We start from the raw sequence: 57,671 nt of genomic DNA, 5'->3' as shown, positions 1-57,671 counted from the left end.
GGCCGAGCGGATGATGACGCCGCTGCGGATGGAGGGCGGCAACGTGCTGCTCTACCTGGAGGCCTCGTACAACAAGGGTGGCGGAATCGCCACCCTGGCGCCGACCGGTGGTACCCCACAGGTGTTGCTGCAGCACCCGGCGTCGACGTCCCAGATCGAGAGCTCGTTCTACGACCCGAAGATTGTGTACGCGGACGGCCGTTCCTTCATCGCGAGCGGGCGGGTCAGCGCGGCCAACGACAAGGAAGAGCTGGAGACGAAGACCATGATGGCCTTCGGCAAGTGACGGCTCACGCAGGCACCCGACGGACCATGACCGACCACGCCAGGTCCCGACCGACCGGCTCCCTTTCCCCCGAGGTACGTACGCCATGACACAGCCGCCCCAGCCGCCCAACGAGCCGCACCAGGGCGGGTTCGGCGCCCCGCAGGACCCCCCGCCCGGAGGGTTCGGGGCACCGACCCCGCCGCCTGCCGACGCGTTCGGCAAGCAGCCGGCCCCGCAGCCCGCGTCGCCCCAGACGCCGCCCGCCGGTGGGTTCGGCGCTCCGCAGGCACCGCCCGCCGGTGGGTTCGGCGCTCCGCAGACGCCGCCCGCCGGTGGGTTCGGCGCTCCGCAGACGCCGCCCGCGGGTCCGCCGCAGCAGCAGCCCGGCTACGGCTACCCGCAGACCCCGCCGCAGCAGCCTGGCTACGGCTACCCGCAGACACCTCCGGGCGGCGGGTACGGCATGCCGCCCGGTCAGCCGCCGCAGCAGGGGTACGGCTACCCGACCGCTCCGATGCAGCCGCAGTATGTGCCCCCGCAGCAGGGCGGGAATGGCGGCAAGAAGTTCGGCACCCAGACGCAGATCATCGTCGCCGCGGTCGCCGCTGTGGCGCTGATCGTCGGCGGTGGCGTCTGGTTCTCCTCCAGCGGGGGCGACGGCGGCAAGAAGAAGGAGGCGTCCAACTCCACCGGCACCACCGGTGAGGACAAGGGCGGCTCCGGCGGTCTCGGCGGTGGCACGGAGAAGGCTCCGGCGAACACCAAGGCCACGGCCGCCTTCCAGCTCCCGGAACCGAAGGTCACCGACGTCACGTCGGTCAACGGCTCCTGGCTGACCGACAAGGCGTTCGTGAAGACCGGCGTGAACGAGATCGTCGCCTACGACAAGGTCAAGGGCACCAAGCTTTGGTCCATTCCGCTGGACGGCCAGCTCTGCGCCGCCTCCCGGCACATGTCCAAGGACTTCAAGACCGCCATCGCCTTCGAGGCGGGCAAGGCGACGAAGGCGAACAAGTACCCGCGGTGCAGTCAGGTCGGTGCGCTCGACCTGACCACCGGCAAGCTGATGTGGAGCAAGTCGGTGACCGCCGCCAGCGGCGGTGACGCGCCGATCCGGTTCGACGAGATCACGCTCAGCGGCACCACGGTCGCCGCAGGCGGCACCGAGGGCGGCGCCGCATTCGATCTGGCGACCGGCGCCGAGCGCTGGAAGCCGAAGGTCAGCGCCGACGGGTGCTACGACAAGGGGTACGGCGGCGGCGACGCGCTTGCCGTGGTCCGCAAGTGCGGTACGTACGACGACCCGCAGCTCGTCATCCAGGCGCTGAACCCGACCACTGGAGCCCCGCTCTCCTCGTACAAGATGCCGCCCGGCGTCGAGTACGCGAGCATCGTCTCCACCAAGCCGCTGGTCGTCGCCGCCGACGTCGGCGACACCGCTGGTGACGGCAGCGGGATCTCGGACTTCTTCTCGATCGACGCGTCGACCGGCAAGCTGCTCACCAAGATCGCCGCGGACGGCGCGAAGTACGCCGCCCGCTGCGGCTCCACCGAGGTCGAGACCTGCCAGCACCTCGCGGTCGGCAACAACCGCATCTACCTGCCGACCGAGCAGCACGAGGGGAGCACGGGCGAATACGGCGACACCAACGAGATCGTCTCGTTCGACCTCACCACCGGCAAGCCGACCAGCGACAAGGCCGATGCGGGTGACCGGTACACGATGTTCCCGCTCCGTATGGACGGGTCCAACATCATCGCGTACAAGGAGCCCCCGTACGACAAGGGCGGCCAGATCGTCTCCATCGACGGCTCCACCTTCAAGCAGACCGTGCTGCTGGAGAACCCGGCCGACGAGGCCAACCGGAACGCGGAGACCAGCTTCTCCGCGGACTACGCCGAGTTCCTCTACTCGGGCGGCCGGCTGTTCATCTCCGAGACGATGGTGAGCAAGCGGGGCAACAGCTCGCTCGACGCCGATCGGCACCTCGCGATCTCGTTCGGCGCCGGCTGACGCCGTCACGGGAACCACCACGCACCACAGCCCTGCCGGTCGATCGCCCGACCGGCAGGGCTGTTCGTTTGCCGCCCGGTTCCTGCTTCCTTCTGTCCGCTTGGCATCGGCCAAGTGCCCCTGAATGGCGCATGATTGGGCATTCCGGGGGGCTTCTGTCTGGTAAGCGGCACACAGGGTCGAACAAGCGTGTAGCTTGCCGGGTCAAGAGGGCCGGGGGGCCTGGGTCCTGATAGGGGGTTCTCGATGGGCGTGCGGCTCATGGTGGTCGATGACCACCGACTGCTCGCCGAGGCGCTCGCCTCGGCGCTGAAATTGCGGGGGCACCGGGTGCTGGCGGCGGCCGCACCGACCGTCGGCGCGGCGGACATCGTGGTGAGCCGCGCCCCGGAGGTCTGCTTGTTCGGTACCGCGACGCCCGCCGATCCGGGCGCCTTCGACCCGATCGCCCGGATCAAACGGGAGCGCCCGCAAGTGGCGGTCGTGGTGCTCGGACCGGTGCCCAGCCCGCGCGGGATCGCCGCCGCTTTCGCCGCCGGTGCCGCCGGATACGTCAGGCACGACGAGCGGATAGAGGGCGTCGAGCGGGCGATGGTCAAGGCGCGCGCCGGGGAGACGGCGGTCGCGCCGCAACTGCTCCAGGGTGCCTTCGCCGAGCTGCTCAACCCGGCCGCCCAGCCGGACGACGAAGGACAGCGGCTCCTGCAGATGCTCACCCCCCGCGAGATCGAGGTCCTGGTGCGGGTCGCGGAGGGCGAGGACACCCGGCTGATCGCGGTCGGGATGCGGATCGCGCCGAGCACCGCCCGTACACACGTGCAGCGGGTGCTGATGAAGCTGGGCGTCGGCTCCCGGCTGGAGGCCGCGGCGCTGGCGGCTCGCACCGGGCTGCTGGAACGGGCGGCGGTGGACACCGGGCAGAAGGGGCCGGACCCTGTGTGACATCCGGTCCCCGTGGGCGGTGTGCCGATCGGTGCCGGTGCCGGTGCCGGTGTCGGAGTCGCCCGGAGCCTCGGCCGGGCGCAGTTTCAGCCACACCGGGAAGAACAGTCCGGGGACCAGGGACAGCCCTGTCCAGAGGTTGATGTGGACGCCCTCGGCCTTCTTCGGGTCGGCGTCGGACGGGTTGACCCCGGCGATCGTGACGATCACCCCGTAGACCGCGAAGAGGCCGCCGACGATCCGCCGGATGTCGAAGAGGCGGGCTGCGGCCGCGGATGTGCGCTCCAGTTCGGAGACTTCCCTGTGCCGGTCGGAGAGGGTGATGCCTCCGATCGGACCGAGTGGGGCAGTCAGCAGAGAGCGGCGAGGTGTCCTCGTCCCCGTTCGTGGGGATCCGGAGCCCTTCGGCCAGGTATCGCATGTGGGGGTACTCGCTTCGTTGCGCGAACTGAACCCGAAACAACCGCGTTCCTGCGCAAATAAAGATTCTTCCTGGGGTTCCTTGTTTGATGGTGATCGAACGAGGCAGGAGATCCAGATTTAACCGCACGAGACCTCGCAAGAAGTGCAGGAATGGTGCCGCCGCATCATTGACGCATGTGTTGGCTTGTGGTTTGTTGTGGTTGATTATGTTTGGAGGAATCTGGTGAAGAAGACGGTTACCACGCTCGCCGACGGCCGGGAGCTGCTCTACTACGACAGTCGCGACGACGTGGTCCGGGGCGCTGTCGACCGGCGACCGCTCGACGCCGTCTCGACCTCATCGGAAGTCCGCCGAGACGTCCTTCTCGGGGACAGCGTTGCCATCGCCTCGCACCGCCAGGGGCGCACGTACCACCCGCCCGCCGACGAGTGCCCGCTCTGCCCGTCCCGGGACGGCCGGCTCAGCGAGATCCCCGACGACAGTTACGACGTGGCCGTCTTCGAGAACCGCTTCCCCTCGCTCGCCGGGGACTCCGGTCGCTGCGAGGTCGTCTGCTTCACCTCCGACCACGAGGCGTCCTTCGCCGACCTCACCGAGGAGCAGGCCGGCCTGGTCCTGGAGGCATGGACCGACCGCACGGCCGAACTCGCCGAGCTTCCCCAGGTCAAGCAGGTGTTCTGCTTCGAGAACCGGGGCGCCGAGATCGGTGTGACGCTCGGCCATCCGCACGGGCAGATCTACGCGTACCCGTTCGTCACCCCGCGCACCGAGCTGATGCTCCGCTCCATGGAGGCGCACCGCGAGCGGACCGGCCGCAACCTCTTCGACGACGTCGTGGCCCGCGAGCTGGCCGACGGCGAGCGGATCGTGCTGACCGGTGAGCACTGGGTGGCGTTCGTGCCCTACGCGGCGCACTGGCCGTACGAGATCCACCTCCACCCGCGCCGGCGCGTCCCCGACCTGCGCGAACTCGACGATGCCGCGCGCACGGAGTTCGCACAGATCTATCTGGAACTCTTGAGGCGATTCGACCGGATCTTCGGCCCCGGTGAGCCGCCGACGCCGTACATCTCGGCCTGGCACCAAGCGCCGTTCGGGGTGTCCGGGCGGGAGGAGTTCGGGCTCCACCTCGAGCTTTTCACCATCCGACGCACCTCCGGCAAGCTGAAGTTTCTCGCGGGTTCCGAGTCCGGCATGAATGTGTTCATCAACGATGTGCCGCCGGAGGCCGCGGCACAGCGACTGCGAGAGGTAGCGAGCGAGTGAGCAAGCTCCAGAAGAAGTACCTGGTCACGGGTGGCGCGGGATACGTCGGCAGCGTGGTTGCCGCGCATCTTCTGGAGGCCGGTCACGCGGTGACCGTCCTCGACGACCTGTCGACCGGGTTCCGGGAGGGTGTCCCGGCCGGGGCCGAGTTCATCGAGGGCCGCATCCAGGACGCCGCCCGCTGGCTGGACTCCTCCTACGACGGGGTGCTGCACTTCGCCGCGTACTCCCAGGTCGGCGAATCCGTCACCGACCCGGAGAAGTACTGGGTGAACAACGTCGGCGGATCCATCGCGCTGCTCGCCGCGATGCGCGACGCGGGGGTCCGCACCCTGGTCTTCTCCTCCACCGCCGCGACCTACGGCGAACCGGTCTCCAGCCTCATCACGGAGTCCGACCCGACCGCGCCCACCAGCCCGTACGGCGCCACGAAGCTGGCCGTCGACCACATGATCACCGGCGAGGCGGCCGCGCACGGACTGGCCGCGGTCTCGCTGCGGTACTTCAACGTGGCGGGTGCGTACGGCAGGTGCGGCGAACGCCACAGCCCGGAGTCGCACCTCATCCCGCTCGTGCTTCAGGTCGCGCTCGGGCAGCGCGAGTCGATCTCCGTGTACGGCGACGACTACCCGACCCCCGACGGGTCCTGCGTACGCGACTACATCCACGTCGCCGATCTTGCCGAGGCCCACCTCCTCGCCCTGGACGCGGCCACCGCGGGCGAGCACCTGATCTGCAATCTCGGCAACGGAAACGGTTTCTCGGTGCGCGAGGTCATCGAGACCGTCCGCAAGGTCACCGGCCACCCGGTCCCCGAGACCGTGGCCCCGCGCCGCGCCGGCGACCCCGCGGTGCTGGTGGCCTCCGCCACCACCGCCAGGGAGCGGCTCGGCTGGCAGCCGTCCCGCGCCGACCTGGCCGGAATCGTCTCCGACGCCTGGACGTTCGCCCGCCGAGAGGAGCCCACCGCCCCATGACCGACAACGCTGAGCTGGTCACCGCTTTCACCGAGCTGTACGGCATCGCCCCCGAAGGAGTCTGGGCGGCCCCCGGCCGGGTCAACCTGATCGGCGAGTACACCGACTTCAACGACGGCTTCGTGATGCCGCTCGCGCTGCCGCACACCGCGCGCGCGGCCGTCGCCCGCCGCACCGACGGCGAGCTGCGGCTGCACTCCACCGACGTGCCGGGCGGTGTCGTCCAGCTGCGGGTCGACGAGCTGGTACCGCACGAGGGCCACGGCTGGGCGGCGTACCCGGCCGGTGTCGTCTGGGCCCTGCGCGAGGCGGGCCACCAGGTCACCGGCGCGGACATCCAGCTGACCTCGACCGTCCCGACCGGCGCCGGGCTCTCCTCGTCGGCCGCCCTCGAAGTGGTTACCGCGCTCGCGCTGAACGACCTCTTCGGACTCGGCCTGGCCGCTGCCGAGCTGGCGGTGCTGGCGCAGCGTGCCGAGAACGCGTTCGTCGGCGTGCCGTGCGGGGTCATGGACCAGATGGCGTCGGCGTGCTGCGTCGAGGGCCACGCCCTGCACCTCGACACCCGCGACCTCACTCAGCGCCAGGTCCCGTTCGACCTGGCCGCGCACGGTCTGCAATTGCTGGTGGTCGACACCCGGGTCAAGCACGCGCTGGGCGACGGCGCGTACGCGGAGCGGCGGGCAGGCTGCGAGGCGGGCGCCCGGGCGCTGGGCATAGGGACGCTGCGCGAACTTCCGTACGAGGGTCTGGATGCCGCGCTCGAGACGCTCGCCGAGTCCGGCGCGGACGAGTCGGTCGTGCGGTACGTACGCCATGTGGTCAGCGACAACGCGCGGGTGGAGCGGGTCATCGCACTGCTCGACGCGGGCGAGGTGCGGGCCGCGGGACCGGTGCTCACCGCGGGCCATGTCTCGCTCCGCGACGATCTGCGGGTCTCCTGCCCGGAACTGGACCTGGTGGTCTCGACGGCGAACGCGTCCGGGGCGCTCGGTGCGCGGATGACCGGCGGCGGCTTCGGTGGTTCGGCGATCGTGCTGGTGGACGAGGCGGACGCGGACGCGGTCACCAAGTCGGTGCTGGAGGCGTTCACCTCGGCCGGGTACGCGACGCCCGGCGTCTTCCCGGCGGTCCCGTCGGCAGGCGCCCGTCGCACTGGGTGAAGGTCTTCGTCAGGATGAACTCGGTGACTCCGGGCGGGTAGTTGTCGACCTGCCCGATCACCTCGTAGCCCCGTTTCCGGTAGAAGTTCGGAGCCTGGAAATCCCAGGTCTCCAGCCGGGAGCGGGTGCAGCCGCGGTCGGTCACGGCCACCCGTTCCGCCTCGGCGAGCAGGTGCGAGCCGAGGCCGGAACCGCGGTGGAGCGGGTCGACCCAGAGCAGATCCACATGGAGCCAGTAGGCCCAGGTGCGCCCGGCCAGTCCACCCGCCAGCGCACCTTCGCCGTCCATCGCCCAGACCTCCAGCGGGAGTTCGCGCTGGGCGGGCGTGGCGAGGAGTGCGCGGAGCTCCGGGGAACATTCCGTATTGCTGTGGTGCAGCCGCTCACCCAGCAGAAGGCGACGATCTTTGTCTACTTCTGTCTCAAGATGAAACATGAACCACACCCTAAACACCGAGGTCCATCAGTTCTGTGATTTGCCTTCCGCTGCGGGCCCCCGGCCGTACGCTGATGCTCAGCACCGGTGGGGGCCGGTGCTGATTCAGGGGTACGAGACAGTCGGGCACGACGCCCGGGGCGGGGTGGCAGTCGGCACACGGCGGCGGCCGTGGAACTGCGGTTCATCCTTATCGCTCCGGGCGTCGTGCCCGCACTGGCCCGTCCCGTTCGGGGGGTCCTGGGGTGGCCCCGGAACTGATGCAGTGTGGGGGTCCCTGTGGTTCGTATCCGGGTTCTCGTGGTGGACGACCACCGCATTTTCGCCGAGTCGCTTGCGGCGGCACTCGCGGCGGAACCGGACGTCGAGGTGGCGGCGGCGGGCAGCGGCCCGGCCGCGCTTCGATGCCTGGAGCGGGCGGCCGCCGAAGGCCGTAGGTACGACGTGATACTGGTCGATGCCGAACTGGGCATCCTGGCGACGGCCACGGGACGCACCGTCCCCGGCCCGGTCCCGGTGCCCGCCCCGAGAAGTGGGGAACACGCCCCGGTCGACGGGATCTCGCTGGTCGCCGGGGTCCGCTCGGGCCAGCCGTCCGTGCGTACGGTGGTGCTCGCCGAGAAGGACGACCCGCGCCGGGCCGCGCTGGCGCTGCAGGCCGGGGCCTCCGGCTGGGTCGCCAAGGACTGCTCGCTGCAACGGCTGCTCACGGTCATCCGGGGGGTGCTCCGCGACGAAACGCATCTGCCTCCGGCGCTGCTCACCGGTGTCCTGCGCGAGCTGACGGCAGCCCGCAAGCACCGCACCGAGAGCGAGCAGCTGGTCGAGTCGCTGACCCCGCGCGAGCGCGAGGTGCTGCGCTGCATGGTGGCGGGGCTGGGCCGCAAGGCGGTGGCGGAGCGGTTGTACCTTTCCCCGCACACGGTGCGTACGCATATGCAGAACGTGCTGGGGAAGCTGGGCGTGCACTCGACGCTGGCCGCGGTGGCGCTGGCCCGACGCGCCGGTGTCGGACCGGCCGAGCTATCCGGGGATGTTGTCGAACGGGGCGGTCAACTGGCGTAGCAGCCCGGCCAGTTCGCCGCGTTGGTGGCGGGAGAGCTCGCCGAGGATGGCACGCTCCTGGGCGAGCAGTCCGGCCAGCGACTGGTCGGCCTTGTCGCGCCCCTCCGCGGTGAGCCGGACCAGCACGCCGCGCCGGTCGCTGGGGTCGGGGAGCCGTTCGACGAGGTTCTTCTTGGTCAGCCGGTCGATGCGGTTGGTCATCGTGCCCGAGGTGACCAGCGTCTGGGTGAGCAGCTGACCGGGGGAGAGCTGGTACGGGGCCCCGGCGCGGCGCAGCGACGTCAGTACGTCGAACTCCCACGGCTCGAGATTGTGCTCGGAGAAGGCGATCCGGCGGGCCCGGTCGAGGTGGCGGGCCAGGCGTGAGACGCGGCTGAGCACCTCAAGCGGTTCCACGTCGAGGTCGGGGCGCTCGCGACGCCATGCAGCGACCAGCCGGTCAACCTCGTCCTCCATGTGGATCAGTGTAAAGGGTCTGTCGACATGAAGTCTCTTGAATCCGAGTGTCTTGACATCAAGATAACTTCCCCCTGATCCTGGCGCCATGACGACACCGACCTGGGATCCGCAGCAGTACCTGCGCCACGCGGACCACCGCACCCGCCCGTTCCAGGATCTCCTGTCCCGCATCCCGGAGCCCCCGGCCGCCCCTGCGCCCCGCATCGCGGACCTGGGCTGCGGCGCGGGCAACGTCACGGCACTTCTCGCGGCCCGCTGGCCGGCGGCCCGGATCACCGGGTACGACAATTCCCCCCGGATGCTGGAACAGGCCCGTGCCCACGCCACACCCCTCCTGGACTTCGCCGAGGCCGACGCGACGACCTGGACGCCGACGCAGCCGTACGATCTGATCGTCTCCAATGCCCTGCTCCAGTGGGTCCCCGGCCACGCCGGCCGCTTCCCCGACTGGCTGGACGGCATCACCCCGGGCGGCACCTTCGCCTTCCAGGTCCCCGGCAACTTCGACCAGCCCACCCACACCCTGATGCGCGAACTGGCGGAGTCCCCGCGCTGGCGCTCCCGCCTGACCGGCGTCCTGCGCCATGCTGACGCGGTCCTCAGCCCCACCGCCTATCTGGACGCCCTGACGGCCCCCGGCATCACGGCGGACGTCTGGGAGACCACGTACCTCCACCTCCTCCAGGGCGAGGACGCCGCCCTCGACTGGGTGAAGGGCACGGGCCTGCGCCCCGTCCTGACGGCGCTCGCGGACGACCCGGAGGCGCACGACGCGTTCCTCACCGCATACCGGGATCTGCTGCGCACCGCGTACCCGAAGGGTCCGCACGGCACCGTCTTCCCGTTCCGCCGCATTTTCGCCGTCGCCCACAAGGGGAAGTGATGATCGTCGCCGTGGACCACGTCCAACTGGCCGCCCCGGCAGGCTCGGAGCCCGCCCTGCGCACGTACTACGTGGACGTCCTGGGCATGGCCGAACTTCCCAAGCCGCCGGTCCTCGCGGCCCGCGGCGGCTGCTGGTTCCAGGCGGGACCGGTCCAGCTGCACCTGGGCATCGAGGCCGACTTCCGCCCGGCGAGGAAGGCCCACCCGGGGCTGCGCGTCACGGACATCGAGGCCTTCGCGGAACGTTTGGAGGCACACGGCGCGCAGGTGCGCTGGGACGCCGGCCTGCCGGGGCATCGGCGCTTCTACTCCTGCGACCCGGTGGGAAACCGGCTGGAATTCCTGGAGCCGGTGGACGGATGAGCCGCGGAGCCGGTCGAGCGTGCGCGGGGCGATGCCGATCCCGATCGGTGCGACGTCACGGTTGGCCTATGCGCCGCTCAGGGCCCCGGTCACCAGCTCCAGATCCAGCGGCATGACCGCGATCAGGACAGTCCCGTCCGACGACGCGCACTCCACGATCCGGGAACCCGGATTGATGACCAGACCCTCACGTGTCGATGCCGCGCGCACCGCGGTCCGGTGCAGATCCTCGGGGAGGACGACCGCCGACCTGCCGTAGGCCGGGCGCCAGGTCAGGGGCTTCGCGTTGATCAGCAGCTGCCCGGGGCGCCAGCGGTTGCCGTGGGACGCCCGCTTGATCATGCACGGGATCCCGGTCGGCGCTCCGTCGGCCGCCCGGGCCGGCCTCCGCCGGTGTCTGCGGCGGATCAGCATGCCGACGAGAGAACCGACGACGCCGAGCACCACACAATCGATCACAAATTCGATCACACTTGTATTGAAACAGGTGGGGGACGCCGAGGGGATGAGCTCGGGCCGGCCCGCCGCCCGCCCGTCCGGCACCGCCGTGCCGAGTGCGGCCGGCCCCAGCCGGGTCAGCTCTTCCGGTGACCCATCAGGCGCGGCTTCGACTCCAGGTTCTCCAGGCCGTGCCAGGCCAGGTTCACCAGATGCGCCGCCACCTCCGCCTTCTTCGGCTTGCGGACGTTCAGCCACCACTGGCCCGTCAGCGCCACCATGCCGACCAGCGCCTGCGCGTACAGCGGGGCGAGCTTCGGGTCGAAGCCGCGGGCCTTGAACTCCAGCCCCAGGATGTCCTCGACCTGCGTGGCGATGTCGCTGATCAGGGAGGCGAACGTGCCGGTCGACTGGGCGACCGGGGAGTCGCGGACCAGGATGCGGAAGCCGTCCGTGTACGTCTCGATGTAGTCGAGCAGCGCGAACGCCGCCTGTTCCAGGAGTTCGCGCGGGTGGCCGGCGGTCAGGGCGCTGGTGACCATGTCGAGGAGCTGGCGCATCTCGCGGTCGACCACGACGGCGTACAGGCCCTCCTTGCCGCCGAAGTGTTCGTAGACGACCGGCTTGGAGACGCCGGCGCGGGCCGCGATCTCCTCCACCGAGGTGCCTTCGAAGCCCTTGTCGGCGAAGAGGGTGCGGCCGATGTCCAGCAACTGTTCGCGGCGTTCCTTGCCGGTCATCCTCACGCGGCGGGTACGCCGGGTGGAGGAGGGACGGTTCTTCTCGTTGTTCGTGCTGCCGTCGGTCGCCACGTCGTCAATCATGCCGCCTCGGCGTGCGCGGACTCGCGCCGGGAGTCGATCCGGCGGGACTCGATACGGGCGGAGTCCGGCCAGCGCACGTCATAGGCCCAGCCGAGCTTCTCGAACCAGCGGATCAGCCGGGCACTGGAATCGACCTGGCCCCTCATCACCCCGTGCCGGGCGCTCGTCGGATCCGCGTGGTGCAGGTTGTGCCACGACTCGCCGCAGGAGAGCACCGCCAGCCACCACACATTCCCGGACCGGTCACGGGACTTGAACGGGCGTTTGCCGACCGCGTGGCAGATGGAGTTGATCGACCAGGTGACGTGGTGCAGCAGCGCCACCCGTACGAGAGAGCCCCAGAAGAACGCCGTCGCCGCTCCCCACCACGACATCGTCACCAGACCGCCGACCAGCGGCGGGATCGCCAGCGACACGATCGTGAGGGTGGGGAAGTGGCGGGAGATCCCGCGGATCGCCGGATCCTTGATCAGGTCCGGGGCGTATTTCTGCTGCGGGGTCTGCTCCTCGTCGAACATCCAGCCGATGTGCGCCCACCACAGCCCCTTCATCAGGGCGGGGAGCGTCTCGCCGAACCGCCACGGCGAGTGCGGGTCGCCCTCGGCGTCGGAGAAGCGGTGGTGCTTGCGGTGGTCGGCCACCCAGCGCACCAGCGGGCCTTCCACGGCCAGCGATCCGGCAATGGCCAGGGCGATGCGGAGCGGGCGCTTCGCCTTGAAGGAGCCATGGGTGAAGTAGCGGTGGAAGCCGATCGTGATGCCGTGGCAGCCGATGAAGTACATCGCGACCAGCAGACCGAGATCGAGCCAGCTCACACCGCGGCCCCAGGCCAGCGGCACCGCCGCGACCAGGGCCATGAACGGCACCACGATGAACAGCAGCAGGGCGATCTGTTCGATCGACCGCTTGTTGTCGCCGCCGAGCGTGGCGGAAGGGAGGACCGGACCGTCGGCCGCCGCCGGGGCGTCGTCGATCACATCGGGGCTGGTGTTCATGGGGAGTCCCCTGGAGGGTGAGGAGTACGAGGACAACTCTGGCTACGCATCCGTAACCTACGGTTTCGTAAGTATGGCAGCGCGGAGGCCCGCAGCACGAGAGCTGAGCCGACGGAGCTACCGCCCCACCGGGCCGACGAGGGCTGTGGGCAACGCCGACGGCATGGACACCTATCCTGGAAGCGTCGGACAGCGCGGTCCGCACTCTGCTTTCCCGGGGCGGCGACAGCACCGCTGTGCCCGCGGTCCCGGACCCCCCTTGTGGGGAGACGCTTCGCGACGCACCTCCTCAATCGCTGCAAGGAGCCGCACACAGTGAGCAGTGCCGACCAGACCCCCGCCGCCAGCCCCGAGCTGCGCGCCGACATCCGACGCCTCGGCGATCTGCTGGGCGAGACCCTCGTACGTCAGGAGAGCCAGGAACTCCTCGACCTCGTCGAGCGCGTCCGCGCCCTGACCCGTACCGACGGCGAGGCAGCCGCCGAACTCCTCGGCGACACGGACCTGGAGACCGCCGCGCAGCTGGTGCGCGCCTTCTCCACCTACTTCCACCTCGCCAACGTCACCGAGCAGGTCCACCGCGCCCACGAGATGCGCGACCGGCGCGCCGCCGAGGGCGGTCTGCTGGCCCGTACCGCCGACCGGCTGAAGGACGCGGACCCCGAGCACCTGCGCGCGACCGTCAAGAACCTCAACGTACGGCCCGTCTTCACCGCGCACCCGACCGAGGCCGCGCGGCGTTCCGTGCTGAACAAGCTCCGCCGCATCGCCGAGCTGCTGGAGACCCCCGTCATCGAGGCCGACCGGCGCCGCCACGACCTGCGGCTCGCCGAGAACATCGACCTCATCTGGCAGACCGACGAGCTCCGCGTCGTCCGCCCGGAACCGGCCGACGAGGCCCGTAACGCCATCTACTACCTCGACGAGCTGCACGCCAACGCCGTCGGGGACGTACTCGAGGACCTCGCCGCCGAGCTGGAGCGGGTCGGCGTCGAACTGCCAGCGGGCACCCGCCCGCTGACCTTCGGCACCTGGATCGGCGGCGACCGCGACGGCAACCCCAACGTGACGCCCGCCGTCACCTGGGAGGTGCTGATCCTGCAGCACGAGCACGGCATCACCGACGCGCTGGAGCTCATCGACAATCTGCGCGGACTGCTCTCCAACTCCATCCGCTACACGGGTGCCACCGACGAGCTGCTCACCTCCCTCCAGGCCGACCTGGAGCGGCTCCCCGAGATCAGCCCGCGCTACAAGCGACTGAACTCCGAGGAGCCGTACCGCCTCAAGGCCACCTGCATCCGGCAGAAGCTCCTCAACACCCGCGAGCGGCTGGCCAGCGGCACCCCGCACCGCCCCGGCTGCGACTACCTCGGCACGGCCGAACTCATCGAGGACCTGGTGCTCATCCAGACCTCGCTGCGCGAGCACCGCGGCGGTCTCTTCGCCGACGGCCGGATGAACCGCACGATCCGCACGCTCTCCGCGTTCGGTCTGCAGCTCGCCACCATGGACGTACGTGAGCACGCGGACGCCCACCACCACGCCCTCGGCCAGCTCTTCGACCGGCTCGGCGAGGAGTCCTGGCGGTACGCCGACATGCCGCGCGACTACCGGCAGAAGCTGCTCGCCAAGGAGCTCCGCTCGCGCCGCCCGCTCGCCCCGACCCCGGCCCCGCTGGACGCTGCGGGCGCGAAGACCCTCGGTGTCTTCCTCACCGTCAAGGAGGCGTTCGAGCGGTTCGGCCCCGAGGTCATCGAGTCGTACATCATCTCGATGTGCCAGGGCGCCGACGACGTCTTCGCCGCCGCCGTCCTCGCCCGCGAGGCCGGTCTGATCGATCTGCACAGCGGCTGGGCCAAGATCGGCATCGTTCCGCTCCTGGAGACCACCGACGAGCTGCGCGCCGCCGATGTGATTCTCGACGAGATGCTCGCCGACCCCTCGTACCGGCGGCTCGTCTCGCTCCGTGGCGACGTCCAGGAGGTCATGCTCGGGTACTCCGACTCCTCCAAGTTCGGCGGCATCACCACCTCGCAGTGGGAGATCCACCGGGCGCAGCGCCGACTGCGTGACGTCGCGCACCGCTATGGCGTTCGGCTGCGGCTCTTCCACGGCCGCGGCGGCACCGTCGGCCGTGGTGGCGGCCCCTCGCACGACGCGATCCTCGCGCAGCCGTGGGGCACGCTGGAGGGCGAGATCAAGGTGACCGAGCAGGGCGAGGTCATCTCCGACAAGTACCTCATCCCGGCGCTCGCCCGGGAGAACCTGGAGCTGACCGTCGCGGCCACCCTCCAGGCCTCCGCGCTGCACACCGCGCCCCGCCAGTCCGACGAGGCCCTGGCCCGCTGGGACGCGGCGATGGACACCGTCTCCGACGCCGCGCACGACGCCTACCGCAAGCTGGTCGAGGACCCGGACCTGCCCGCGTACTTCTTCGCGTCCACCCCGGTCGACCAGCTTGCCGAGCTGCACCTGGGCTCCCGCCCGTCGCGGCGCCCGGACTCCGGCGCCGGTCTCGACGGCCTGCGGGCCATCCCGTGGGTCTTCGGCTGGACCCAGTCGCGGCAGATCGTGCCGGGCTGGTACGGCGTCGGCTCGGGGCTCAAGGCGCTGCGCGAGGCCGGTCTGGACAGCGTTCTGGACGAGATGCACGAGCACTGGCACTTCTTCCGGAACTTCATCTCGAACGTGGAGATGACGCTCGCCAAGACCGACCTGCGGATCGCCCGCCACTATGTCGACACGCTCGTCCCCGACGAGCTGAAGCACGTCTTCGCCGACATCGAGGCCGAGCATGCGCTCACGGTGAAGGAAGTCCTGAAGGTCACCGGCGGGACCGAGCTGCTCGGCACCAGCCCCGTGCTCCAGCAGACGTTCGCCATCCGGGACGCCTACCTGGACCCGATCTCGTACCTCCAGGTCTCGCTGCTGGCCCGCCAGCGCCGTGCCGCCGAGCGTGGCGAGGAAGCCGACCCGCTGCTCGCCCGGGCCCTGCTGCTCACGGTGAACGGCGTCGCCGCGGGTCTGCGCAACACCGGCTGACACTCTCACCGAGTACGACAGTGCCCCCACCGGACGCATCCGGTGGGGGCACTGTGCTGCGCGGACGTCAGTGCTGCTGGGCCTTGCGGCGGCGCATCACCAGGAAGCCGCCGGCCGCGGCGAGCGCCGCGGCGACCGCCGCCATCGTGCCGACCGGGGCATTGCTTCCGGTCTCGGCGAGGTTGCCGGAGTCGCCACCCTGGGTGGCCGCGGCGCCGGCCGGGGTGCTCTCCGAGGGGGACGGGGTGCCGGACGGCTGCTCGCCGCCGGGAGCGGACGGGCTGCTGGACGGCGTGGCCGTGGGCTGCTTGCCGGGCTTGGTGGGCTCTTCGCCGGGCTTGGTGGGTTCCTCACCGGGCTTGGTGGGCTCTTCGCCGGGCTTGCCCGGCTCGCAGTCGGTCTTGAAGACCTTGTGCTTGGCCTTGCCGTTCTCGCCCTCGAAGTTCCAGAACAGCTTGTACTGGCCGTCGGGCAGGGTCATGTCGGAGGTACGGCCGTGGCCGGAACCATCGAGCGCGAAGGCGCCCGTCTTGACCGTTTCGCCCTTGTCCAGGTCATTGTTGGCCCAGGCCTCGATGTGCCACTGGACCTTCTGGGTGGCGTCGAAGCCGAAGGCGTCGAGGTAGAAGGAGCAGACCTTCGGCTCGTTCCTGCGAAGCTCCTCACCGGTCTTGGCGTCGTGGATCTTCACCGTGCCGTTGTCGCCCTTGGGCGTCGCGGAGGCGGAAGGTGCCAGCAGCAGCGAGGCGGTCACCGCGGTGACCAGAGCGCCGGCGGGAATGAGTATGCGCATATGGGCAGTCCAACGTAGGAGATGAGGGATGCCGTGGGGGGGCGGCTCAGCTTCTCGTGGGGGGATTGGCTCAGCTTCTTGTGGTTGCTTCCGACCGTCAAATTTGATGTGTGCGCATCCGCCCCTGTGCAGGGTTCTGCCCCAATAGTTCCGGATAACGATCAGGCGAACGCGCGGCTCCGGTACGGGAGTCCGCGCCTCGGGGCGTCCTGGGGAAGGGCTCGGAGCGCGGCTCAGAGGGCGATGAACGTCGCCACCAGCAGGGCCGCGCCCACGATCCCGGTTGCCCATGCGGTCCGGGTGAGCCGCAGGCCGCCGCCGATGATCAGGGCGGCGAGCAGCAGTGCGCCGCCGAGCGGTACCCAGGAGTGCAGGAAGCCCGGCACCCCGGTGCGTACGACCTCGTCGGTGCCGGGCTTCACGACGACCGGGAACCTGCCGCCCTTCTTCACCGCGACGGACCGCTCGATCGTCACACGCGAGCGCGCGGTGGCGTGCTCGGCGGGGGCGAACGGTCCCGTGCAGACGTCGGCGCCGCAGCCGGTGACGTTCATCGTGCCGTGCTCACGACCCTTGGCGAGGACGATGTGCTGCGCCGAGGACCAGGACGACAGGACGCCCGCGACGAGCAACAGCAGGACGACGCAGCCCAGGGCGGCGCTGCGGCCGTAGAACAGTGCGCGGTGGGAGGTGCTCCGCTTCATGGGGAGCGATCCTTGGGCAGACGAACGCTTTCGGTCAACTTCACGTCCGACCCTGGTCGGAAATGGTCCAGGATCGCCCTGCTATCTCATGAGTTGTACGCGCTCTGTGCGCGCTCAAGGCCCTCCGCGAGCAGGCATTCCACCGAGTCCGCCGCCCGGTCCACGAAATAGCCGAGCTCCTTGCGCTCGGTGGACGAGAAGTCCTTCAGGACGAAGTCGGCGACCTGCATCCGGCCCGGCGGGCGGCCGATCCCGAACCGGATCCGGTGGTAGTCGGACCCCATCGACTTGGTCATCGACTTGAGCCCGTTGTGCCCGTTGTCGCCGCCGCCCAGCTTCAGCCGGAGCGTCCCGTAGTCGATGTCCAGCTCGTCGTGGATCGCCACGATGTGATCGGTCGGCACCTTGTAGAAGTCGCGCAGCGCGGTGACGGGGCCGCCGGAGAGGTTCATGTACGACATCGGCTTGGCCAGGATCACGCGGCGGTTGGCCGGTCCGGGCGGGCCCATGCGGCCTTCGACGACCTGCGCCTGCGCCTTCTGGGCACGCTTGAACTTCCCGCCGATCCGCTCGGCCAGGAGGTCGGCGACCATGAAGCCGACGTTGTGTCGCTGCGCCGCGTGCTCGGGGCCGGGGTTGCCGAGGCCCACGATGAGCCAGGGTTCGGTGGCGTCGGACATCTGCGCTCGGTCTCCTTCGCGTACGGATGGTTCCGGATGGCCCGGATGCAGGCGGACGGGGCGGCGGTCCCCGGGGAAGGAACCGCCGCCCCGTCAGTGAAGCAGGTGAAGCGGGGTGAACGAGGCTCAGGCCTCGGCGCCCTCGGCCTCGGCGCCCTCGGCGGTCGGCTCCTCGGCCTGCGCGGTGACGACCTGCAGCACGACGGCGTCCTCGTCGCCGGCCAGCACGGAGCCGGCGGGCAGCGGGATGTCCTTGGCGACGATGGAGTCACCGGCGTCGAGGCCCGCGATGGAGACCGTGACGGACTCGGGGATGTGGGTGGCCTCGGCCTCGACGAGCAGGGTGCTCTGCACGTACTCGAGGAGGTTGCCGCCCGGGGCCAGCTCGCCCTCGACGTGCACGGCGATCTCGACGTTGACCTTCTCGCCGCGCTTGACGGTCAGCAGGTCGACGTGCTCGATGTCGCCCTTGAGCGGGTTGCGCTGCACGGCCTTCGGGATGACCAGCGTGTCCTTGCCGTCGAGCTCGAGGCCGATCAGGACGTTGGCGGTGCGGAGCGCAAGGAGCAGCTCGTGGGCCGGCAGGGTGACGTGGACCGGCTCGGCACCGTGGCCGTAGACGACTGCGGGGACCTGGTTGTCACGACGGGCGCGGCGGGCGGCGCCCTTGCCGAACTCGGTACGGGGCTGGGCGGCGAGCTTGATCTCGGCCATGACTGCACTCCTCGTGGGGTGACGAAAACTGGATGGTCACCCGGCCCACGACAGGCCTGCTACGAAGAGCGCGTCGATAACGGACCGCCGTACCCATGAGTACGGCCTCCCTCGCCGAGCAACTCGCTGAGTCTACCCGGCGGGGAGGCCGCACCCAAAGTGGATCTTCTGGGTCAGGTGTTTCTACTGCTCCTCGAAGAGGCTCGTGACCGAGCCGTCCTCGAAGACCTCGCGCACCGCGCGCGCGATCGTCGGCGCGATCGAGAGCACCGTGATCTTGTCGAGCTCCAGCTCACCCGGGGTCGGCAGGGTGTCCGTGAAGACGAACTCGCTGACCTTGGAGTTCTTCAGCCGGTCCGCGGCCGGGCCGGAGAGCACACCGTGCGTCGCCGTCACTATGACGTCCTCGGCGCCGTGCGCGAACAGGGCGTCGGCGGCGGCGCAGATGGTGCCACCGGTGTCGATCATGTCGTCGACCAGGACGCAGACCCGGCCCTTGACGTTGCCGACGACCTCGTGGACGGTCACCTGGTTGGCGACGTCCTTGTCGCGGCGCTTGTGGACGATCGCCAGCGGGGCGTCCAGGCGGTCGCACCAGCGGTCGGCGACGCGCACGCGGCCGGCGTCCGGGGAGACGATCGTCAGCTTCGAGCGGTCGACCTTGGCACCGACGTAGTCGGCGAGGATCGGCAGCGCGAAGAGGTGGTCGACCGGGCCGTCGAAGAAGCCCTGGATCTGGTCGGTGTGCAGGTCGATCGTGAGGATGCGGTCGGCACCCGCGGTCTTCATCAGGTCGGCGACCAGGCGGGCCGAGATCGGCTCGCGGCCACGGTGCTTCTTGTCCTGGCGGGCGTAGCCGTAGAACGGCACGATCACCGTGATGGAGCGGGCCGACGCGCGCTTCAGCGCGTCCAGCATGATCAGCTGCTCCATGATCCACTTGTTGATCGGAGCCGTGTGGCTCTGGATCAGGAAGCAGTCGGCGCCGCGTGCGGACTCCTGGAAGCGGACGTAGATCTCACCGTTGGCGAAATCGAAGGCCTTCGTCGGCACGAGGCCGACACCCAGTTGGTGCGCGACCTCCTCGGCCAGCTCGGGGTGGGCGCGGCCGGAGAAGAGCATCAGTTTCTTCTCGCCGGTCGTCTTGATCCCGGTCACAGCACAGTCTCCTCAGACGTGTTCCTGGCGCTGCACGCATGCGTCCCGATGTGCAACGAGCCAGCCGAAATGGGGTGAGCATCTATCACGGTACGCCGTGCGCGGCGTACCCGTTTCCGGTCAGCTTTCGCTGTCGGTCTCCTCCGCGGCGGCCTGTGCCGCCTGCGCGGCGGCGCTGCCCGGACGCTTGCGGGCCACCCAACCCGCGATATTCCTTTGCTGGCCACGGGCGACGGCCAGTGAACCGGGCGGTACGTCCTTGGTGATGACCGAGCCGGCGGCGGTGTACACGCCGTCCCCGACCGTGACAGGAGCCACAAACATATTGTCCGACCCGGTGCGGCAGTGTGACCCGATCGTCGTGTGGTGCTTCGACACCCCGTCGTAGTTCACGAAGACGCTCGCGGCGCCGATGTTGGTGTGGTCGCCGATGGTCGCGTCGCCGACATAGCTCAGGTGCGGCACCTTCGTGCCCTCGCCGATCGTGGCGTTCTTCATCTCCACGTACGTACCGGCCTTGGCCTTCGGGCCGAGCGTGGTGCCGCGGCGCAGGTACGCGTACGGGCCGACCGTCGCGCCCGGGCCGATCTCCGCCCCGACCGCGACCGTGTTGTCCACGCGGGCGCCCGCGTGGACGGTGGTGTCCGTCAGCCGGCTGTTCGGGCCGACCTCGGCGTCCTCGGCGAGGTGTGTGGTGCCGAGCAACTGGGTGCCGGGGTGCACGATCGCGTCCTGCTCGTACGTCACCGTGGCGTCGATCAGCGTCGTCGCCGGGTCCACGACGGTCACGCCGGCGAGCATCGCCCGCTCCAGCAGCCGCTCGTTCAGCAGGGTGCGGGCCTGGGCGAGCTGGACGCGGTTGTTGATCCCGAGGATCTCGCGGTGGTCGGCAGCGACGGAGGCACCGACGCGGTGCCCGGCCTCACGCAGGATGGACAGCACGTCGGTGAGGTACTCCTCGCCCTGGCTGTTGTCGGCGCGGACCTTGCCGAGGGCGTCCGTGAGCAGCCGTCCGTCGAACGCGAAGACCCCGGAATTGATCTCGCGGATGGCGCGCTGAGCGTCGGTGGCGTCCTTGTGCTCGACGATCTCGGTGACCGCGCCGCTCGCGGCGTCGCGGACGATCCTGCCGTAGCCGGTGGCGTCCGGGACCTCGGCGGTCAGCACGGTGACGGCGTTCGCGTCGGCGGTGTGGACGGCGGCGAGCGCGGTGAGCGTCGCACCGGAGAGCAGCGGGGTGTCGCCGCAGACGACGATCACCGTGCCCTCGACGGTGCCGCCGAGTTCTTCGAGCGCGGTGCGCACGGCGTGGCCGGTCCCGCCCTGGACGGCCTGGTAGGCGGTCCGCACCTGGCTGTCGACGGTCGCGAGGTGTGCGGTGACCTGCTCGCTCGCATGGCCGACGACCACGACGAGGTGCTCGGGGTTCAGCTCGCGCGCGGCGGTGACGACATGCCCGACGAGTGAGCGCCCGGAGATCTCGTGCAGAACCTTCGGGGTCTTCGACTTCATGCGGGTGCCCTCACCCGCTGCGAGGACGATGACGGCTGCCATGGGGGCCTCCCCTGATCGAGCGGCGCCGGGGGCCTGAGGAGGTCCGGCGCACACGGATGTGCCCTTCGGCTTCGGATGGTGGACATCCGCAGGATACCGGGGAGCTACGGGCCGAAACGGGCGCGGGCCCCGACCGTCATGGCCGGGGCCCGCCCGTGCATGCTCCCCTGCCAGGATTCGAACCCGGACAAATGGCACCAAAAGCCACTGTGCTGCCGTTACACCACAGGGGACAGCGAAGCCGATCGACTGGACAGACCGTCAGGTCGTCGACCGGGCAGACAACACTATGCCGTACCGGCGGCCTTCGACGCGACGGTTCATGCGCCCCGGCGAGGCGCGCTGTGATGCGCGTAGCCCGAAAATGAGGTGCGCCCGCCCGTAGGCTGGATGCCATGACCGCAACGGGGGCATACCGGGAAGGCGCAGGAACAACTGCTCGCCGCTATTGGTGGTGGGAACGGCGGCGCAGTGTCGCCCTGGATGTGGGGCTGGCGCTCCTGTCGGCGCTGGAATGCGCACTGGAAGGTGTGGCGTTCGCGGGGGACACCGGGCTGCCGGTGCCCGTCGGGGTGGTGTTCGGCCTGCTCGCCGGGGCCGTTCTGGTGGTGCGGCGGCGCTGGCCGATCGCCGTGGTGCTGGTCGCGATCGCGACGACGCCTGCCGAGATGGGCTTCCTGATGGGCCTGGTCGGCCTCTACACGCTGGCCGCGTCCGACGTACCGCGCCGGATCACCGTGGTGCTGATGGGAATGTCACTGGCCGGGACGTTCATCGTCACGTACGTACGGCTGCGGCAGAGCGTCTCCGTGCATCCCGGGGACTTCGGGCCGGGCGACTGGTATGTACCGCTGACGTCCCTCTTCATGTCGCTGGGCCTCACGGCTCCGCCCGTGCTGTTCGGCCTCTACATAGGGGCGAGGCGCCGGCTGATGGAGAGTCTGCGGGAGCGGGCGGACTCACTGGAACGGGAACTGTCGCTGCTCGCCGACCGGGCCGAGGAACGGGCGGAATGGGCGCGCACGGAGGAGCGGACCCGGATCGCGCGCGAGATGCACGACGTGGTCGCGCACCGGGTCAGCCTGATGGTGGTGCATGCGGCCGCCCTGCAGGCCGTCGCTCCGAAGGACCCGGCGAAGGCGGTACGGAACGCGGCGCTGGTCGGCGACATGGGCCGGCAGGCCCTGACCGAACTGCGGGAGATGCTCGGCGTCCTGCGGACGGGGGATCCGGCGGTGACCCGGGGCGCGAAGGTTCCGCTGGCCGCGGTGGGCGAGGCGGCAGCCGCTGCGGCGGCCGCCGCCTCGGAGGACGGCCCGCGGCTGCACGAGGTGGAGACGCTGGTCGGGCAGTCACGGGCGGCCGGGATGACGGTGGAGCTGTCGGTGGACGGCGAGGCGTGCGCGTACGCCCCCGAGGTGGAACAGACGGCGTACCGGGTGGTGCAGGAGGCCCTGACGAACGTCCACAAGCACGCGGCGGGCGCGAAGACGTGGGTGCGGCTGGCGCACCGGGGCTCGGAAGTCGCGATGCAGGTGGAGAACGGCCCGTCGGACGACGCCGCGACGGACGCGGGGCTGCCGAGCGGCGGCAACGGCCTGGTGGGGATGCGGGAGCGGGTGCTGGGCCTGGGCGGCGTATTCGTCTCGGGCCCGACGGACGCGGGGGGCTTCCGGGTGTCGGCGGTACTCCCGGTCCGCGGGGCCGCGTAACCCGCCTGCGGTCCCGCCCCGTCCGGCGATGCGGACGCGGCGCTCACCCCGTGGGGGATGCGCGGTGCGCAGGCCGGCTTTTCGAGCCCGTCCGGCGATTGCGGTCGGCGCGTTCCCGCCGTCACGGCTGCGGGCCGAGAAAACCGGCAGGTGAAGCCCGCCCGGCGATCGAGGACCGAGCGGTCCCCGGACGCCCCCGGCCCGCCTCACCGCCCCCGCCCCGGAACCCGCTCAGCTCGACGTCAGACGCTCCGGCTGGAACCCGCCGACCAGCGTCGCCAGGGCCTGATCGATGTCCGCGCCCAGGAACCAGTCGCCGGTGTGGTCGATGCTGTACACCCGCCCCTCGGCGTCGATCGCGAGGACCGCCTGCCCGTCCCCCTCCTCGCCCAGCGGGCTGACCTCGGTCTGCAGCGCCCGCCCGAGGTCACCGAGGGTGCGGGCCAGGTGCAGTCCGCTCAGCGGGTCGATCCGCACCGACGCCGGTGCGATCTGCCGGCCCGGCGCGGGCGCCGTGATGTGCAGGCCGCCGAACTCCGCCCACGCCTCCACCGCCGCCGGGAACACCGCGTGCTCGTGTCCGGCCGGCGATGTGTGCGCGCGCAGCGCGTCCGCCCACTCCTCCGCCTGCCGGATGTCCCAGCGTCCCGGCTGCCAGCCCGCGGTCCGCAGGGCGGCGTCGACGGCGGCGGGAAAGCGGGTGGCGGAGGCGCGGTCCGCACGGGTCGCGCGCTCGCTCTGCTGGGGAAGGTCGGTTCGGTCGTGCATCGGCGCGCGATCAGCCCTTCTCGGCGGTGGTCACCGCGCTGGTGGTGGTGAGGTCGACGGGACGGACGCCGAAATGGGCGAGCATCGCCGTGCAGGAGCGGCACGGTGGTGCGTAAGTGCCGTGCATCGGGTCGCCGTCCTCGCGGATCCGACGCGCGGTCAGCCGCGAGTGCTTCAGTGCGCGCCGCGCCTCCCCGCTGGTCAGCGGCTTGCGCTGGGCCCGCTTGGACCGGCCGGTCTCCGCGGCGGTGAGCTGTCGCGAGAGCAGGATCGCCTCGGGGCAGCGGCCGGTGAAGCGTTCGCGCTGCCCGCTGGTGAGCGTGTCGAGGAAGTCCTGGACCAGCGGGTGCAGTACGGGCGGCTGGTCGCCCTTGCCCGCCGTGCAGGTCAGTGTCTCACCGCGGACGGACAGCGCTGCGGCCACGGCCGGCAGGATGCCGTCGCGGCGTTGGTGGAGACGAGGTGTGCTGGGCGTTCCGGTGCTGCTCCAGTCGAGGCGCGGATCCCCGGATGTGACTGATTGTGCTGTGTGCATGGTGCGAATGTCCCTCCCGTGCAATCCCCCCGAGTTGCGGTGACAGCCTGCCAAATGTGCCAGTCGGTGGGGAAGCTGGGTCGGTGAAACGTGTCTGCGTGTCGCGGACAGTGGCCTGACCGACGCTCGTCCGTCACTCAGTTGTGACGGTTCGTGACCGAAGGGGAGCGGATGGCGGAAGTGAACCGGAAGGGAAGCGGAGGGGCGAGACCCCCTGTTGCGCCACCGCATAGGCTGTGCCCGGACCGTCCCCATGGGCAGGTCGGTCCTCACCAGACAGACGCAGCAGGGGGCAACCGCCATGACGACAGGTCGGCTCGGGCAGCAAGCCGCGCCACCGAACGCGGCCTACGCCGGGCAGGTCGTGCACTTCCCGGATCCGGTCCGGGCGTCCCGCCACCCCAGAGGTGTGTGCGTGGACGAGAACGGCTGCCCGGTATTCACGCCGTACGCGCGCGCCGCCGCCGAGATCGCCGAGCCTCCGCAGGGTTTCGGTGTCGATGAGCTGCGGCTCACCGACTACGTCTCGGCCAACGCGGCGCTGGCGGCGAGCGGCCACGAACTGTGGGACACGATTCCGGCGGTCGCCACCCCGCACGGCTGGACCTGGCACCATGTGGCGGGCGGCCGGCGGATGGAGCTCGTCCCGGTCGAGGTCAAGGCACTGCTCCGGCACCACGGTGGTCTCGCGACCACCTCGGTCGACCAGAACAAGCGGGGCACGCGTCCGCTGCAGGAGACCCGGCCCGCGCACTTCCGGCTCCCGAAGGGCGCGGTCGCGGTCAGTGAGCAGCAGATACAGGGCGTCGAGGAGGACCTCGGCTACCGGCTGCCGGGCGCGTACCGCTCGTTCCTGAAGGCGGCCGGCGGCTCGGCCCCGGTCGGTGCGGCGCTCGACGCGGAGCTCGGTCTCCTGGTCGATCAGCCGTTCTTCACGGTGCGTGACGAGGCCGCGGTGAACGACCTGGTGTACGTCAACAAGTGTCAGCGTGACCACCTCACCAAGGACTACCTGGGCGTCGGCTTCGTCCAGGGCGGCCTGCTCGCGGTGAAGGTCCGGGGCAATGGCGTCGGCTCGGTCTGGTTCTGCGCGTACGACGATGCCCGGGACCAGGACGGCTGGAGCGTGCAGGAGCGCGTGGACCGCCTGCTGCTGCCCTGTGGTGCGGACTTCGACGCCTTCCTCCAGCGGCTGGCGGGCAACCCGCCGGAGCTGGAGACCGTGGCGAACCTGATGGTGGACGGCGGCTTCGCGCGGGCCGTCCCGGTGGAGGGGTGAGCGCAATGGTGACCTTTGCGCAGGCGCAGGAGCGCGCGGACGAGTGGGTCAACGCGGACGTGCCCGCGTACCAGCACCGCGAGGTGCGGGTACGCGAGTTCGAGCTGGGCTTCGTGGTGTGGGCCGAGGACCGCGCGGAGGGCCCTGTCTCGGACGGCGGCCGGCAGCGGCTGGTGATCGCCCGCGACAGCGGTGAGGCGACGCTCTGGCCCGGCCTGCCGGTGGGCGAGGTGATCCGGCGGTACGAGGAGGAGTACGGCACGGTCGCCGGGGCCCCGGCCCCGGTGCCGTCGGCGCGTGTCGACCTGAATCAGACGTCATTCCTGCTGAGCCCGCCGGAGTGGCTCCAGGAAGCGGCGGACAAGCTCGGGATACCGGACCGGCGGGCGGAGCGCGACGGGAACCCTCCCCCCGCGCCTTCCGCGCCTCCGGCTCCTTCTGTTCCCGCGCAGGCGGCCCCTTCCGGGACGCCGTCCGGTGAGCCGCCCTGGGAGGGCGCCGGTGCGCAGGACGAGCATGAGCCCACCGCCCCCGACGGCGTTCCGGCCTCCGCGCCGAGCGTGCCCACCGGGGCCACCCCGTGGGCCGGGACCGACACCAACGCGGACTCCGACGACGGGGCGGTCGCGCTGCCGGCCACCGTGTTCGCGCCGCCGCTCTCGGGCGCCGATGACGACGGCACCCCGCCGCCGGTGGTCTCCGCGGAAGCGCCGACCGCGCTGATGTCGGGCGGCAGCCGGCTGCCCAAGACGGCGATCGCCCCCAGCCTGAACCCGCCGGGTCCGGGCGCGCCCGGACCCGGCGCCCCCGTGCCGGGTGCCCCCGGGGCTCCCGGGAGCGGTGACATCGCCGATGCCACCACCAGTAAGGCCACCAGGCCGCCGCGCGGTGCGCGCGGCGGCGGGTCGGCCACTCCGCCGCCGCCCGGCGCCCCCGGCACGCCGGGCGCCAGGCCGGGTGCGCCCGTGCCGCCGCCCTCGGGTCCTGGCGCGCCCGGTGCCCCGGCGGGCGGGTATCTGCCGACGCAGCTCGTCTCGCAGGTCGGCCCGCCCGGTGCACCTCAGCCTCCCGCGCCTCCCGGACAGCCCGCGCCTCCTGGACCTCCCGGACAGCCCGCGCCTCCTGGACCTCCCGCGCCTCCCGGACCTCCTGGGTCGACGCCGCCGCCCGGTGGCGGCTTCGACCACGCCGCGACCATGCTCGCCGAGCCGGGCATGGGTGGCCCGAGCGTGCCCAGGCCCCCTGGCCCGCCCGGCGTCCCCGGCGCCCCGCAGCCTCCCGCCCCGCCCGGACCTCCCGGATCCACCCCACCCCCGCCCGGTGGCGGAGTGCATCAGGCAGCGACGATGTTCGCCGAGCCGGGCATGGGTGGCCCGAGCGTGCCCAGGCCCCCTGGCCCGCCCGGCGTCCCCGGCGCCCCGCAGCCTCCCGCCCCGCCCGGACCTCCCGGGTCGACTCCGCCCCCGCCCGGTGGTGGCGCGCATCATGCGGCCACGATGCTCGCGGGACCTGCCCAGGTCGGCCCGCCCGGCCCGCCCGGGGCCCCCGGCATGCCGCCGGGGGGCGCCCCCAGTCCCGTGCCGCCGAATCCGCACACCCCGCCGCCCCCGGCGTACGGCTATCCGCAGGCGCCGACGGGTCAGCCGACCGTCGGCCCCGGCTACCAGGCCGTGCTGCGCTTCCGTGCGCCCGATGGCAGCGAGCAGCAGCTGATCCGCCGCTCGGCACCCGGCACCCCGCACCCCGAGTGGCAGATGCTGCACGAGCTGCGGGCCATGAACGTGCCGCCGCAGCAGGTCATCGAGCTCCACACCGAGCTGGAGTCCTGCGAGCTGCCGGGTGGCTACTGTGCGCGGATGATTCGGGAGACCTGGCCGCAGGTGCGGATCACCAGCGTCGCCCCGTACGGCACCGATCACGCCAGCCGCCAGCAGGGCATGCAGCATCTGCTCACCCATCAGGGTGAGCTGCACCAGGTCGCGGACGGTCCGGCGCGCCCTGCGCCGGTGCGGGCCCCGCTGCCGCAGATGCCGCCCGCGATGCCGATCCCGCCGGAGGCCATCGCGGAGGAGATGCTGCAGGCCTTCGGACCGCAGGGCGTGCTCCGTTTCGACCAGCGCGCGGTGTCCCGCCAGGGCGTGCCCGAGATCGTGGCGCGGACGCTGGTGTGGGCGGGTCTGCCCGCCGACTTCGGGCCGTTCTTCTGGGCGCAGCCGGGTCAGCCGGTGGTGCCGACGCTGGCTGAGCTGGCCGCGCAGCGGCAAGTGCAGCCGGCCGCCGACGCGGGGTCGTACCTCGTCGTGGGGTCCGACTTCGGGCGGGCGATCTGTGTCCAGTACGGCACGGCGAACATCGTGGCCGTGCCGGTGGAAGCGGGTCCCGGCGGGCAGCCGGTGCCGCCGCAGTTCGTGAACACCGGCCTGCCGGAGTTCACGCGCTCGATGGCGCTCCTCGGCCGGATGTGGCGGCTCCGCTTCGGCCTCAACCCGGAGCAGGCGGGCCGCTGGACGGTCGACTTCCAGGCGCAGCTGGTGGCACTGGACCCGGCGGCGCTCGCGTCGCCGGAGAGCTGGTGGTCGGTGCTGCTGGAGCAGATGTGGGACGGCCTGATCTGACCTGATCCGACCCGACCTGCCGAGCACGAGGCGCCCGGACCCCGCCAGGGGATCCGGGCGCTTTGTTGTCTGTGACACCTGTCGCTTCCCTCCGGGAAACCACCGAATGGATTCGGACTTCTCTGCCATTTGCCGCATCCTTGGCGTATTGCTTGGTGGTCGGAGAGTCGGAGAGAGGCTTCAAGGATGAGTGCTGCACCGGTGTCCGCGTACGGCTTCGTCGTGGTGCGAGGACGTGGCTACCGCCCGGAGCAGGTGGACAGAAGAGTGGCCGATCTGTCGGCGGAGCGGACCGAGGCGTGGGAGAGAGCGTCCCGGCTGACCGCGCTGGCGGAGGAGCTGGAGGCCGAGTCGGCACGGCTGACCGAGGTCGTCGCCACGCTCGCCCCGCAGACGTACGCCTCGCTCGGCGAGCGGGCGCAGGAGATCCTGGCGCTCGCCTACGAGGAGGCGCAGACCGTACGCAGCACCGCGCAGGAGGAGGGGCAGGCGCTGCGGGACGCGGCGGACGCGGCGGCACGCACGTTCCGCGACTCCGCCCGCGCGGACTCCGACGCCATCCGGTCGGCCGCCGGGTCCCACGCCGACGAGACGGTGGCCGCGGCGCAGCACAGCGCCGACTCCATGCTCGCCGCTGCCCGCACGGAAGCCGAAGAGGAGCGCGACCAGGCGGAGGCCGCGATGGCGGAGACCCGCCGCCGTACCGCGAGCGTGCTGGCCGGCCAGGAGCACGAGCACACCGAGCGCTGGAAGACCGCCGAACGCGAACTGGCGGATGCCGAAGCAGCCCAGGCCGCGCGGCACGACGAGCTGATCGACCGGGCGGAGGCCGGGCTGGCCGAGGCGCGTCGGGCCCTGGCGGAGACCGAGGAGGCGGCGCGGCACGGCCAGGAGGACGCCGACGCGCAGGCCGCCGCGCTGATCACGGCGGCCAGGGTGCGCGAGGAGCGGATGGTCCGGGAGACCGAGCGGATCCTGCGGGAGCACGAGGAGGGCCGCGAGGAGGTGCAGGCGCACATGACGCACGTACGCAATTCGCTTGCGGCGCTCACCGGGCGTGTGGCGCCCGCGGGGAACTGATCCGTAGGCCTCCGGAGGCGGTTCAGGCGGCCTGCCTGTCCTTCGCGCTGCGCAGTGCCGCGCGCATGGTGTCGATGGACTCGGCTCTTGTGCGCTCGTCAATGTCGGGTGAGCCGTCGCAGTGGCGGCACTCGCGGCAACTGCCGGGCCGGGCGGCGCGGAAGGCGCGCTCGCAGCCTTCACAGGTTTGCCAGGGCAGGGTATTCGGCCGGTCCGGCGGTGTGGCGGGTACGGCGATGGGCTGTTCCCCGAGACGGTAGGCCAGGATGCGCGACGGGCGGGCCCGGAGCGGGTCGGGGAGATCACGGGTGAGCGCCCGGGTGATCTCCTCGGCACCGACGCCCCGCGCGAGCCACTCGGCGACGGCAGGGGCGAGCTCGGCCACTTCGCGCCGGGACAGGATCAGCCTCGGGTTGACGATGCGCAGCGAGGCGAGGATGACGACGGCTTGCGCATCGGCATCGTCGAGAGAGAGCGGGGGAGGGGCAACGCCGCTGTTCGGGGCGGCAGTTCCGCATCCGGCCTCGACGCTCTCAGGAGCGCTGGATGCGGGAGCTGCGGCGGTGCTTGCCCCGGACTCAGGGGCAGGTGCCGGGGCGTCTTGGGCGTCACCCGTGGACGCGGATCCGGTTTCAGTGTCCGGGGCGGGCATGTCCTCCGCCGTCGAAGGCTTTCGGGGACGCGGCGGCGGAGTGGGCCGGTCTCCCTGGCCGGGCACGTCGTAGAAGTACGTCCGGGTGTGGATCAGGCCGTTGGCCCCGCGCACCCGGCGGCGTTCCAGATATCCGGCGTCCTCCAGCTCCCGGAGTGCCCGCGAGATCAGGATCTCGCCCTCGGTGAAGTGCGCACACAGCGCGGCGACGCTCACGCGGGCGCCGTCCGGCAGCGAGAGGATGTATGCGGCGACGCCGACCGTGACCGCGCTTCCGGGGCGCTGCGCAAGGGCGTTGGTGATCACGGTGAAGTGGGCGGTGAGGCGCGTGCGTACATGAATCACGCCGGAGGTCGGAGCTCCGGCTTCGGCGCGCGGGCGCGCGTTAGACTGCGAATCAGCCATTGGGAAGGTGCTTCTTCCTGGTTGGTCAGGCCCTCGATCGGGATTGCCGTCCCGGCCGGGGGCCGTCTTCATGTGTGAGGTTGTCGCGGCGAACGTAACCGGCCCCGCCCCGCATATGCAACCAAGTCACCCGTGCGGGTGACGAGTTGGGAGGGGAGGGAGGGCAGGTGGTTCTTTCCCCAAGTCCTTTGGGGAGGTCCGTGACCCACCGGCCCCTCGGAGACGAGCCCCCGGTGACACCGGAGCACCGCTCCCGACCGGGCCCCGGCCGGTCCGGACGCGGCCCGGCGAAGCCCCCAGGGTCCGGAAGACGCCTGAGGGGAGTGCCTGAAGATCAGGACGTGGCCCAGGCTTCAGCCCGCCAGCCCGGCAGTTCCTTGTCCAGCCATTCCTCGACGGTCCTCCGCCAGGGATCGGAGGGACTGCTGTCGGCGACATCGGTCCACGCGCCCTCCGCCATGTCAGGGTCGACGAACAGGCTGTCGAGGTAGGCGTCGAAGTCGTCGGCCACCTTCGTGAAGACATGGCTGCCCAGATACCCGGGGAGGGGAACGGAGTGGACGAACGCATGGAGCTGGCCATGAGTGGCCGGGTTCAGATCCAGGAAGAGGGTGTCGCTGCCGCCGTTGCGGGCGATGGGCAGGAGACCGGTCGGGGAGACGTTCTCGGCGAGCCACCCTTCGCGACTGCGCCGGTACTCGCCCATGAGAGTGCCCCAGCCATACTCACCGGCGTCGTCACGGCCCAACTGACAGAGGTCGTCGAAGCCCTGGAGCGGTTCGGGCTCGCAGGCTGAGAGATGGACCGAGTAGGCCAGGTTCCCTCCGCCCGCCACCTCCAAGAAGGAGCGGTACGCCGTCGGCAAGGCCAGTCCGACCTCGCGTTCAAGGGCGTCGAACTCGTCCTGGTCGAATGGCCTGAACGGGCCACCTACCAGGCGGCCCCGATACCAACGAGAGAGCTCCTCGGGCCCGAAGTCGTGGATCAACTGCTACTCACGGCGAACTCGATTCGGTTGTCGGCGACGGTGGCGAGCAGGTCTTCAAGGCGGCAGTCCACAGCGGTGTTGGTGACAGGCTCGAAGTCGGCGACGTTCCGGGCTGTGTCGGCGATGTCTGAGGGGTAGAAGCTCCAGCCCTCGATGCTGCTCCAGCCGGCCTCCATCCGAGCGCGGTTCCCGTCTGGGGACGTCACGCGCAGCCACCCCGTGCACTCGTCGGAGAAGTCGAACGGCAGGAAGGCTGTGCCCCCGGCCGGCCTCAGCTGCTGGACTTGCTCACCCCATTGTTCGAGGAGGCGGGCGAGTTGTCGCGCCACGTCCGCGCCAGCCGTCGGAGTCTCGTCGATGGCGAAGTAAAACGAGTCGCACACGTGCCGCCACACACCGAGTCGCAACTGAAGGTCGTCGTGGATGCCTTGGTCGGTGGTGCGTTTGAGGCGCAGTGCAACACGGTTCACGGCCAAGACTCTAGTTGCGGAACGCGACCCAGCCCAGGGCCCACCGTTGCTGCGCTGTGGGCTCCTGGAGCGAAGCAACCGTGATCAGTAGGCGGGCTGCCGGGCGGCAGCCGGCCTACGCGGCCGGGCAGAAGGCAGGCAGCAAGGTGCACCACGGCTCGGCACAGGAGCTCGAACCAGTGCCGGCTAACGACCGGGGCGGAAGCGCTGGTTCGTCTTCAACTCGCTTATGAACGCGGCCCAGGAGGCCACTCGGAACGCCAGGGCAGGGCCGGTCACGTTCTTGCTGTCACGGACGGGGACGACGCCGGGGAATCCGTCTGCCACCTCCACGCAGTCGCCCCCCTCCTGATTGCTGTAGCTGCTCTTGCGCCAGTCGGCGCCGGTCAGATCGAGACGGGACACTCGCTCCACGGTGGTTGCCCTCCATCACTGATCGGATCATGTCGAGTGACATGAGCGGGGGCAGGGCTACTGCCCGCAGCCGATCGTAGGTCACCGCGAAGCGGCTGACCTCCTCTGGATCCTCGATCAATTGGCCGTAGTGGGCGCCCTCCGTGTAGCCGACTTCCGTGCCGTCCGGCAGCGTCAGAACGGTAAGGGAGCCGCCCATGGCGTCGTGCTCGCCCTGATCGAACGGCAGTACCTGGAGAGTGATGTGCGGTTCTGTTGCGACTTCCAAGAGTCGGATCAACTGGTTTCGCGTGACACCCCAGCCGCCGACGGGACGTCGCAATACGGCTTCGTCGAGAACGACCCACAGATCGGGGCGGTCGGGAGCATCAAGGCGTTCTTGACGTTCCAGCCGGGCCGACAGCCGTTCCGCCAGATGCTCCTCGTTCTTGAGCGATCGCCCAACGCTCAGGACCGCCCGTGCGTATGCCTCGGTCTGCAACAGACCTGGCACCACGTGCGCCGCGTACTGCCGGATCGACACCGCCCGCGCCGAGTGCGCCATAAACGCCCGCGACCAGTCCGGGAATGCCTCCCGATATACGTACGGCCACAGGTCGATCAGCAGGTTGTCCGCTACAAGTGCGGTGTCCAGGGCCCGTGTCAGTTCGAGCGTCGGTTTGGCCCCGGACGAGCGCTCGATCTGGGTGATCCGGGAGCTGACGACGTGTGTCTTCTCGCCCAGTTCGGCCTGGGTCAGCCCCGCTGCCGTACGGAGTTTGCGCACCCGTGAACCGAACAGCGCGGCCATCGAGGACTGGGGATCGATTGCTTTGGCCAAGGCGTCACTTCCGTTCCTTACAGCCTGGAAGGTAAGGCTTCGTCACCTTTCGAGCGTAGGCCCATCGGACGAATCTTGAGTACGGAACGTCACGACCCCCACACGCATGGGGACGTGCGATGGATCGAACCACCGGAATGGATCGCACCATGCTCAGGACAGTGACCCCGCCGGACGAGGACCCGAAGCGGGAATTGGATGGCACTCCACAGCCGCACGGGCAGGCGTCGGCCGTGGCCTCGGCTGCCGAACGGCACCTCATCTCGATGCAGTTCACGTCGTCTCCCCGGGGCGCCCGGCTTGCCCGGCGGACCGCCGTGAGGCACCTGGAACAGTGGGGGTTCCCGCCGAGTTCGGACGCTTCCTGCACCGTTGCCCTGCTGGTCGCGGAACTCGCAGCGAACGCCGTACGTCATGGCCGGGTGCCCGGCCGTGACTTCCTTCTGAGCCTGGTCTACGAAGTGCGGGCGAGCCAGTTCCGTATCGAGGTCTCGGATGCCTGCCCGGACCGGCCGTCCGCCGATCCCGTGGCACCTGCGGACGAGGAGGAGTCGGGGCGTGGACTGTTCCTCGTCGACATCCTTGCCAACCGGTGGGGCTCGGCTCCTCGCACTCCTGTCGGGAAGACGGTGTGGGCGGAATATCACGCGTCAACAACTTGTGTCGTAGAGACCTGACTTACTGATACCAGGGTTACCGGTCGATTCATGGCTCCGCAGCCCGTCACCTCCCTACTGACGGACACGGCCGATGGCGGCGGTGTTCAGCGGCGGGAGGCCGGCGGCGCGCCCGCGAGGATCCACGGCTCCTCCACCTCGTACCGCCGGCGCGCCTCGGCGGAGGTCCGCCGGGGCAGCACCGTGCCCAGCCAGCCCGCCAGGAATCCGGCCGGGATCGAGACGAGGCCGGTCGTGGTGAACGGGAACCAGTTGAAGTCGTGTCCGGGGAAGACCGACCCGGGCGAACCCGACACCAGATTCGTGCCGGTGATCAGCACGAGGGCCGCGACGGTGCCGCCGATGAGGGTGCAGAGCAGCCCGGTACGGGTGAAGCGCCGCCAGAACATGCTGTAGACGAGCGCCGGGGCCAGCGCCGACGCCCCGATGCAGAAGGAGAGCGTCACCAGCGCCTGGAGATTCCAATGCCGGGCCGCCACGGCGAGGACGATGGCGAGCAGCCCGACGCCGGCCGCCGCGGCCTGCGCGGCGCCCATCTCGGTCCGGTCCGCGACCGGCCGCCTGCTCCCGTCGCGCATCCCGTGCACGAACAGGTCGTGGGCCAGCGAGTTCGCACAGGCCAGGATCATTCCGGCGACTGAGGCGAGCAGGGTCAGGAAGATCGCCGTCGTCATCGCCGTGAGCACCAGTGCGCCGATCTTCCCGCTGCCCGCGAGTACACCGCTGACCTGGAGCACCGAACTGTTGCCCTGTGCCCCGGCGGCGACGATGAGGTCGTGGCCGACCAACGCGGCCGCACCGAAACCGATCACGGTGAGCAGCAGAGAGATCCCGACGACCACGGAGACCGCCCAGGACATCGAGCGGCGGACGGCCCGCGCGCTGCGGGCACCCGTCATCCGCATGGTGACGTGCGGCAGCGCGGCGACGCCGAGCACGAGAGTCAGTTCGGAGCTGACCATGTCGAGGCCGCTGCCGCCGAACTGGAGCCCCGACTGCAGATAGGCGGCCCCGGCCCCGCTGCCCCGCTGGGCGGCCGCGAGCAGCGCGGAGACGGACCAGTCGAAGTGGTTCATGACCAGTGCGGAGATGGTGAGACAGGCGACGACGAGAAAAACCGTCTTGATGATCTGGATCAGGGCGGTCCCCTTCATCCCGCCGATCGCCGCGTAACTGATCATCATGATCCCGAGCGCGATGATCGAACCGGTGCGGAAGCCGGAACTGTCGAATCCCAGGATGAAGGCCATCAGATCGCCGCTGCTGGCGAGTTGGACGACCATCAGTGGCAGAAGGGCGGTGAGAGTGACGCCGCAGGAGGTGATCCGGACCGCGCGGCCGGGGGCGCGGCGGGCGAACACGTCGCCCATGGTGAACCGGCCGGCGTTGCGCAGCGGTTCGGCGAGCAGGAACATCAGAAGGACGAGCGAGAGCGAGGTGCTCAGGCCGACCACGAGCCCGTCGTAGCCGGTGAGGGCGACGAGTCCGCTGGCGCCGAAGACGGTCGCCGCGGAGAGGTAGTCCCCCGCGATGGCGAGGCCGTTGCGGACGGGGGAGAGCGAGTGGTAGCCGGTGTAGAACTCGGCGAGGTCGTCGTGGTCGGGGCCGGTCATCACGCAGAGCAGCAGAGTGACGGAGGCGACCGCGATGAACGCCACGAGGGACATCGCCTGCGCTGACTCGTCGATCCAGTTCATCGGGCCGCTCCTGTTCTTCGCAGTGCGGCGGCGAGCGGGTCGACCGTACGCCGTGCGGTCCGCTCGTAGAGGGCGATCGCGAGCAGGGTCACCGGAAGCTGGCAGAGGCCGAGTGCCAGGCCGACGTTGAGTCCGCCGCCGACCGGACGGGACATCAGCCCGGGGGCGAAGCCGGACAGCACCAGGAAGAGCGTGAAGTAGCCGAGTGCGGTCAGGGTCGCGACCCGCCGCAGCACCCGGTACGCGGTGCGTAGCCGGCGCAGATCGCTGTGCCGTCCGGGAGCGGGCAGGGGCGTGCGGATCGGCGTCGGACGGCGGGGCGGGGGCGCCGGCGGCGAACTCTGCCAGGGGAGAAGGAGATCGGGGTCGTACGGGGGGCGGCGCGACGGTTCGACGTGCGGGAGCTCGTACGACATCTGAGTGCTGCTCCTTGCATGGCTCGGGTCCCGGGGCGGACTGCAAGGGAGAGCGCGTGAGCGCTGCTGGGAGCGGGAACACTACTCGCGGGTAGGGCAGTAGGGCAGTGGTTGGCCTGAACTTCACTCTGTGAAAAAGAAGTTGGCTAATTCGGTGATGCTTCGGTGTTGCTTCCAGGTCTGGTTGCGGCACCGGCTCCGGTGTCCTCGGTGAGGATCGGGAAGCGGCGCGGTGCCACGAAGACCAGCACCAGCAGCGCCACGGTCGCGGCCACCGCGGCCCCGACGTACACCTGGTCGACAGCGGCGTCGACGGCCCGCCGCAGATGGTCCGTCGCGGCACCTGAGAGCGCGCCCGGGTCGTCCAGCGCGTGCGAGATCGCGTCCAGGTCGCCCGGCAGCCCGGGGACGGGCGCGTCGGCGAGCCGGGAGGCGAGGACCCCGTTGGCGACGGCACCGAAGAGTGCGGCGCCCAGACTCTGGCCGACCTGGCGGCAGAACAGTACGGAAGCCGTCGTCGTACCGCGTTCGGACCATCCGACCGTCGACTGGACCCCGATGATCAGCGGGCTGTCTCACCCGCTGCCGGGCAGGGCCTCGGGAACGGTCCGTGGGCAACCCGGGGGTGGACCCCTGAGATCCGGCTCCACCCGGGGGCTGAGACCCCTAGGGGTAGCTCCTTATTTCTGTCCAGGGGCGGTTCCTCCCGGCGGAGGACGTCGGGCCGAGGGCCCGTTCCTTAACGTGTTCCTACAGCGCGAATGCGGGTGACCGCAGGGGGCGGGGTGGGGAAAACCCCACCGCAAGACTGCGCTGGGCACCAGCGCGCCGGACCACGTCCGGACACGAGACTTGAGTACGAACACGGCGCCGCCCGTTCAGGGAGCGGCGCCCATCTCGAATCGACGTCCTGACCCAGGACGTCTTCACCGATTGAGGAGAATCACCGTGACAACGGCTGTAACCATTCCCAGGCACGGGGGCACTGGAAAGCGTACGGCCGTCGCTGCGCGGGCGCGGCAGGTCGTCAAGGCGTACGGCGCCGGGGAGACCAGGGTCGTCGCGCTCGACCATGTCGATGTGGACATCGCCCGCGGGCAGTTCACCGCGATCATGGGCCCGTCCGGTTCCGGCAAGTCGACCCTGATGCACTGCCTGGCCGGACTGGACACCGTGAGCTCGGGCGAGATCTACCTCGACGAAACCGAGATCACCCAGCTCAAGGACAAGAAGCTCACTCAGCTCCGCCGGGACCGGATCGGCTTCATCTTCCAGGCGTTCAACCTGCTCCCGACGCTCAACGCGCTGGAGAACATCACGCTGCCGATGGACATCGCGGGCCGCAAGCCCGACGCCGGCTGGCTGCGCCAGGTCGTGGAGACGGTCGGTCTCGCCGAGCGGCTGAAGCACCGGCCCACCGAGCTCTCCGGCGGCCAGCAGCAGCGCGTCGCGGTGGCCAGGGCGCTCGCCGCCCGGCCGGAGATCATCTTCGGTGACGAGCCCACCGGGAACCTGGACTCGCGGGCCGGCGCCGAGGTGCTGAGCTTCCTGCGCAAGTCCGTCGACGAGCTGGGACAGACCATCGTCATGGTCACCCACGACCCGGTCGCCGCCTCCTACGCGGACCGGGTGCTGTATCTCGCCGATGGACGCATCGTCGACGAGATGCACAACCCGACGGCCGACCAGGTCCTCGACCGCATGAAGGACTTCGACGCGCGCGGGCGGACGTCATGACCGTGTGGAAGACATCGAGGCGCAACTTCTTCGCGCACAAGGGACGCATGGCGCTCTCCGCCGTCGCGGTCCTGCTGTCGGTGGCGTTCGTGTGCGGCACCCTCGTCTTCACCGACACCATGAACACCACGTTCGACAAGCTCTTCGCCGCCACCTCCGCCGACGTCACCGTCAGCCCCAAGGCCGCGGGAGAGGTCGACGAACTGCCGGAGAACGGCAAGCCCGTTTCGCTGCCCGCCGCCGCCGTCGAGCGGGCCGGGAAGGCGGATGGGGTGAAGACCGCCGAGGGCGCGGTCTCCAGCATGTCCGTCACCGTCGTCGACAGCCACAACGAGAACATGGGCTCCTCGACCGGCGCCCCGACGATCGCGGGCAACTGGACGCAGAACGAGCTGCGTTCCATGGAGATCACCTCCGGCCACGCACCGCGCGGTCCGACCGAGGTCATGGTCGACGCCGGCACCGCGGACAAGCACCACCTGAAGATCGGTGACGAGCTGCGCACCATCGCCGTCACCGGCGACATCAGGGCGAGGATCAGCGGTATCGCCTCCTTCAAGGTCACCAACCCGGGCGCGGCCGTCGTCTACCTCGACACCGCTACCGCGCAGGTCAAGCTGCTCGGCAAGCCCGATGTCTTCACCCACATCTCCGTCACCGCCAAGCCCGGTGTCAGCGATGAGCAGTTGAAGAAGAATGTCGCCGCCGCCCTCGGTGACAGCGCCGCGTACAAGCTCCAGACCCAGCAGGAGGCCGCGGACTCCAACAAGGACTCCATGGGCTCATCCCTCGACGTGATGAAGTACGCGATGCTCGGCTTCGCCGGGATCGCCTTCCTCGTCGGCATCTTCCTCATCGTCAACACCTTCTCGATGCTGGTGGCCCAGCGCACCCGCGAGATCGGCCTGATGCGGGCCATCGGCTCCAGCCGCAAGCAGGTCAACCGGTCGGTCCTGATCGAGTCGCTGTTCCTCGGCTTCGTCGGTTCCGTCCTCGGTGTCGGCGCCGGAATCGGTGTCGCGGTCGGACTGATGAAGCTCATGAACTCCATGGGCATGAACCTGTCCACCGAGGACCTCACGATCGCCTGGACGACCCCGGTGCTCGGGCTGGTGCTCGGCGTCATCGTCACCGTCGTCGCCGCGTACGTCCCGGCCCGCCGGGCCGGGAAGATCTCCCCGATGGCCGCCCTGCGCGACGCCGGAACCCCGGCGGACGGCCGCGCGGGCCGGATCCGGGCCGCGATCGGCCTGGTCCTCACCCTTGCCGGTGGCGCCGCGCTCCTCGCTGCGACGCGGGCCGACAAGTCGGGCGAAGGCTCGCTCTTCCTCGGCGTGGGCGTGGTCTTCACCCTGATCGGCTTCATCGTGATCGGCCCGCTGCTGGCCGGCTTCGTGGTCCGGGTGCTCAGCACGGTGGTGCTGCGGATGTTCGGCCCGGTCGGACGGATGGCCGAGCGCAACGCGCTGCGCAACCCGCGGCGTACCGGAGCCACCGGAGCGGCCCTGATGATCGGCCTCGCGCTGGTCGCCTGCCTCTCGGTCGTCGGTTCATCGATGGTCGCCTCGCTGACCGAGGAGCTCGACAAGTCGGTCGGCGCGGACTTCATCGTCCAGCCGAGCGGCAACCGACAGCCGATCGTGCCGCAGGCCGCGAAGGCCCTGGAGGCCGCCCCGGGCGTCGAGCACGTCACCGACTACAAAGTCGTCGACGCCAAGCTCACCGCACCGGACGGTTCGACCGAGGACAAGGTCCTGGCCGCCGTCGAGCCCACGTACCGGGACGACGTCCGTCGCGAGACGGTCTCCGGCAAGCTGGCGGACGCCTACGGCAAGGACGCCATGTCGGTGGGCGACGCGTACGCCACCCGGCACAAGATCGAGGTCGGCGATCGGATCACCGTCGCGTTCAAGGACGGCGAGACGGCGAAGCTGAAGGTCGCCGCGATCACCTCGGACGACACGAACGTCGACAAGGGCGCGATGTACACCAACGTCACGACCGCGGAGACGTACGTCCCTGCCGACAAGATGCCGAAGAACATGATCATGTTCGCCAAGGCGCAGGACGGCAAGGAGAAGGAGGCGTACGCCGCCCTCAAGGACGCCCTCGCCCCGTACCCGCAGTACACCGTGCAGAACCAGGCCGACTTCAAGCAGGACCTGAAGGACCAGATGGGCAATCTGCTGAACATCGTCTACGGCCTGCTGGCGCTCGCGATCATCGTCGCGGTGCTCGGTGTGGTGAACACTCTGGCCCTGTCGGTGGTCGAGCGGACCCGTGAGATCGGCCTGATGCGCGCCATCGGCCTCTCCCGCCGCCAGCTGCGCCGCATGATCCGCCTGGAGTCGGTGGTCATCGCCCTCTTCGGCGCCCTCCTCGGCCTCGGCCTGGGCATGGGCTGGGGCACGGCGGCCCAGAAGCTGCTGGCCCTGGAGGGCATCGGCGTCCTGGAGATCCCGTGGCCGACGATCCTCACGGTCTTCGTCGGCTCGGCCCTCGTCGGCTTGTTCGCCGCCCTGGTCCCGGCGTTCCGGGCGGGCCGGATGAACGTGCTGAACGCGATCGCGACGGATTAGACCGGCCGGTCTGAGTACCGGCACCGTGAAGAGGCCCGTGGACCGAGAGGTTCCACGGGCTTCGTCGCCGGACCCGTCCGATCCGTGTGCCGCAGGACGGTGGCGGAGGCCGACGTAGGATGACTGATCCGGCCCCGGGGTGTTCCTCCAAACACCCCGGGGCCGGACGCGTACCCGCTCTCGCCCGGGGAACGCATGTCCACCTTCGTCGGGTGCGGCGTGCCGGCGGCCACCGACGGTCAGCGGTCGGATCCGCCCCGCTGAGCCGGATTGCGGGCGCGGCTGTCGGAGGGGAGTCGTACGCTGGAACCCCCGGCCCGTGATACGTGTCGGGCCCTTCGCGTTGCCCCTGGCAGCAGCCGGCTGCCGGAATCTCCCTCATTACCCGGACGGAAGCCCTTCATGAGCCTGCACGGTCTGCTGGATGTCGTCGTACGTGACCCGGCGCTCGCCGAAGCGGTGAAGGCCGCCACCGATGGTCACCGGATGCATGTGGACCTCGTCGGCCCGGCGGCCGCCCGCCCCTTCGCCGTGGCCGCACTGGCCCGCGAGGCCGGGCGGACCGTGCTCGCCGTGACCGCGACCGGACGGGAGGCCGAGGATCTGGCCGCCGCCCTGCGGACGCTGCTGCCCTCGGACACCATCGCCGAGTTCCCGTCCTGGGAGACCCTGCCGCACGAGCGGCTCTCGCCGCGTTCGGACACGGTCGGCCGCCGCCTCGCCGTGCTGCGCCGCCTCGCGCACCCGAGGGCAGACGACCCGGAGACCGGGCCGGTCAGTGTGATCGTCGCGCCCGTGCGTTCCGTGCTGCAGCCGCAGGTCAAGGGGCTCGGCGACCTGGAGCCCGTGGCGCTGCGCATCGGTCAGAGCGCCGACCTCGGCGAGACCGTGGAGGCGCTCGCGGCGGCTGCGTACTCCCGGGTCGAACTGGTCGAGAAGCGCGGCGAGTTCGCCGTCCGCGGCGGCATCCTGGACGTCTTCCCGCCGACCGAGGAGCATCCCCTCCGGGTGGAGTTCTGGGGCGACGACATCGAGGAGATCCGGTACTTCAAGATCGCCGACCAGCGGTCGCTGGAGATTGCCGAGCACGGCCTCTGGGCGCCGCCCTGCCGTGAGCTCCTGCTCACCGACCAGGTGCGCGAACGGGCCGCCGCCCTCGCCGAACAGCACCCGGAGCTGGGCGAGCTGCTCGGCAAGATCGCCGAAGGGATCGCGGTGGAGGGCATGGAGTCCCTCGCCCCGGTCCTCGTCGACGACATGGAGCTGCTGCTCGACGTGTTGCCGAAGGGCTCGATGGCGCTGGTCTGCGACCCGGAGCGGGTCCGCACCAGGGCGGCGGACCTGGTCGCCACCAGCCAGGAGTTCCTCCAGGCGTCGTGGGCGGCGACCGCCGGTGGCGGCGAGGCGCCGATCGATGTCGGCGCCGCCTCCTTGTGGGGTATCGCGGACGTCCGCGACCGGGCCCGTGAGCTGGACATGATGTGGTGGTCGGTCTCCCCGTTCGCCGCCGACGCCGAGCTCGACGAAGACACCCTGAAGCTCACGATGCACGCCCCGGAGTCCTACCGCGGTGATACCGCCCGTGCGCTCGCCGACACCAAGGGCTGGCTCGCCGACGGCTGGCGCACGGTGTACGTCACCGAGGGACACGGGCTCGCCTCCCGTACCGTCGAGGTGCTCGCCGGCGAAGGCATCCCGGCCCGCCTCGACCCGGACCTGGCGGAGATCTCGCCGTCCGTCGTCCATGTGTCGTGCGGCGCGATCGACTACGGCTTCGTCGACCCGGCGCTGAAACTCGCCGTACTCACCGAGACGGACCTGACCGGTCAGCGCACCGCGACCAAGGACCTGGGTCGGATGCCGGCCCGCCGCCGCAAGACCATCGACCCGCTGACGCTGGAGACGGGCGACTACATCGTCCACGAGCAGCACGGCGTCGGCCGCTACATCGAGATGGTGCAGCGCACGGTGCAGGGCGCCACCCGCGAGTACCTCCTCGTCGAGTACGCCCCCGCCAAGCGCGGCCAGCCCGGCGACCGCCTCTACATCCCGACCGACCAGCTGGAGCAGGTCACCAAGTACGTCGGCGGCGAGGCGCCCACCCTGCACCGGCTCGGCGGCGCCGACTGGACGAAGACCAAGGCGCGCGCCAAGAAGGCCGTCAAGGAGATCGCCGCCGACCTGATCAAGCTGTACTCGGCGCGGATGGCGGCGCCCGGCCATGTCTTCGGCCCCGACACCCCGTGGCAGCGCGAGCTGGAGGACGCCTTCCCGTACGCGGAGACGCCGGACCAGCTCACCACGATCGCCGAGGTCAAGGAGGACATGGAGAAGTCCGTCCCGATGGACCGGCTGATCTGCGGCGACGTCGGCTACGGCAAGACGGAGATCGCGGTGCGCGCCGCGTTCAAGGCGGTCCAGGACGGCAAGCAGGTCGCCGTCCTCGTCCCCACCACGCTCCTCGTCCAGCAGCACCACGGCACGTTCACCGAGCGCTACTCCCAATTCCCGGTCAACGTGAGGGCGCTGAGCCGCTTCCAGTCCGACAGCGAGTCGAAGGCGACCCTGGAGGGGTTGCGCGAGGGCTCCGTCGACCTGGTCATCGGCACGCACCGCCTGTTCTCGTCCGAGACGAAGTTCAAGGACCTGGGCCTGGTCATCGTCGACGAGGAGCAGCGCTTCGGCGTCGAGCACAAGGAGCAGCTGAAGAAGCTCCGGGCCAACGTCGACGTCCTCACCATGTCCGCGACGCCCATCCCCCGTACGCTCGAGATGGCCGTCACCGGCATCCGTGAGATGTCGACCATCACCACACCCCCCGAGGAGCGCCACCCGGTCCTGACCTTCGTCGGCCCGTACGAGGAGAAGCAGATCGGCGCGGCCATCCGGCGTGAACTGCTCCGTGAGGGGCAGGCGTTCTACATCCACAACCGTGTCGAGTCCATCGACCGGGCGGCCGCGCGCCTGCGCGAGATCGTCCCCGAGGCCCGGATCGCGACCGCCCACGGCCAGATGTCGGAACAGGCCCTGGAACAGGTGGTCGTGGACTTCTGGGAGAAGAAGTTCGACGTCCTGGTCTCCACGACGATCGTCGAGTCCGGCATCGACATCTCCAACGCCAACACGCTGATCGTGGAGCGCGGCGACAACTTCGGCCTCTCCCAGCTCCACCAGCTGCGCGGCCGCGTCGGCCGTGGCCGCGAGCGCGGTTACGCGTACTTCCTGTACCCGCCGGAGAAGCCCCTCACCGAGACGGCCCACGAGCGCCTGGCCACGATCGCCCAGCACACCGAGATGGGCGCGGGCATGTACGTGGCGATGAAGGACCTCGAGATCCGGGGCGCCGGAAACCTTCTGGGCGGCGAACAGTCCGGCCATATCGCGGGCGTGGGCTTCGACCTGTACGTACGCATGGTCGGCGAGGCCGTCGCCGACTACCGGGCCTCGCTCGAAGGCGGCGTCGAGGAGGAGCCGCCGCTGGAGGTCAAGATCGAGCTCCCGGTCGACGCACACGTTCCGCACGACTACGCCCCCGGCGAGCGGCTGCGCCTCCAGGCGTACCGCGCGATCGCGTCCGCCACCACGGAGGACGACATCAAGGCGGTCCGTGAGGAACTCACCGACCGCTACGGCAAGCTCCCGGAGCCGGTCGAGAACCTCCTCCTGGTCGCGGGCCTGCGCATGCTGGCCCGCGCCTGCGGCGTCGGCGACATCGTGCTCCAGGGGCCGAACATCCGGTTCGCCCCGGTGGAGCTGCGCGAGTCGCAGGAGCTGCGCCTGAAGCGCCTCTACCCGAAGACGGTGATCAAGCCGGCTCTCCACCAGATCCTGGTTCCACGCCCGACCACGGGCCGGATCGGCGGCAAGCCAGTCGTCGGCCGCGAACTCCTCGCCTGGACCGGGGAGTTCCTCACGACGATTCTGGGTTCGTGAACAACAGCCCGCTGGGCGACCGGAACACCTCCTCGGGGTTCCGGTCGCCCAGCGGGCCGTTCGGACACACCCCGGCGGGTGAACGGCGCGGCGCGGTGTGATTCGGGCCGCATCCGGCTCCTGCGGCGGCCTTGAACACCCGTCAGCGGGAAGACGTCCGTAGGATCACCGGGTTCGGCTTTCTCCCCGTCAGGACGGCTTCGAGTGATATCTTCCCGCGCGTACCGAGTGATGCTGCCCGCCCTGAGCGCGGCGACCGTGCTGTCCCTGGTGGGCTGCGACCCCGAAGGTGTGACCGCCGAGGGCAGCGGGAGCGGGCGGCAGGCCGGCGGTTCCGCGGGCGGCTTCGGCGCCAGCCCGCTGAACAACCCCGACGGCACGAAGCCGGGCCTCGCACCCCTCACCACCGAGGCGGACCGGGCCGCCGCCCGGAAGGTCATCGACAAGGTGAGCACCAAGGGGCGCGGACCGAAGACCGGTTACGCGCGAGACGAGTTCGGCTACGCCTGGAAGGACTCGGTCGACGGGATACCGCTCGCGAGGAACGGCTGCGACACCCGTAACGACCTCCTCGCCAGAGACGGCAAGGACGTGAAGTTCCGGTCCGGTTCGGACTGTGTGGTCGTCTCGATGACCCTCAAGGATCCGTACACCGGCTCGACCATCGACTGGCGCAAGCAGCAGGCGACCAAGGTTCAGATCGACCATGTCATGCCGCTGTCGTACGACTGGCAGATGGGCGCCTCCCGCTGGCCTGAGGCCAAGCGGCAGCAGATAGCCAATGACCCCCTCAATCTCATCCCGGTCGACGGCCCGGCCAACAACGCCAAGCGGGACTCGGGCCCGGCGTCCTGGTTGCCGCCGTACAAGCCGGTCCGCTGCTCGTACGCGGTGCGGTTCGCGCAGGTATCGCTGAAGTACGCGCTGCCGGTGACCACCGCCGACAAGCGGGCGATGCTGGCGCAGTGCGGCGGCTGACGGGACCGGGCGGCTGAGAAGCCGTCGCGGACGAGGCCCCCGGGCGGACGCTCTGTTGGGAGGACGGGGAGCCGGGTACAGGCCGGTCGTTCAGCTGCCCCCATGCCACACTGCAGAATTCGTTGGCCGAAAGGAGCACCGGCACCTAGCGTCGGGTGCATGGAGCTGACCATCACCACGCTTGCCGCGCGCCCCGAGCTTGCCGGGCCCATGCAGGAAATGCCCGATACCTGGCCGGAGTTCGTGCTGGAGGATCTCGTCGGGTGGGCCAATTACCTGAGGATCGCCGTCGAGTTCCCGGAATATGTGCTCGTCGCGACCGACCCGGACGGTGATGTCGTCGCGCGGGCGCTCAGCGTGCCGTTTGCGCTGCACGCACCGGGGCGCGGGAAGTTGCCCGAGGGCGGCTGGGACCAGTCGCTGCTGTGGGCTTTCTCCGACCTGCGGCATGGGCGTACGCCGGACACGGTCGGTGCGATCGAGATCTCTGTCGCCAAAGGACGGCAGGGGCACGGGATTTCGGGGCAAATGGTCGCCGCGATGCGGGAGAACACCCGGAGGCTCGGGTTCCGGGAGCTCGTCGCTCCGGTGCGGCCGAGCGCCAAGCACCTGGACCCCTCGGTTCCGATGGAGGAGTACGCCCGCCGGAACCGGGCGGAGGACGGGCTGCCGTACGACCCGTGGCTGCGCGTCCATGTGCGGGCGGGCGGCGTGATCGAGGCGGTGGCGCCGGTGTCGATGGCGGTGTCCGGATCCCTCGCGCGGTGGCGGTCCTGGACCGGGCTGCCGTTCGACGAGGACGGCCCGGTGGGGGTACCGGGGGCGCTGGTGCCGGTGCACGTTTCGGTGGCGCACGGATACGCGGTGTACGTGGAACCCAATGTGTGGGTGCGGCACGGCGTGTGAACACAACAGGAACCCGCCCGGGCGGGCGGGTTCCTCAGGTGTCAGACAGCCGGTCTCTGCACCGTGAACGGTTTGTCGAACTCGGAGAACTCGACCGTGACCGGGGTTTCGGTGCCGAAGCCCAGCTTCAGGATGTGGGGCCGGCCCTCCGTGGCGACCGCCGCCGTTAGCTCAAGCCGCTTGACACGACATAGCAGCCTCGGGGGCGGAGTTCAACGTGACGGTACGGTCCGTATGCTGCGACGGAGACCGGCCCTTGCTGACGTGAGGTGGCGCCCTCCGGGGCGGCCCGCCACGGCGGCGGTGTACGGTACGGCGTCTGCACCGCCCCGGGCACGAACGGCCGACCAGCCGTCCCCCGGGCCTCGTCTCGATCCCATCCCGTGAGGAACAGCTCGTGAAGCCTGCTGCGCCCGTCGGCACCGCCCGCAGCCCCAGGTCTCTTTGCGCGGCCACCGCGGCGGCCACCCCTTGTCTGCTGATGGCAGTGGTGCCCGTGGTGACCCTGGGCGTATTCGGGATGGTTCCGTCATTCGTCTTGGCCCTGCGCCGGCGCGGGCGTGCCGACTGGCGGGCCTGTGCCGTCTTCACCGCCCTCAGCGTGGCCTGGATGCTCCGGATCGCCTTCACTCCGGATGAGACCCACGGGTTCGGGTTCGCCGTGGATCTCCTGCTGCTGCTCGCCACCACGCTCGGTGCCGCGGTCCACACCCTCCTCGCGTGGCCGGTACGGGCGCGCGCGGGGCACCCCGCGCGGGAGGTCCGGTGAGGACCCGGCGCCACTGGAGGAAGCCGCAGCCGCTCCCGGACGGACGCCGAACCCGGATCGGGCGGGCGCTCGCAGGCGCGACGCGCCTGGTTCGCGGACGTCGGGCGGTCTGGGCGACGGGCGGGTTGCTGCTGGTGGGGTGCGTACTGCTGGGCGCTCAGTGGTTCGGCGGCTCGGACACGACGGCCCCGCCGGACGCGCGGGCCCGGCAGTACCGGAACTTCAACGCCTGTCTGCTCACCGGGGACAAGGGCGTTGTCGCGGGTTCACCGGCCGCACCGGTCTGGGCCGGGATGCAGCAGGCATCAGCCGACACCCGTGCCAGGGTCACTTACGTACCTGTGATGGGCGAGCAGACCGTGTCGAACGCACAGCCGCACATGAACAGCCTGATGCAGCGCCGGTGCGGCATCGTGCTCGCCAGCGGCCCGGCCCAGGCCGAGGCCGCACGGAGCGTCGCGAAGAGCCATCCCGAGACCCCATTCGTGGTGATCGGTGAGGCATCTGCCGGGGGCAGTTCCGCGAGCGGAAACCTCACCTCCCTGGATCCCGGTGAGGATCTTCCGGACAGGGTTGCCGAGGCGATCCGACGCGCCGTCAAAGTCTTTGCCGAGTAGGCAATACAGGATATTTCGCCGCCCGAGGTAAAGATCATATAAAAAGGATCTTGGGCGGGTGTAGAACTTGCGTGCGGTTAGGGCAAAGTCGCGAGGTTGTTTGTAAATCTCGCGAAAGAGAAGGCGGCCCTGATGCGTGCCCGATGGCGCAGACCATCCTCACTATTTCCGCCCGGGCCCGTCGGGCGCCGTAGGGTGAGAGGTACGGCCCTGGCCGTACTTGTCTCGTTCTCCTGCATGTTGACCACGGAGACGGCGGCGGCAGCGGGGGAGACCCTGCCCGCCGTGTCGATGCCCCGACTCTCCCTGTCCGGGCTGTGGGAGTGGATGGACAAATCCCCGCTGGACACCCCCGGCCAGCAGGGCGGCACGGCCCGTGGCAAGAGCCACACGGCCACCGCCGAACAGACCCGCGTCACCCACGGGGTCGGCCACCGCCCAGGCAAGGGCAAAGGCGAACTCGACGCCTACAAGCGGTACGACCACACGGTCGACAAGACGGTCACCGATCCGGCCGTGGGCACCGCGAAGAGCTTCAGCACCCGTACCAGCAAGCGGAACGCGAAGAAGTCCACGGCGACCTCGGACTTCTATACCAACGCGGACGGGTCGACCACGATCCGGCACTACGCGAGCCGGTCCAACTTCAAGGGCGCTGACGGCACCTGGAAGCCGATCGACACCGAGCTGATCCGCGACACCGACGGGCGGCTCCAGCAGCGCGCGAACTCGCTCGACGTCGAGTTCGCGCCCGACGCCACCGACCAGCAGCTCGCCTCCGTCGACTTCGGGTCCGGCCGCAGTCTCGCGTACTCCTTGCGCGGCGCGCAGAAGGCCACCCCCACGGTCGACGCCAACAACACCGCCACCTACGCGGATGCTCTGCCGGACACCGACCTGTTGCTGTCCCCGCTCACCGAGGGCTTCAAGGAGCGCCTCGTGCTGAGCTCAGCCGACGCGTCGAACTCCTGGCTGTTTCCCCTGGATCTCAAGGGGCTCACTCCGCGCATCGCGGACGACGGAAGCGTTCAGTTCACCGACGCGGACGGGGAGGTGACAGCCACCATTCCGCACGCCTTCATGGAGGACTCGAAGATCGACCCGCGCTCCGGTGACGCCGCGCTCTCCCGGGCCGTGACGTACGAGTTGACCACCATCGACGGCGACAAGCCCGCGCTGCGGCTGACAGCCGACCGCGCCTGGCTGGACGACCCCGCCCGGGTCTATCCCGTCACCGTGGACCCGACCATCGCCGCGAGCAACTCGACGTACACGCAGAACACCATCGGTGGCGACCACTCCACCGAGAACCAGATCAAGGTCGGCTCCTACGACTCCGGCGTCAACAAGACGAACTCGTTCCTCCAGTTCTCTTCGCTGGGCACCACGCTGAAGGGCCAGCGGGTCAGCGCCGCCACCCTCAACGTGTACGCGATCTGGTCCGCGACCTGCACCGCCGAGCCGTTCTCCGTGCACCCGGTGACCACGTCCTGGACGCCGTCCGGTGTCACCGCCTACCCGGGCCCGGCGTACGGCAGCGCCATCGGCACCGCCACGGTCGCCCCCGGCGCTTCCTGCACCAACAACGCGGGTGGCACCAACGACCTGGGCATCGGGGTCAAGATGCCGGTGAACCTCTCCACCGGCTGGTTCGACACCGTCGCCACCGGCAGCGCCAACTACGGGCTTGCCCTGACCGCCCCGACCACCGACCAGCTGCACTGGAAGAAGTTCCACTCCGACAACAGTGCTACGGCGGGCTTCCGGCCGGCCCTCGATCTCACCTACACGGCCAACAAGGCGCCGCAGATCAACGCTCAGTACCCGCCGGAGAACTATCAGGCGAACACCCTCCAGCCCGAGCTCCTGGTCTATGCCAGCGACGCCGACAAGTGGCCGATGGCCACGCTGACCTACGCCTTCGAGGTCTATGACGCGGACAGCGACAGTGACACCCCCGTCGCCACCTCCGGCGTGATCTCCAAGAGCAGTTGGAAGGTGCCCGCGGGCAAGCTCAAGTGGAGCAAGAACTACGCCTGGTACGTCAGTGTCACCGATGGATACGACTCGGTGATGTACTCGGCGAGCCGGTTCGCCACCGCTGTACCCCAGCCACCCGTGACCTCGGGACTGTCGCAGAACACCGATGGTCACGAATTCGACCCCAGCGACGCCAACTACACCACCGAGGACACCGACGCGGAGGTCGAGGTCGTCGGCCCGTCGCTCTCCGTGGAGCGCTCGTACAACAGCCTCGATCCGCGTACCGACGGTGCGTTCGGTGCGGGCTGGGCGACGGTCGCCGACATGAAGGCCGTCGAAGTCAAGGACGGCTCAGGGACGCTCACCAGCGTGATCGTCACCTATCCCGGGGGCGAACAGGTCGCCTTCGGGCGTAACGCCGACGGTACCTTCGTCCCGCCGATGGGACGGTACGCACGGCTGGCATCGGCTGCTTCGGGCGGCGGATACGTGCTGACCGACAAGGACTTCACGGCCTACAGCTTCCAGCAGGCGGTGACCGGTCAGACCGGCACTTTCGCGATATCCGCGATCAAGGACTACGCAAACCGCGCGGAGACCTTCACCTACACCTCGGGCAAGCTGACGAAGGTCAGTAACACGACCTCCAACCGCTCGCTGACGTTCACCTGGCAGACGCCGTCCGGCGCCACCGCCGCCCATGTCGACACCGTGACCACCGACCCCGCGAAGGCGGGTGATGCGAGCACCGCCCAGAAGTGGCAGTACGGCTACACCGGCGACCGGCTCACCACGGTCTGCCCGCCGCAGGACCCGGCCAAGTGCACGGTCTACGGGTACGCCACCGGCAACCACTACCGCACCACCGTCCTGGATGCCGACCCGTACGCGTACTGGCGGCTCGGCGAGGCTGCGGGTGCGACCGTCGCCACCGACGCGGTCGACCTCAACCAGGGCAGGTACAACGGCCTTTACCGCAATGTGACGCTCGGTGGAAGCGGCCCGCTCGCCGGCTCCACGCAGAAGGCCGCGACCTTCAACGGCACCACCTCGTACGTCGAGATACCGAGCGCCCCCGGCGCCACCCCCTCGTACACGACGGTCTCGCTGTGGTTCAAGACCACTCAGGCCGGCGGTGTCCTCTTCTACTACGGCGACAAACCGCTCAGCGACGCCGATCCGGTCGCGAACACCAAGAAGAACACCCCGGCGGTCTACGTGGGCACCGACGGCAAGCTCCGCGGCTGCCTCGCCATGTCACCGGGATGCATGACCACCACCGCGTCCACCGCCACCGTCACGGACGGCCAGTGGCACAACGTCGCCCTGACCGGTGCGGCGACCAGCCAGACGCTCTACCTCGACGGGGTGAAGCAGGGCAGCCTCTCGGGAACGATCAACGACTGGGAGCAGCCCTACATCTCCTTCGGCGCGGGCGTGAACACCGACGGCTGGCCCGCTATGAACGCCAACGACAAGCTGGGCCACTACGCCGGCCAGCTCGCCGAGGTGGCGATCTACACGGAGGCGCTCGACCCGTCGGCGATCACCGCGCAGTACCAGGCGGCCAAGCGGTCCGCCGGTCTGCTGAACAAGATCACCACGCCGAACGGCAAGACGCAGGCATCCGTCGTCTACGGCACCACCGACGACCTGGTCACCCAGGCCACCGACGGCGACGGCGGCACCTGGAAGCTGAATCCGGCCACCGTCACCGGCTCGTCCCAGGTCTACCGCTCCGCGGTGATGGGGACTGCCCCGGCGGGATATTGGCGCCTCGACGACACCAAGGGCGCGCCGCAGGCCGCCAATGAGGTTCACACCGGATTCGGCACCTACAGCAGTGTGACCCAGGGAGTCGCCGGGCCGTTCGGTACCGGTGACGTCACGGCCGCGCAGTTCAACGGCACCAGCTCCTACGCGGAGATCCCCTATGGCCCCTGGCACGGCAAGGGCGACCGCAGCGTCGAGCTGTGGTTCAAGACCGCCAAACCCGGCGTGCTGATCGCCGACCAGTCCCGTTCCCTGACCGACCCGGCCGGTGTGGGCGGGAACTACAGTCCGGTCCTGTATGTGGCAGCCGACGGCAAGCTGCGCGGCCACTGGTACAACGGGGCGGGAACGGCCGGCACGGACTTCGGCTCCAAGGGCAAGGTCGACAACAACGCCTGGCACCACGCGGTCCTCTCCGCCATCGGCACCACGCAGACGCTGTACGTCGACGGAGTCAAGCAGGCCGACGTCGCGGGGGCGCCCAACGACCAGGCCAACACCCGCACCTACGTCGGCGCGGGCTTCGCCAAGGGCTGGATCAGCGCACCCGCCGACATCAGCTACTTCACCGGCTCCATCGCCGAGGTCGCCGTGCACGCGGGCGGGCTCACCGAGGACCAGGTCGAGCAGCACTGGTCCGCGTACAAGGCCTCCGCCGGGGTCGCACCGGTGCGGACGGTGAAGCTCACCGATCCCGGGAACCGGACGCTGACCTATGTGTACGACGCGGAGATGGGCAACCGTCTGCTGACCGCGATCGACACCAACGGCAAGCGGACCACGTACGGCTACGACACCGCGGGCTTCCTGCACACGGTGACGGACGCCAACGGCAACCGGTCCATCACCGGCCACGACATCCGTGGCAACACGGTCTCCCAGACCATGTGCCAGGACACGGTGGCGGACAAGTGCGCCACCGACTACTACACGTACTACCCGGATGCGACCACAGCCTTCCCGCCCATGGACCCGCGCAACGACCTGTTGCTCACCGAGCGCGACGGCCGTTCGTCCGGACCGACCGACAACACCTATCTCACCAGCTACACCTACGACACCGCGGGCAACGTCCTGTCGGTGACGACGCCTCCGGTACCGGGCCATCCGAACGGCAGGACCGCCTCCACCGCGTACACCACGGCCACCACTCCGGCGGCCGAGGGCGGTACCGCGACGGCGCCGGCGGGCCTGGTGTCCGAGGTGGTCACACCGGGCGGCCGGCGGACCACCTACGCGTACTTCGCCAACGGCGATCTCGCCTCGGTGACGGATGCCAACGGGGCCAAGGAGTCCAGCACTTACGACAGCCTCGGCCGCACGCTGACCAGGACCGAGGTCTCGGACGCCCAGCCGGGTGGTATGACCACGTCCCTCACGTACGACAAGGACGACCAGGTCCTCACCGAGACCGATCCGCCCGTCACCAACCGGGTCACCGGAGCCGTGCACACGGCGCGGACCACCACGGAGTACGACCCGGACGGCAACGTCCTCACCCAGAGCGTCTCCGACCTGACCGGTGGCGACGCTGCGCGAACCACGTCGATGACGTACGACGCCTACAACCGGATGGCCTCGCGCACCGACCCGGGTGGCGACACCACGTCGTTCGAGTACGACGGCTACGGCAACAAGGTCAAGGAGACCGACCCCGCCGGAAACGTCAACACCTACACCTTCGACGGTGAGGGTCGACCGCTCACCACCAACCTGCTGGGCTACACCGGCGACCCGAACAACCCCTCCGCGCCGACCACTTTGGTGCAGGAGTCCCGTGCCTACGACCCGGGCGGCCGACTGGCGTCGATCACCGATGCGATGGGCTGGGTCAGCGCGTACACCTACACCGATGACGGGCTCGCTGCCACGGTGGTGCGCAAAGACCCGCAGACCGGTGCCTCCTTCACCGAGGAGGCCAACACCTATGACGCGGCCGGGAACCTGATCAAGCAGGTCACCAACGACGGCCAGACCACCAGCACTTTCACGGTGGACGCCGCCGACCGCACCACGTCGACGGTGATGGACCCGGGCGGGCTCGCCCGCACCACCAAGGTCGACTACGACCCGGACGACAACGTCGTGTCCGAGACCGACCTCGACCCGGCCAACGGCCGTACCAGTACCACCGACACGCGCTACGACAACCTGGGCAATGTCACCGGCTCCACGCTCCACGACGGCACCACCGCCCCGGTCGGCCGCTGGAAGCTCTCGGAGACCAGCGGCGCGACGGCTGCCGACTCCTCCGGGGGCAGCGCCACTGCGGCCCTGGGCAGCGCGGTCACCCGCTCCACCGAGCACGGCGGTGCGGCGGTCTTCAACGGCACGTCGAGCGCCTACGGTCAGACGAAGGGAGCGGTGGTCAACACCAGCGGCTCCTTCACCGTTGCCGCCTGGGTGAAGTTGAGCGACACCACCGCGTACAGCACCTTCGTGTCGCAGAACGGCGTCGTCGACACAGCGTTCAAGTTGTACTACTCAACCGCGAACGGCTGGTCCTTCAGCCGCATGACGTCCGACGACACCACCCGCACCATCGTGAACACATCGTCGGGCAATGCCGCCGTGACCCCCGGTACCTGGACGCATCTGACCGGGGTGTACGACAAGGACGCAAGTCAGATCAGGCTGTACGTCAACGGCACGCAGGCCGGGACCTCGACCGCTTTCGGGACCCCCTGGGATGCGACGGGCCCGCTGCAGATCGGACGCCGACTCGCAGGTGGCAAGTACGGCGAGTACACCAACGGCTCGCTCAGTGACATCCAGGTCTACGGCGAGGCGCTGACCCCGGCGCAGGTCACCGCGGTCAAGGGCGGCACGCTGCCGGCCGCGGACAGTTCGGTCCGCACTTCCACGTGGAAGCTCGACCAGCGCGGTCTGCCGCTGTCGATGACCGATGAGAACGGGGACACCACCGACTACGGCTACGACGAGGCCGGACAGCAGACGAGTGTCACCGAGCCCACCGTCAACAGCGAGTCAGCAGGTGGCCAGCCGGTCGCCATCCGGCCGGTGTCGATGACCGGGTACAACACCTTCGGCGAGGACACGGAAACCTCCGACCCGCTCGGCAATGTGACCGTGACGGCCTACGACGCCGAGGGCCAGGAGTCCTCGACGACGATGCCGGACTACACCCCGCCGGGAGCCACCGCACCCATCACCGCCACGGTCTGGAACGAGTACAACAAGCTCGGGCAGGTCATCGCCGAGGTCGACCCGCTGGGCAAGCGCACCGAGTACGCCTACACCCAGCTCGGCGACCTGGCCTCGGTCCGGGAGCCGGGAGGGGCGACGACGAAGTACGCGTACACCCCCAACGGCGACCAGCTCTCGGCCGTGCGGCCGGGCGGCGCCCGTCAGGAGACCACCTGGGACTACCTCGGGCGGCCGCTGACGGACACCGACATCGTGCGCCAGCCCACCCAGCGGGCGTACACGTCCATCAACGAGTACAACGCCCCCGGCGGCGAACTGTCCCGCACGGTCAGCCCGACCGGGGTCAGTGAGTCCTACAAGTACAACGCCCTCGGCGAGACCACCGAGGTGACCGACGGCGCGGGTTCGACCAGCCGGTTCACGTACGACATGGACGGCCGGCCGCTCACCTCGGTCGACCCGGACGGCAGCAGCACGAAGAACACCTACGACGGCTTCGGACAGCTGGTCTCCACCAGCGACCTGGACCCGACGGGCAAGGTGCTGCGCACCAGCAGCTCCACCTACGACCGGGCGGGCAACCCGACCTCGGTGACCGACTACCGGGGACACACGGTCACGCTCACCACCGATGCGACGGGGGTGATCACCAAGGCGGTGCAGCCGGTCTCGGAGACCGAGTCGATCACGACCACCTTCGGATACGACGCGGCGGGCAACCGGACGCGCTTCACGGACGGGCGGGGCAACGCCTTCCTCACGACGTACAACACGTGGGGAATGCCGGAGTCCGAGATCGAGCCGTCCACACCGGCGCATCCCGATCTCGCCGACCGCACCTTCACCATGGTCTACGACTCCCTCGGGCGTCCGAAGGAGCAGCGTTCGCCCGGCGGTGTGGTCACGAGCAACGAGTACGACGACCGGGGCCGGCTGATCCGTCAGCACGGCACGGGCGCGGAGGCCGATACGGTCGACCACACCTACGCCTACGACGATGACGACCAGGTCACCGCCGTGGCGGGGGCGGGTGAGGAGAAGGACACCTTCTCCTACGACGACCGCGGCCTGCTGCTGTCGGCCGACGGCCCGTCCGGGAGTTCGTCCTTCGCCTACAACGGCGACGGGGCGATGACCTCGCGCAAGGACGCGTCGGGCACGTCGACCTACGGCTACGACACCGCCGGCCGGCTGAAGACGGTCGCCGACGGCGCCACCGGCACGGCGATGACGTACGGCTACGACATCGAGTCCAATGTCACGTCGATCGACTACGGGCCTTCCAAGGCGCAGCGGACGTTCTCGTACGACGCGCTGGGACAGCTGTCGACCGACAAGCTGACGTCGCCGAGCGGCAAGACCCTGTCGTCCCTCTCCTACGGCTACGACCTCAACGGCAACGAGACGTCGAAGACGACGACGGGTCTGGCTGGTGCGGGCACCAACACCTACACCTACGACTGGGCGAACCGTCTGACGTCCTGGAACAACGGGACGACGACCGAGCAGTACGGCTACGACGCGTCGGGCAACCGCACCCGCGTGGGCGGTGACACCTATACGTACGACGCCCGTAACCGGCTCACGTCGGACGGGCAGAGTACGTACCGGTACACGGCTCGCGGCACGATGAGTTCGGTCACGGACGAGGCGGGTGTGCAGACGTCGGTGAAGGCGGATGCCTTCAACCGGGTGATCAACGAGGGTGAGAGGACGTACACGTACGACGGTCTGGACCGGACGCTGAAGGCGACGGACCTCCAGGGCGGTGCGGTGTACGACTTCGCCTACAGCGGGGCGGGCAACGACGTCTCGTCGGACGGCACCGCGACGTACAGCCGCAATGTCGACGGTTCGTTGGTGGGGATCAAGTCCGCTGTTTCGGCGGTGCTGGCGCTGACCGACATCCATGACGACGTGGTGGGTCAGTTCACCGCGGGCGGCGAAGTGTTGTCGGGTTCGTCGTCGTACACACCGTTCGGCAAGGTGTCGGACTCGGTGGGGATGCTGGGGCATCTCGGTTACCAGTCGGGGTGGACGGACCCGGAGACCGCCAAGGTGAACATGGCGGCGCGCTGGTATTCGCCGGAGACCGGTCAGTTCAGCAGCCGGGACACGGTGGGGATGAATCCGCTGCCGGCGTCGGTGTCCGCGAACCGTTACGCGTACGCGGACCAGAACCCGATGACGGCCACCGACCCGACCGGTCACTGGCCGAGCTTCATCGACAAGGCCATCAAGAAGGTCAAGAAGAAGGTCAAGAAGGTCGCCAAGTCGGCCTGGAAGAAGACCAAGGCGGCCGTCAAGCATGTCGCGAAGAAGGTCAAGGCGGCTGCGAAGACGGTGAAGAAGGCGGCCAAGCGGGTCGTCAGGAGGGCGACGCGGACCGTCCGCAAGGCCGTGCACTACGTGGCCGACAGCGTCAAGAAGGTCAAGAGATACGTCAAACGCACGTACAAGCGTGTCAAGAAGTACGTCCACAAGGTCGTCAAGCAGGTCAAGAAGACGGTCAGGAAGGTGGCCAAGGCCGTCACGCATGTGGCGAAGAAGGTGGTGAAGGCTGCCAAGAAGGTCGGTAGAGCCGTCAAGAAGGCGGCGAAGGCCACGGCCAACTTCGTGAAGCAGCACGCCTCGACGATCGCGTCGGTGGCCACGGGGATCGTGGTCTTTGCCGGGTGCACGGCCGCGACCGGCGGAGTGGGCGTGATCGGCTGCGGGGCCCTGGCGGGCGCGGCGGCGAACGCGGTCGGCTACGCGATGAGTGACGGCCCCAAGACGCTGGGCGGCTTCGCCCTGGCGGTCGGCGTGGGCGCGGCCACCGGTGCGCTCGGCGGCGCGGCGGGCGGTGCGGCCTCCGGCGCGGTGGGCCGGCTGCTCGGCGGTGTCGGCGGCAAGGCGCTGAACGGCGCGGCGATGGGCGCGGCGGGCGGCGCGGCGGAAGGCGCGGTCGGCTACGGCGTCTCGTGCGTGACCAGCGAGGAAGGCTGCAGCGCCAGTGGCGCGGCGAAGGCCACCGCAGTGGGTGCGGTCACGGGCGGTGTGTTCGGCGCGGCGGCGAGCAGGTTCGGCCGGAAGTCGACGTCCAAGCAGGAGCCGGACGGGCAGCCGTCCTCTCCAGGCTGCCGGACCGGCGTTCCTCACAGCTTCACCGGTCTGACCGGGGTGCTGATGGCGAACGGCAAGACCAAGCCGATTTCTCAGGTGAAGGCCGGGGACTACGTCCTCACCGCCGAACCGGGCAAGAAGAAGAAGGAAAAGCACAAGGTCAAGGAAGTCATCGTCACCAAGACGGACCGCGACTACGTCGATGTCGTCATCGATACGAAGTCCGGCCCGAAGACGATCCAGACCACCAAGCACCACCAGTTCTACGAGTCCACCAAGGACGCCTGGACCCAGGCGGCCGACCTCAAGGCCGGCCAGAAGCTCCAGAACGACACCGGCGGACCCACGGTCATTATCGACACCAAGGCCTACACCGCGCAGCGCGTCACGTACGACCTGAGCATCGAGGGCCTGCACACGTACTATGT

43 protein-coding genes, 1 tRNA gene and 2 pseudogenes (1 of these 46 running past the window's edge) are annotated in these 57,671 nt (G+C 69.8%); 23 read left to right on the top strand and 23 right to left on the bottom strand.

What is annotated here, in order from left to right; translation table 11 throughout:
• The 3 genes from AB0N06_RS18740 to AB0N06_RS18730 all read left to right on the top strand — a co-directional run.
• A protein-coding gene (locus tag AB0N06_RS18740) for a PQQ-binding-like beta-propeller repeat protein (RefSeq protein ID WP_366135780.1) crosses the window boundary here: on the top strand, nucleotides 1–286 show its end. 1,574 nt of this gene lie to the left of the window's left edge; 286 of the gene's 1,860 nt are visible here — the last part of the coding sequence; the start codon falls outside the window, past its left edge; its stop codon occupies nucleotides 284–286.
• Nucleotides 287–371: 85 nt separating this feature from the next.
• Entirely contained in the window at nucleotides 372–2,282 is a 1,911-nt protein-coding gene (locus tag AB0N06_RS18735) for a PQQ-binding-like beta-propeller repeat protein (RefSeq protein ID WP_366135779.1), read from the top strand.
• Nucleotides 2,283–2,528: 246 nt separating this feature from the next.
• Complete coding sequence (locus tag AB0N06_RS18730) at nucleotides 2,529–3,224, top strand: LuxR C-terminal-related transcriptional regulator (RefSeq protein ID WP_366135778.1); 696 nt, start codon at nucleotides 2,529–2,531, stop codon at nucleotides 3,222–3,224.
• 63 nt (nucleotides 3,225–3,287) lie between these two features.
• On the opposite strand, the pseudogene AB0N06_RS18725 reads toward AB0N06_RS18730, so the two are convergent.
• Nucleotides 3,288–3,548: pseudogene (locus AB0N06_RS18725) on the bottom strand (hypothetical protein); the annotation flags it as partial.
• Nucleotides 3,549–3,870: 322 nt separating this feature from the next.
• On the opposite strand from AB0N06_RS18725, the gene galT reads away from it, so the two are divergent.
• The 3 genes from galT to galK are packed head-to-tail and all read left to right on the top strand — an operon-like array spanning nucleotide 3,871 to nucleotide 7,054.
• On the top strand, nucleotides 3,871–4,914 hold the full coding sequence (gene galT / locus AB0N06_RS18720) for a galactose-1-phosphate uridylyltransferase (protein ID WP_366135777.1): 1,044 nt from the start codon (nucleotides 3,871–3,873) through the stop codon (nucleotides 4,912–4,914).
• Nucleotides 4,911–5,891 (top strand): UDP-glucose 4-epimerase GalE, encoded by a 981-nt coding sequence (gene galE / locus AB0N06_RS18715; RefSeq protein WP_366135776.1) that lies wholly within the window; start codon nucleotides 4,911–4,913, stop codon nucleotides 5,889–5,891. The genes galT and galE overlap by 4 nt, the downstream gene beginning before the upstream one ends.
• Nucleotides 5,888–7,054, top strand: a complete 1,167-nt coding sequence (gene galK, locus AB0N06_RS18710; RefSeq protein ID WP_366135775.1) for a galactokinase — start codon at nucleotides 5,888–5,890, stop codon at nucleotides 7,052–7,054. The genes galE and galK overlap by 4 nt, the downstream gene beginning before the upstream one ends.
• Here the strand turns inward: galK and AB0N06_RS18705 are convergent.
• Entirely contained in the window at nucleotides 6,981–7,490 is a 510-nt protein-coding gene (locus AB0N06_RS18705) for an N-acetyltransferase (protein WP_366135774.1), read from the bottom strand. The two genes, galK and AB0N06_RS18705, sit on opposite strands and share 74 nt — an antisense overlap.
• Nucleotides 7,491–7,769: 279 nt before the next feature.
• On the opposite strand from AB0N06_RS18705, the gene AB0N06_RS18700 reads away from it, so the two are divergent.
• The gene (locus tag AB0N06_RS18700) at nucleotides 7,770–8,555 is read left to right on the top strand and encodes a response regulator transcription factor (protein WP_366135773.1); all 786 of its coding nucleotides are present in this window, start codon (nucleotides 7,770–7,772) and stop codon (nucleotides 8,553–8,555) included.
• Here AB0N06_RS18700 and AB0N06_RS18695 read toward each other — a convergent pair.
• Entirely contained in the window at nucleotides 8,514–9,011 is a 498-nt protein-coding gene (locus AB0N06_RS18695; protein ID WP_266984776.1) for a MarR family transcriptional regulator, read from the bottom strand. The genes AB0N06_RS18700 and AB0N06_RS18695 overlap by 42 nt on opposite strands.
• Nucleotides 9,012–9,099: 88 nt before the next feature.
• Between AB0N06_RS18695 and AB0N06_RS18690 the strand changes: the two genes are divergently transcribed.
• Entirely contained in the window at nucleotides 9,100–9,897 is a 798-nt protein-coding gene (locus tag AB0N06_RS18690) for a trans-aconitate 2-methyltransferase (protein WP_366135772.1), read from the top strand.
• The gene (locus AB0N06_RS18685; protein ID WP_366135771.1) at nucleotides 9,897–10,262 is read left to right on the top strand and encodes a VOC family protein; all 366 of its coding nucleotides are present in this window, start codon (nucleotides 9,897–9,899) and stop codon (nucleotides 10,260–10,262) included. Before AB0N06_RS18690 ends, AB0N06_RS18685 begins: the two co-directional genes overlap by 1 nt.
• A 66-nt stretch (nucleotides 10,263–10,328) precedes the next feature.
• Here the strand turns inward: AB0N06_RS18685 and AB0N06_RS18680 are convergent, their stop codons facing one another.
• The 3 genes from AB0N06_RS18680 to AB0N06_RS18670 all read right to left on the bottom strand — a co-directional run bounded on the left by AB0N06_RS18680 (nucleotide 10,329) and on the right by AB0N06_RS18670 (nucleotide 12,519).
• Nucleotides 10,329–10,733 carry a hypothetical protein gene (locus AB0N06_RS18680; RefSeq protein WP_366135770.1) on the bottom strand — a complete coding sequence of 135 codons (405 nt, stop codon included), beginning with the start codon at nucleotides 10,731–10,733 and terminating at the stop codon, nucleotides 10,329–10,331.
• Between the two features lie 104 nt (nucleotides 10,734–10,837).
• Nucleotides 10,838–11,524 (bottom strand): TetR/AcrR family transcriptional regulator, encoded by a 687-nt coding sequence (locus AB0N06_RS18675; protein WP_366135769.1) that lies wholly within the window; start codon nucleotides 11,522–11,524, stop codon nucleotides 10,838–10,840.
• Nucleotides 11,521–12,519 carry a fatty acid desaturase gene (locus tag AB0N06_RS18670; RefSeq protein WP_366135768.1) on the bottom strand — a complete coding sequence of 333 codons (999 nt, stop codon included), beginning with the start codon at nucleotides 12,517–12,519 and terminating at the stop codon, nucleotides 11,521–11,523. The genes AB0N06_RS18675 and AB0N06_RS18670 overlap by 4 nt, the downstream gene beginning before the upstream one ends.
• Nucleotides 12,520–12,834: 315 nt before the next feature.
• Here AB0N06_RS18670 and ppc point away from each other — a divergent pair, with 315 nt between their 5' ends.
• Nucleotides 12,835–15,564 (top strand): phosphoenolpyruvate carboxylase, encoded by a 2,730-nt coding sequence (ppc, locus tag AB0N06_RS18665; RefSeq protein WP_366135767.1) that lies wholly within the window; start codon nucleotides 12,835–12,837, stop codon nucleotides 15,562–15,564.
• Nucleotides 15,565–15,631: 67 nt separating this feature from the next.
• On the opposite strand, the gene AB0N06_RS18660 is transcribed toward ppc, so the two are convergent.
• The 7 genes from AB0N06_RS18660 to AB0N06_RS18630 form a co-directional block, all read right to left on the bottom strand.
• A complete protein-coding gene (locus AB0N06_RS18660; protein ID WP_366135766.1) occupies nucleotides 15,632–16,357 on the bottom strand; it encodes an LPXTG cell wall anchor domain-containing protein in 726 nt (241 codons plus the stop codon).
• A 233-nt stretch (nucleotides 16,358–16,590) separates the two neighbouring features.
• Entirely contained in the window at nucleotides 16,591–17,061 is a 471-nt protein-coding gene (locus AB0N06_RS18655) for a hypothetical protein (RefSeq protein ID WP_366135764.1), read from the bottom strand.
• A gap of 86 nt (nucleotides 17,062–17,147) precedes the next feature.
• Nucleotides 17,148–17,741, bottom strand: a complete 594-nt coding sequence (gene pth, locus AB0N06_RS18650; RefSeq protein WP_358857553.1) for an aminoacyl-tRNA hydrolase — start codon at nucleotides 17,739–17,741, stop codon at nucleotides 17,148–17,150.
• 126 nt (nucleotides 17,742–17,867) lie between these two features.
• Nucleotides 17,868–18,455 (bottom strand): 50S ribosomal protein L25/general stress protein Ctc, encoded by a 588-nt coding sequence (locus AB0N06_RS18645; protein ID WP_366135763.1) that lies wholly within the window; start codon nucleotides 18,453–18,455, stop codon nucleotides 17,868–17,870.
• Nucleotides 18,456–18,638: 183 nt separating this feature from the next.
• Entirely contained in the window at nucleotides 18,639–19,613 is a 975-nt protein-coding gene (locus AB0N06_RS18640) for a ribose-phosphate diphosphokinase (protein WP_366135762.1), read from the bottom strand.
• Nucleotides 19,614–19,733: 120 nt separating this feature from the next.
• Nucleotides 19,734–21,167: a bifunctional UDP-N-acetylglucosamine diphosphorylase/glucosamine-1-phosphate N-acetyltransferase GlmU gene (gene glmU / locus AB0N06_RS18635; RefSeq protein ID WP_366135761.1), complete on the bottom strand. Its 1,434-nt coding sequence runs from the start codon at nucleotides 21,165–21,167 to the stop codon at nucleotides 19,734–19,736.
• A gap of 162 nt (nucleotides 21,168–21,329) precedes the next feature.
• Nucleotides 21,330–21,400 (bottom strand) — tRNA-Gln (locus tag AB0N06_RS18630).
• Nucleotides 21,401–21,562: 162 nt separating this feature from the next.
• Here AB0N06_RS18630 and AB0N06_RS18625 point away from each other — a divergent pair.
• Nucleotides 21,563–22,879 (top strand): histidine kinase, encoded by a 1,317-nt coding sequence (locus AB0N06_RS18625; RefSeq protein WP_366135759.1) that lies wholly within the window; start codon nucleotides 21,563–21,565, stop codon nucleotides 22,877–22,879.
• 231 nt (nucleotides 22,880–23,110) lie between these two features.
• On the opposite strand, the gene AB0N06_RS18620 is transcribed toward AB0N06_RS18625, so the two are convergent.
• Together AB0N06_RS18620 and AB0N06_RS18615 are read right to left on the bottom strand one after the other, a co-directional pair.
• On the bottom strand, nucleotides 23,111–23,647 hold the full coding sequence (locus AB0N06_RS18620; protein WP_366135758.1) for an SUKH-3 domain-containing protein: 537 nt from the start codon (nucleotides 23,645–23,647) through the stop codon (nucleotides 23,111–23,113).
• A 10-nt stretch (nucleotides 23,648–23,657) separates the two neighbouring features.
• Nucleotides 23,658–24,182: a YwqJ-related putative deaminase gene (locus AB0N06_RS18615; RefSeq protein ID WP_366135757.1), complete on the bottom strand. Its 525-nt coding sequence runs from the start codon at nucleotides 24,180–24,182 to the stop codon at nucleotides 23,658–23,660.
• Nucleotides 24,183–24,483: 301 nt separating this feature from the next.
• Here AB0N06_RS18615 and AB0N06_RS18610 point away from each other — a divergent pair, with 301 nt between their 5' ends.
• The 3 genes from AB0N06_RS18610 to AB0N06_RS18600 all read left to right on the top strand — a co-directional run bounded on the left by AB0N06_RS18610 (nucleotide 24,484) and on the right by AB0N06_RS18600 (nucleotide 29,156).
• On the top strand, nucleotides 24,484–25,461 hold the full coding sequence (locus AB0N06_RS18610; protein WP_366135756.1) for an SMI1/KNR4 family protein: 978 nt from the start codon (nucleotides 24,484–24,486) through the stop codon (nucleotides 25,459–25,461).
• A gap of 5 nt (nucleotides 25,462–25,466) precedes the next feature.
• Entirely contained in the window at nucleotides 25,467–28,076 is a 2,610-nt protein-coding gene (locus AB0N06_RS18605) for an SUKH-4 family immunity protein (RefSeq protein WP_366135755.1), read from the top strand.
• Between the two features lie 186 nt (nucleotides 28,077–28,262).
• On the top strand, nucleotides 28,263–29,156 hold the full coding sequence (locus tag AB0N06_RS18600; protein WP_366135754.1) for a cellulose-binding protein: 894 nt from the start codon (nucleotides 28,263–28,265) through the stop codon (nucleotides 29,154–29,156).
• A gap of 22 nt (nucleotides 29,157–29,178) precedes the next feature.
• On the opposite strand, the gene AB0N06_RS18595 is transcribed toward AB0N06_RS18600, so the two are convergent.
• The 5 genes from AB0N06_RS18595 to AB0N06_RS18575 form a co-directional block, all read right to left on the bottom strand.
• Nucleotides 29,179–30,213, bottom strand: coding sequence for a hypothetical protein (locus AB0N06_RS18595; protein ID WP_366135753.1), 1,035 nt, complete (start codon nucleotides 30,211–30,213; stop codon nucleotides 29,179–29,181).
• Nucleotides 30,214–30,547: 334 nt separating this feature from the next.
• The gene (locus AB0N06_RS18590) at nucleotides 30,548–31,201 is read right to left on the bottom strand and encodes an SMI1/KNR4 family protein (protein WP_366135752.1); all 654 of its coding nucleotides are present in this window, start codon (nucleotides 31,199–31,201) and stop codon (nucleotides 30,548–30,550) included.
• Complete coding sequence (locus AB0N06_RS18585; RefSeq protein WP_366135751.1) at nucleotides 31,198–31,671, bottom strand: hypothetical protein; 474 nt, start codon at nucleotides 31,669–31,671, stop codon at nucleotides 31,198–31,200. Before AB0N06_RS18585 ends, AB0N06_RS18590 begins: the two co-directional genes overlap by 4 nt.
• 186 nt (nucleotides 31,672–31,857) lie before the next feature.
• Complete coding sequence (locus AB0N06_RS18580; protein WP_366135810.1) at nucleotides 31,858–31,998, bottom strand: DUF397 domain-containing protein; 141 nt, start codon at nucleotides 31,996–31,998, stop codon at nucleotides 31,858–31,860.
• On the bottom strand, nucleotides 31,961–32,875 hold the full coding sequence (locus tag AB0N06_RS18575; protein ID WP_366135750.1) for a helix-turn-helix transcriptional regulator: 915 nt from the start codon (nucleotides 32,873–32,875) through the stop codon (nucleotides 31,961–31,963). The genes AB0N06_RS18580 and AB0N06_RS18575 overlap by 38 nt, the downstream gene beginning before the upstream one ends.
• Before the next feature lie 296 nt (nucleotides 32,876–33,171).
• Between AB0N06_RS18575 and AB0N06_RS18570 the strand changes: the two genes are divergently transcribed.
• Nucleotides 33,172–33,582 carry an ATP-binding protein gene (locus AB0N06_RS18570; protein ID WP_366135809.1) on the top strand — a complete coding sequence of 137 codons (411 nt, stop codon included), beginning with the start codon at nucleotides 33,172–33,174 and terminating at the stop codon, nucleotides 33,580–33,582.
• 86 nt (nucleotides 33,583–33,668) lie between these two features.
• Here the strand turns inward: AB0N06_RS18570 and AB0N06_RS18565 are convergent, their stop codons facing one another.
• The 3 genes and pseudogenes from AB0N06_RS18565 to AB0N06_RS18555 form a co-directional block, all read right to left on the bottom strand.
• A complete protein-coding gene (locus AB0N06_RS18565) occupies nucleotides 33,669–35,279 on the bottom strand; it encodes a cation acetate symporter (protein ID WP_366135749.1) in 1,611 nt (536 codons plus the stop codon).
• Nucleotides 35,276–35,695, bottom strand: a complete 420-nt coding sequence (locus tag AB0N06_RS18560) for a DUF485 domain-containing protein (protein WP_366135748.1) — start codon at nucleotides 35,693–35,695, stop codon at nucleotides 35,276–35,278. The genes AB0N06_RS18565 and AB0N06_RS18560 overlap by 4 nt, the downstream gene beginning before the upstream one ends.
• Nucleotides 35,696–35,841: 146 nt before the next feature.
• Nucleotides 35,842–36,264, bottom strand: a pseudogene (locus tag AB0N06_RS18555) (MFS transporter); the annotation flags it as partial.
• Nucleotides 36,265–36,643: 379 nt separating this feature from the next.
• On the opposite strand from AB0N06_RS18555, the gene AB0N06_RS18550 reads away from it, so the two are divergent.
• From AB0N06_RS18550 to AB0N06_RS18515, 8 genes are all read left to right on the top strand, one after another.
• Nucleotides 36,644–37,432 (top strand): ABC transporter ATP-binding protein, encoded by a 789-nt coding sequence (locus tag AB0N06_RS18550; RefSeq protein WP_366135747.1) that lies wholly within the window; start codon nucleotides 36,644–36,646, stop codon nucleotides 37,430–37,432.
• Nucleotides 37,429–40,011, top strand: coding sequence for an FtsX-like permease family protein (locus AB0N06_RS18545; protein WP_366135746.1), 2,583 nt, complete (start codon nucleotides 37,429–37,431; stop codon nucleotides 40,009–40,011). The genes AB0N06_RS18550 and AB0N06_RS18545 overlap by 4 nt, the downstream gene beginning before the upstream one ends.
• A gap of 402 nt (nucleotides 40,012–40,413) precedes the next feature.
• Entirely contained in the window at nucleotides 40,414–43,944 is a 3,531-nt protein-coding gene (mfd, locus tag AB0N06_RS18540; protein WP_366135745.1) for a transcription-repair coupling factor, read from the top strand.
• A gap of 231 nt (nucleotides 43,945–44,175) precedes the next feature.
• Nucleotides 44,176–44,922 (top strand): HNH endonuclease family protein, encoded by a 747-nt coding sequence (locus AB0N06_RS18535; protein WP_366135808.1) that lies wholly within the window; start codon nucleotides 44,176–44,178, stop codon nucleotides 44,920–44,922.
• 159 nt (nucleotides 44,923–45,081) lie between these two features.
• Nucleotides 45,082–45,828: an N-acetyltransferase gene (locus AB0N06_RS18530; RefSeq protein WP_366135744.1), complete on the top strand. Its 747-nt coding sequence runs from the start codon at nucleotides 45,082–45,084 to the stop codon at nucleotides 45,826–45,828.
• Nucleotides 45,829–46,225: 397 nt separating this feature from the next.
• Nucleotides 46,226–46,597, top strand: coding sequence for a hypothetical protein (locus AB0N06_RS18525; protein ID WP_366135743.1), 372 nt, complete (start codon nucleotides 46,226–46,228; stop codon nucleotides 46,595–46,597).
• Nucleotides 46,594–47,214, top strand: coding sequence for a BMP family ABC transporter substrate-binding protein (locus AB0N06_RS18520; RefSeq protein WP_366135742.1), 621 nt, complete (start codon nucleotides 46,594–46,596; stop codon nucleotides 47,212–47,214). Before AB0N06_RS18525 ends, AB0N06_RS18520 begins: the two co-directional genes overlap by 4 nt.
• A 237-nt stretch (nucleotides 47,215–47,451) precedes the next feature.
• Nucleotides 47,452–57,671: LamG-like jellyroll fold domain-containing protein (locus tag AB0N06_RS18515; protein ID WP_366135741.1), on the top strand; the 10,220-nt coding region annotated here is incomplete at its 3' end.

This window comes from Streptomyces sp. NPDC051020 (assembly GCF_040683105.1).
Classification (GTDB): Bacteria; Actinomycetota; Actinomycetes; order Streptomycetales; family Streptomycetaceae; genus Streptomyces.
Note: the sequence above shows the minus strand (reverse complement) of the source record. Positions and strands in the feature narration are given on the sequence as shown.

Bases quoted from the DNA above. Each gene is read 5' to 3' on its own strand.
- AB0N06_RS18735 (WP_366135779.1), top strand. From the start codon at position 372: ATGACACAGCCGCCCCAGCCGCCCAACGAGCCGCACCAGGGCGGGTTC.
- AB0N06_RS18730 (WP_366135778.1), top strand. From the start codon at position 2,529: ATGGGCGTGCGGCTCATGGTGGTCGATGACCACCGACTGCTCGCCGAG.
- galK (WP_366135775.1), top strand. From the start codon at position 5,888: ATGACCGACAACGCTGAGCTGGTCACCGCTTTCACCGAGCTGTACGGC.
- AB0N06_RS18705 (WP_366135774.1), bottom strand. From the start codon at position 7,490: ATGTTTCATCTTGAGACAGAAGTAGACAAAGATCGTCGCCTTCTGCTG.
- AB0N06_RS18695 (WP_266984776.1), bottom strand. From the start codon at position 9,011: ATGGAGGACGAGGTTGACCGGCTGGTCGCTGCATGGCGTCGCGAGCGC.
- AB0N06_RS18690 (WP_366135772.1), top strand. From the start codon at position 9,100: ATGACGACACCGACCTGGGATCCGCAGCAGTACCTGCGCCACGCGGAC.
- AB0N06_RS18685 (WP_366135771.1), top strand. From the start codon at position 9,897: ATGATCGTCGCCGTGGACCACGTCCAACTGGCCGCCCCGGCAGGCTCG.
- AB0N06_RS18675 (WP_366135769.1), bottom strand. From the start codon at position 11,524: ATGATTGACGACGTGGCGACCGACGGCAGCACGAACAACGAGAAGAAC.
- AB0N06_RS18670 (WP_366135768.1), bottom strand. From the start codon at position 12,519: ATGAACACCAGCCCCGATGTGATCGACGACGCCCCGGCGGCGGCCGAC.
- AB0N06_RS18660 (WP_366135766.1), bottom strand. From the start codon at position 16,357: ATGCGCATACTCATTCCCGCCGGCGCTCTGGTCACCGCGGTGACCGCC.
- AB0N06_RS18655 (WP_366135764.1), bottom strand. From the start codon at position 17,061: ATGAAGCGGAGCACCTCCCACCGCGCACTGTTCTACGGCCGCAGCGCC.
- pth (WP_358857553.1), bottom strand. From the start codon at position 17,741: ATGTCCGACGCCACCGAACCCTGGCTCATCGTGGGCCTCGGCAACCCC.
- AB0N06_RS18645 (WP_366135763.1), bottom strand. From the start codon at position 18,455: ATGGCCGAGATCAAGCTCGCCGCCCAGCCCCGTACCGAGTTCGGCAAG.
- glmU (WP_366135761.1), bottom strand. From the start codon at position 21,167: ATGGCAGCCGTCATCGTCCTCGCAGCGGGTGAGGGCACCCGCATGAAG.
- AB0N06_RS18625 (WP_366135759.1), top strand. From the start codon at position 21,563: ATGACCGCAACGGGGGCATACCGGGAAGGCGCAGGAACAACTGCTCGC.
- AB0N06_RS18620 (WP_366135758.1), bottom strand. From the start codon at position 23,647: ATGCACGACCGAACCGACCTTCCCCAGCAGAGCGAGCGCGCGACCCGT.
- AB0N06_RS18615 (WP_366135757.1), bottom strand. From the start codon at position 24,182: ATGCACACAGCACAATCAGTCACATCCGGGGATCCGCGCCTCGACTGG.
- AB0N06_RS18610 (WP_366135756.1), top strand. From the start codon at position 24,484: ATGACGACAGGTCGGCTCGGGCAGCAAGCCGCGCCACCGAACGCGGCC.
- AB0N06_RS18605 (WP_366135755.1), top strand. From the start codon at position 25,467: ATGGTGACCTTTGCGCAGGCGCAGGAGCGCGCGGACGAGTGGGTCAAC.
- AB0N06_RS18600 (WP_366135754.1), top strand. From the start codon at position 28,263: ATGAGTGCTGCACCGGTGTCCGCGTACGGCTTCGTCGTGGTGCGAGGA.
- AB0N06_RS18595 (WP_366135753.1), bottom strand. From the start codon at position 30,213: ATGGCTGATTCGCAGTCTAACGCGCGCCCGCGCGCCGAAGCCGGAGCT.
- AB0N06_RS18575 (WP_366135750.1), bottom strand. From the start codon at position 32,875: ATGGCCGCGCTGTTCGGTTCACGGGTGCGCAAACTCCGTACGGCAGCG.
- AB0N06_RS18570 (WP_366135809.1), top strand. From the start codon at position 33,172: ATGCAGTTCACGTCGTCTCCCCGGGGCGCCCGGCTTGCCCGGCGGACC.
- AB0N06_RS18565 (WP_366135749.1), bottom strand. From the start codon at position 35,279: ATGAACTGGATCGACGAGTCAGCGCAGGCGATGTCCCTCGTGGCGTTC.
- AB0N06_RS18560 (WP_366135748.1), bottom strand. From the start codon at position 35,695: ATGTCGTACGAGCTCCCGCACGTCGAACCGTCGCGCCGCCCCCCGTAC.
- AB0N06_RS18545 (WP_366135746.1), top strand. From the start codon at position 37,429: ATGACCGTGTGGAAGACATCGAGGCGCAACTTCTTCGCGCACAAGGGA.
- mfd (WP_366135745.1), top strand. From the start codon at position 40,414: ATGAGCCTGCACGGTCTGCTGGATGTCGTCGTACGTGACCCGGCGCTC.
- AB0N06_RS18535 (WP_366135808.1), top strand. From the start codon at position 44,176: ATGCTGCCCGCCCTGAGCGCGGCGACCGTGCTGTCCCTGGTGGGCTGC.
- AB0N06_RS18530 (WP_366135744.1), top strand. From the start codon at position 45,082: ATGGAGCTGACCATCACCACGCTTGCCGCGCGCCCCGAGCTTGCCGGG.